The organism is Actinoallomurus sp. NPDC050550 (assembly GCF_040655075.1).
GTDB lineage: Bacteria > Actinomycetota > Actinomycetes > Streptosporangiales > Streptosporangiaceae > Actinoallomurus.
Map to the genome: position 1 here is coordinate 57,672 of NZ_JBFAJC010000038.1, position 44,279 is coordinate 101,950.

Consider the following 44,279-nt stretch of genomic DNA (forward strand, 5'->3'; position numbering starts at 1 on the left):
GGATCACGGTGACGGTGGGGTGGCGGGTGGTGCGTTCGGTGGTCTCTCGCTGGCGGCGGTCGTACTGTGTCCAGGCCCAGCGGATGGGGTGGTCGGCGTCGAGCCAGTCGCGGAAGCTCTCCCTGTTGCCGTTCCACAGTGGCCGTCGGGTGATGGAGCGGGCGATGGAGCGCCGGATGACCCGCCACATCACCGTACGGCGGGGCAGGTCCAGCCAGATGACCGTGTCGGCGCGGTCCCACAGCAGGTCGCCGAGTGCCCGGTGGTACTGGTCCTCGGTGACCCAGCGATCCCGCGCGCTGAACTCTTTCACGTCGGACTCGAACTCCGGGCGCCTGACCCAGCCGGGGCCGTGGTGTAGCGCGTCCAGTTCATAGCGCGGCAGGCCGTACTGTTCGGACAGCCTCCGTGCGAGCGTCGTCTTCCCGGCTCCGGAGATGCCCGCGATGAGAACCTTGTCCACCTGTCTGCCTGACTTTCGCGCCTTGGATGAAGACGCACGCTAACAACTCGCGCCCCGCGTGCACGAACTGACGGTGTCGGAAGGATTTCTGGCAAGGAGCGGACCCCGGGGCTTGTTGCCCCGGGGTCAGCGGTTGTGCGTCGGCGACTTCAGCGGTCGACGACCGCGTCGTTCATGTTGGGGTGGTTCAGCCCGACACGCGCTGCGCGGCAGCGTGCTGGGGGGTCCAGGGCAGCGGCAGGCCGTCGCCGTGCTCCCTGGGCACCACGTGCAGGTGCAGGTGGAACACCGTCTGGGTTGCCGCAGCACCCCGGCTGGTGATGACGTTCGCGGACGGCAGTTCTTTGGCGAGTTCGGCAGCAGCGGCCATCGCGATGGCCGACACCTCCGGTTTGGTTCCGACGTCGGCGACGTGCTCGCGTGGGATCACCAGCACGTGCCCCGGCGTGACCGGGTTCCGCGGCCGAAACGCGATCGCGTCGCGCCACTCGCGGACGATCTCGGCGGGCGCCTCGCCCTCGGCGGGCGCCTCGCCAGCAACGATGGAACAGAACACGCACGTCGGACTCTGGGTTGTCTTCATCTTTCGTCTCAGTCCTTTGCCTCTGGATTTCGTCCTCCGCCAGGCGGTGGACAGCCGTGGCCTTGATGACGAGGCCGCAAAAGACTGTCCGGGTGGGACGCCGCCGCGGCAAGCGCCGGACCGATTCGTGCTTGTGGTGGGGGCGGTGCGTCGGTGATGGTGGGCATGCCGAGGGCCGCCAGTTGAGGGCGGCCGCCGGCGGGGGCGCGGTTGAGACTCGCGAGCTTCATCAAAGCGGAATCGCGACGACGTTCTTGATCGACCGAACCAGCTCCTCGGCGTCGAGCCGGATTCGACATTTAACTGGAAGGGCGCAGTATGTCGGCCCGCCCCGGGCCGGTCAGTGCTCGGGGGTCCAGTTCAGGAGTTTGACGTCGCCGACGCTCTGGACGTGGTGGTGCATGGCGGTGGCCGCGGCGGTGGGGTCGCCGGTGCGGATGGCGTCGGCGACCTTCTCGTGTTGGCGCAGTGAGTTGGCCGGGCGGCCGGGCTGGCGCAGGGACTCGCGCCGGCTCTCGGCGATCTCCCGGGACAGATGGGTCATGAAGTCGGCGAGCAGTGGGCTGCGCGCCGCGGCGATGACCGCGCCGTGGAACCGCTCGTCCTCGTCGACGCCGAGCTCGCCGCGTTCGATGGCGGCCCGCATCGCGGCCAGGGCGGCGTCGATGGCGGCGAGGTCCGCGGCCGTGCGGCGCTCGGCGGCGAGGGACGCCAGCTTGGTCTCGGCGGCGTCGCGCGCCTCGAGGATCTCCGGAAGCCGCCGCTTGCGGGCGAGGAGATTCTCCATCGGCTCGGGCTCGAGGTGGTCTCGCAGCAGGTAGTTGCCACCGCCGTGCCGGACCTCGATGAGTCCCTGGACCTCGAGGGCGACGATCGCCTGGCGCACGGAGGTGCGGCTGACCTGCAGACGGTCGGCGAGCTCACGTTCGGGGGGAATCCGGTCCCCGGCTCGCAGGCCCTGGTCGGCGACGTACTCACGGAGCCGGGCCGCGACCTGTTCGTACAGGCGGGGCCGGGCCAGGGGACGGAGAGATTCGGACACTTCGCCCCTCTTGACGCCTCTGGGGATGGTTGACGACACTCTACCTCATTGGTATTGAGGTCCACTGGTCCAACCAATTTGGAGACGCGATGTTCAACGCCGCGCTCGCGGGCGTGCGGGTGCTCGACCTGTCCCGGATCCTGTCCGGCCCTTTCGCCAGCATGATCCTGGCCGACCTCGGCGCGGACGTGATCAAGGTCGAGGACACCCGGAAAGGCGATGACACCCGCCAGTGGGGGCCGCCGTTCCAGGGGGACGACGCGGCGTACTTCCTGTCCGTCAACCGCAACAAGCGCTCCATCAGCGTGGATCTGAAGACGGAGAAGGGCCGTGACGTCGTCCAGCGGCTCGCCGACCGCGCCGACGTGCTCCTGGAGAACTTCCGGCCGGGCACCGCCGCCCGCCTCGGCCTCGGCTACGAGGAACTGTCGGCCCGCAACCCCGGCCTGGTGTACGCGTCGATCAGTGGATACGGCCACACCGGCCCGTACGCCGAACGGGCCGGGTACGACGCCGTCGCGCAGGCGATGAGCGGGATCATGAGCGTGACCGGTGAGCCCGACGGCCCGCCCGTGCGGATGGGGACGTCGGGTGCGGATCTCGGGGCCGGGATGTGGGCGGTCATCGGCGTCCTCGCCGCCCTCAACGCGCGGCGGCAGACCGGCCGTGGCCAGCACGTCGACATCTCGCTGCTCGACGGACAGGTCGCCTGGCTGACGTACGTCGCGGGCGGCTACTTCGCCACCGGGGAGACGCCGCGCCGGTACGGCTCCGCCCATCCGTCGATCGTCCCCTACCAGGCGCTGCCCACCGCCGACGGCCACCTCATGGTCGCCGTGGGCAACGACGGGCAGTGGCGGCGGTTCACGGCCGCCGTCGGCCTCGGCCACCTCGCCGACGACCCGCGCTTCGCCACCAACCCGGACCGGGTACAGAACCGGGAGGAGCTGCTGACCCTCCTCGAGGAGGCACTGACCGCCCGGACCAGCGCCGAGTGGGCGGAGATCCTCACCGAGGCGGGCGTTCCGGCCGGGCCGATCAACACCGTGCCCGAGGCGCTCTCCCATCCGCAGGTGCTGGCCCGGGAGATGGTCGTCGAGGCCGAGCACCCAGGAGCGGGACGGCTGCGCATGCTGGGCTCGCCGATCAAGCTGTCGGCGCAGCCGCCGGCCGTCCGGTCCGCACCGCCCGGCCTCGGCGAGCACACCGACGAGGTCCTCGCCGAGCTCGGCCTGACCGCGGAGGAGATCGCCGCGATGAGGGAGGAGGGAGCCATCCGATGAAGGTCAGACTGCACCGTGACGTCGAGGTGGCCGAGGTGGCCGTCGGCGACGGGCGTCGCGGCAACGCGCTGTCCAGCAGGGACTGGCGGGAGCTCGAACGGACGTTCCGCGACCTCGCCCGCGACGACGATCTGCGGGCGGTGGTCGTCCGCGGCCGGGGCGGCATGTTCAGCTCGGGCTCGGACATGCGGGAATGGGTCGAGGCGGACGTCACCGGCGTCGCCGACAGCTTCGCCGCGATGGAGGCCGCCTTCACGGCGATCGAGGACCTGCCGGTGCCGGTCATCGCGCAGGTCGAGGGCGTCGCCGCCGGGGCGGGATGCCAGCTCGCCCTCGCCTGTGACCTGCAGGTCATGGCGGAGAGCGCACGGATCGGGATGCCGATCGCGCGGCTCGGCATCCTCGTCAGCCCCGCCTTCGCCGCGCGGCTGGCCGTGCTCGCCGGGCCGGGCGTCGCGCGGGAACTGCTGTACACCGGCCGTCTCGTCCCCGCGCCCGAGGCGGTGCGCCTCGGGCTCGCCACCCGCTGCGTGCCGGACGAGGAACTGGCCACGGCCACCCGCAGGCTCGTACTGAACATCACCCGCCATCCCAGCGCGGCCGTCCGGGCCGCCAAGCACGCGGTCGGAGCCGTGCTCACGCCGGCGTGGGCCGCGGCGAAGGCGCAGGCCGGGGGGCCTCCCGTCGCCTTCGACGACTTCCAACGGGGGATCTCGACCTTTCTCACCCGCGAACCACGGCCGACAACCCGCGTGGAAGAGGAAGAGGTGCCTTCTTGACGACGGAGACCCGACGCGCGAGCGCCCGCGAGGTAGGCAAAGAAGACGGAGATCAGCGGACGAGGACGTCGAGCAGGCGGTCGAGTTCGGCGGCCGCGTCGGCGGTCAGGCCGGAGTGCACCGGGCCGGGCTGCACCACGGTGCTGCGCGGTGCCGTGAGCCAGCGGAAGCGGGCGCCGAGGGACTCGGCCGCCGCCTGGCCGGCGCGCGGCCCGCCGCAGCAGATGTCGTCGACCGCCTTGAGGGCGGCGCGCACCCCGTCGACGTCGAGGTCCGAGGACAGCACGCGGAGTCGCGCCTCGTCCACGTGCGTCCGGCAGCCGAGGAAGTCCTCGGACTGGCAGTAGAGGATCACCCCGACGTTGATGGTCTCGCCGCGTTCGACCCGGGGGATGACCCGGAGCACGGCGTACTCGAAGATGTTCATGCGAGCCACTTGGGTCGGGCCGACGGGCGCTCTTCCGCGTGGGGGGCCGCCGGCCGGGCGTCTCCCACCTCCGGCAGCCAGACGTCGGGTGTCGTCGCGCGGGTGCGCAGGTGCCCGACGTACGCCTCCGCGACGTCGGCGGGGGAGTCGAAGCCGGCCTCGCCGGCCAGCCACTCCTCGGGGACGAGCGCCACGACCTCGCGCAGCAGGTCCTCGGTGACCTTCGGGCCCAGGTCGCGGGCGGCGCGGGCCAGCCCGGCGTCGTCGACGAAGGTCGCCAGCACGTGGTCGCTCGCGTCGTACGGGCGGGAGACCAGCTTGTCCGCCGAGGCCCACGCGTGGTGGAAGTACAGGCTGGCGCCGTGGTCGATCAGCCAGACGTCGCCGTGCCAGACCAGAAGGTTCGGGTTGCGCCAGCTCCGGTCGACGTTGCCGATCAGCGCGTCGAACCACAGGACGGACGCGGCGAAGTCGGCCTCGGGCGTCCAGGCCAGCGGGTCGAAGCCGAGCGACCCGGGCAGGTAGTCGACGCCGAGGTTGCGGCCGGGGCTGGCCTTGAGCAGGTCCTGGATGTCCGGGTCGGGCTCGTGCCGGGCGATCACCGGGTCGATGTCCACGGTCACCAGGTCGGGCACGCGGAGACCGAGCCGCCGGCCGAGCTCGCCCGCGATGATCTCGGCGATCAGTGCCTTGCGACCCTGCCCGGCGCCGTGGAACTTCACGACGTACGTGCCCAGGTCGTCGGCCTCGACGATGGCGGGCAGGGACCCGCCCTCCCGGAGGGGGGTCACATAGCGCGTGGCCGTGACGTTCGTCAGCACGCGCCAACCGTACCGGGCGTGTGCCGGCACGCGTGCACGACGTACGCGCATGCCGGCCCCGCGTGCGCACACGCTCCGGTGACGAGAGAAATCCTATGAACGCACGCCGAGCAGGCATGATGCAGATGTCACACAGTGTGTTGACGTATCGAACGAACCAATATCTAATATATTGGTATGCCCTCAGAACGGCTTCCCCGGCTCGACCGCTCCCTGCTCCGCGACCAGGCGTACTGCATGCTGCGCGACGCGATCGTCGATGGCGACCTGGCGCCCGGGGAGATCATCCGGGACGGCGAGCTGGCCGAGCGGGTCGGCCTGTCGCGCACGCCGGTCCGCGAGGCGCTCGCCCGCCTCGCGGACGAAGGACTCATTGAGACCAAGCCGCACGCCTACACCCGCGTCACCCCGCTCGTGGTGCGCGACGTCCGCGACGCGTACGTCGTCGTCCGGGCCATGCACGAGCTGGCCGTGCGCACGGCGGTGCCGGTCCTGACGGAGCGGCACATCGAGACGATGCGCGCGGCCAACGCGCGGTTCGCCGCCGCCCTGGACACCGGCGACGTCCAGGCCGCGCTGGCCGCCGACGACGAACTGCACGACGTCCCCGTGGCCGCGGCGGGCAACCGCGCGGTGGCCGCGACGATCGAGCGTTACCTGCCGCTGATCCGGCGGCTGGAGCGGCTGCGGTTCGGCTCCCTTCCGGGGCGGCGCTCGATCACTCTGCACGACCGCCTGATCAACGCCTGCGCCGCGGGCGACGCCGAGGCGGCCGTGGCCGCCACCGCCGAGATCTGGGCCACGCTCGGCGACCTTCTCGACAAGGAGACCTCATGACGACGCTGGACGACTTCCCCCGCGAGCGGCTGCTGTTCGAGCCCTCGCCGGTGCACCCGCTGCCCCGGCTGACCGAGCACCTCGGCGGCGCGGTGAACCTGTGGGCCAAGCGGGAGGATTGCAACTCCGGGCTCGCCTACGGCGGCAACAAGACGCGCAAGCTCGAGTACCTGGTCGCCGACGCGCTCGCCCAGGGCTGCGACACGCTCGTGTCGATCGGCGGCGTGCAGTCCAACCACACCCGGCAGGTCGCCGCCGTCGCCGCCCGGCTCGGCCTGAAGTGCGTCCTGGTGCAGGAGAGCTGGGTGGAATGGCCCGACGCCGTCTACGACCGGGTCGGCAACATCCTGCTGTCGCGCCTGCTCGGCGCCGACGTCCGGCTGGTCGAGGCCGGTTTCGGCATCGAGTTCAAGGAGAGCTGGGAGAAGGCCCTGCAGGACGTCCGTGATCGCGGCGGCAAGCCGTACGCCATCCCGGCGGGCGCGTCGGACCACCGCCTCGGCGGCCTCGGCTTCGCCGGCTGGGCGCGCGAGGTCGAGGAGCAGGAGCGCGAGCTGGGCGTCCTCTTCGACACCATCGTCGTCTGCTCGGTGACGGGCAGCACCCAGGCCGGGATGGTCGCCGGTTTCGCGGGGAAGGGGCGGCGGATCATCGGCATCGACGGCTCCGCCAAGCCGAAGGAGACGCACGACCAGATCACCCGTATCGCTCGGAACACCGCCTCGCTGATCGGCACGGAGGTCCGCGACGACGAGGTCATTCTCGACGAGCGGTACCACGCCGGGACGTACGGCATCCCCGACGAGCAGACCCTGGAGGCGATGCGGCTCGCCGCGCGGTTCGAAGGGATGATCACCGACCCGGTGTACGAGGGCAAATCGATGGCAGGCCTCGTCGATCTCGTGGCGAACGGCGAGATCGAGGCGGGATCGAACGTCCTCTACGCGCACCTGGGCGGGCAACCGGCGCTCAACGGATACGCCGCCCTGTTCCGCTGAGCGTCCGGCCGCCTGACCGCTTCGGCGAGGCCGCGGGCCTACTTGACCTTGCAGTACTTGTTCGAGTGGCCGCGCAGGACCTGCCACACCTTGTACCTCGGCTCGAACTTCTTCTTCCCGTGGGTCTGGCCGTGGGTGTCCAGGGGAATGCACAGGTACTTCCAGTGACCGCTGAAGTTGTGGCGCGTCACCACGGCAGCGGTGATCAGCTTGCCCTTGGTGCAGTGGTCGTTGAAGTAGAAGGTGGTGCTGTAGGTGGCCTGCTTCCAGGAGAAGGTCACGGTCTTGTTGCCGCCGTAGCCCTTGCCGCAGTGGATGGCCGACTTGCCCTGGATCGTGATCGGTGTGCTCTTGGCGGCAGGGGCGGCCTGTGCCGGAGCGCCTAGGAGGGCAACCGCGAAGCCTGCTGCGGCGGTGGTTCCGAGGAGCTTGAGGGAGCGCATGAGTTCCTTCCCGAGCGGGTGGACGACGCCGGACGCGCCCCCGTGGGACCGGGGCGCGCGTGACGGTGAAATGCTGGCTCACGCTGGAGTGTCGGAAAAGAATCCAACGGCTCAACTTCCGATCGTGGGATTGGGTCTCAGGTCCCATCCCACGCCGGGTACTACTCCGCTAAGGGGCTGACATGGTCGATGTTCGCGACAAGGACGTCATCGCGGGTGTGGATGTGCACGTGCTGGAGGAGATCCAGCGCCGGGTGCTCTGGCTGGCCGTGCGCATCGTCGACGCGGCCAACCGGGAGCGCGACACGGGCGACGGAGTGAAGGTCGGCGGGCACCAGGCGTCGAGCGCCTCGCTCGTCACCGCGATGACCGCGCTGTGGTTCGCGCACCTGAACGCCGAGGACCGGGTGAGCGTCAAGCCGCACGCCTCTCCGGTGTTCCACGCGATCAAGTACCTCCTCGGCGACCTTGACCGCTCCTACCTCACGACCCTGCGCGCCCGCGGCGGCCTGCAGTCGTACCCGAGCCGCACCAAGGACCCCGACGACGTCGACTTCTCGACCGGCTCGGTGGGCCTGGGCGCGGCGGCGCCGCTGTTCGCCGCGGCCGTCCGCCGCTACGTCGACGCCCATTGGCGGGGCGAGTCCGCCGCGAAGGCGCGGTTCGTCGCGCTGCTCGGCGACGCCGAGCTCGACGAGGGCAACGTCTGGGAGGCCATCGCCGACCCGGCCACCCAGGGTCTCGGAAACGTCATGTGGGTCGTCGACTTCAACCGGCAGTCGCTGGACCGCGTCGTGCCCGGCGTGCGGATCGCCCAGTGGCGCGGGCAGTTCGAGGCGGCCGGCTGGCACGTCGTCGAGGTGAAGTACGGCCGGCGGCTGTGCGAGGCGCCCGCCGCCGTGCGCGGCTGGATCGACGCGATGCCGAACGAGCACTACCAGGCGCTGTTCGGGCTCACCGGCGCGAAGCTGCGCGAGACGTTCCTGGACGGTGCGCCCGCCGAGGTCGCCGCCGCCGTCGCGGACGTCCCCGACGACGAGTTCGCCGGGCTCGTCCAGGACCTCGGCGGCCACGACCTGGTCGCCATGCTGGAGGCGTACGCCCAGTGCGACGCGGTCACCGACCGGCCCAGCGTCGTGTTCGCGTACACGGTCAAGGGCCACGGCCTGCCGATCGCCGGGAACCCGCGCAACCACTCCGCCCTGCTCACCGGCGAGCAGATCGACGCGCTGCGCGGCTCCCTGCGGGTGCCCGGCGACGAGTGGGCCCGGTTCGACCCGGCGACCCCCGAGGGCATCCTGTCCAACCAGCGGCGTGAGGCCCTGCGCCGTACGCCCGCCCCCGGCGCGCTCGGCGTGGCCGTTCCGGCGGCGACCGGGGTACGGACGTCGCGGCCCGTCTCGACCCAGGACGCCTTCGGCAAGATCCTCGTCGACCTGTCCCGGGCCGAGGAGGTCGCGCCGTACCTGGTCACGACCGCGCCGGACGTCGCCACCTCGACCAACCTCGCCGGGTTCATCAATCGCACGGGCGTGTTCGCGCCCGCCGAGCAGCGGGCGTGGAGCGTGGATCCGCTGCTGAAGTGGACCGAGGGGCCGACGGGCCAGCACATCGAGCTGGGCATCTCGGAGATGAACCTCTTCCTCCTCCTCGGCCAGCTCGGGCTCGCCGGTGACCTGCACGGGCAGCCGCTGCTGCCGGTCGGCACGGTGTACGACCCGTTCGTCTGCCGGGGCCTGGACGCCTTCATCTACAGCGTCTACTCCGGGGCGCGGTTCGTCGTCGCGGGCACGCCGTCGGGGGTGACGCTCGCGCCGGAGGGCGGGGCGCACCAGTCGACGATCACCGCGTCGATCGGGCTCGAGCTCCCCAACGTCACGTACGTCGAGCCCGCCTACGCCACCGCCCTGGACTGGCTGCTGTGCGACGCGCTGGGCCGGATCGCCGCCGGCCCGGCCGAGACGACCACCGCGGTCCCGGCCGAGGACGGCGCGTACTACTTCCGCCTGACCACCCGCCCCCTGGACCAGACGCCGTTCGAGCAGGCGCGGGAGCGGCTCGGGGACGCGGTGCTGCGCCGCCAGGTGCTCGCCGGGGCGTACCTGCTGCACCGGTCGGAGGTCGACGGCCCGGCCGTGCAACTGGCCGCCTCGGGCGCCGTCCTGCCCGAGGCGCTGGCCGCCGCCCGTGAGCTGGAAGAGGAGGGCATCGCCGCGCACGTCGTCGACGTGACCTCCCCGGACCGGCTCTACTCCGCGTGGCAGCGGACCCTGCGCCAGGGCGTCCGCACGGCCACGACCCCCTCGGAGGCGGGCGCGCTCCGCGCCGCCTTCCCGGTCCGGGCGCCGATCGTCACCGTCCACGACGCCGCGTCGCACGCGCTCGCCTGGCTCGGCTCGGTCTTCGGCGTGTCGTGCGTGCCGCTCGGCGTCGACCAGTTCGGCCAGTCCGGGGCGATCGCCGAGCTGTACGAGCTGCACGACCTGCTCCCGGGCTCCATCGTCAACGCCGCCCTGGCCGCCCTGTCCCTCTGAACAAGGCGGCCGTCCGGACGGCGTGCGCGGCCGGGGCGCGCCATCTGCGCGCCCGGCCGCGGCCCGGTCACGGGATCGGTACGCGGGCGACGATCTGCTGCTGGTAGTGGTGCGGATTCGTGCCGTCGTCGTACGTGCTGACCGAGGTGGTCACCTGCGCCGATCCGGCGGTGATGTTCCCGAAGTAGTCGCCGAGGAAGGTCGTGGTCCCGGTGGCGCTCCCGGAATGCGGCGAGTTCAGCTGCGGATCCCAGGTGTGCTCGGACATCCGGATGTTGTGCCCCTTCGGCTGGAGCACCGCCGTGTAGAACTGGATGCTCGTGTTGACGCAGTAGTTCGCCGCGCCGTAGGGCGGCAGGGAGCCGCCGTAGTTCGGGTTGACGGTGTCGAGCGACAGGCCGGCCGCGGTCGCCTCGGCGCTTCCGGACGCCGGGCACGGCAGTCTCCGGTCGTAGAAGGCCACGCTGACGGTGCCGTCCGGAGCGACCGCGAGGTTCGGCTGGAACTCGTCGGCCCGCCCGGTGTTGTCATTGACCTTGATCGGAGCCGACCAGGTCCTGCCTTCGTCGGTGGACATCGACAGGACGACGTCGTCCACGCCGGAGCCGTAGTCCTCCCAGGAGGCGTACAGCGGATAGTGCCCGCCGACCTTGACCGTGCCGACCGTGAAGGTGTTCTCGATTCCGTCGCGGAAGGTGGTGTTGGCGTAGGTGGCGCCCGGCGGGACGATGCCCGACGCCACGATCGAGGGACCGGACCAGCTCGCGCCCCCGTCGGTGGACACGTCGACACCGATCGTGTCGGTGGTGTGCCCGCCGTTCACCGGTGCCGCGGTCAGGGTCGTGTAGACCGTGCCGTCGGGGGCGATGTGCGGCAGGAGGTACGTGTCGCCGCCCGGCTGCATCGAGCCGGCCGGCAACCGCTTGGGCACCGACCAGGCGGTATGCGTGCCGTCCGCGTGCGCGTCGGCGTAGGACACGTACGGCACCGGCGTCGGCTCGTGGAAGTCGACCCACATCAGGTACACGCGGTTGTAGTGCGGACTGGACGGGTTCGTGTCGATGGCCATCCACTGCTTGTCGGGCTCGTTGCCCATGCTGTCGTAGGTCGCGACGTAGTCGGGGTGACCGTCGCGGGTCGTCAGCCACTGGCCGGCCTTCGTGGAGCCGTGCGGGCGCACCGCCACCGAGACGGCCTCGGCGGGCAGGGCCGGGTTCGGCTCGAGGTTCGGGTTGGTCTTGAAGTTGTGGCTGCCGTCGTCGTTGTAGAAGAACTGGTAGGGCAGGAGGAAGGAGTAGTAGTTGCCGAAGCCGTCGAAGGCGCCGATCGGATCGGTCGTGTCGGTCCAGCCCTCGGTGCCGGGAACATGCCCCTGGACCGGCCAGGTGGATCCGCCGTCGAACGACTCGTAGAACCCGAGTTGATGGTTGTAGCCCTCGGCGCTGACGATCCACTTCGACGAGCCGATCAGGTGCTTCGGGTCGGTCGGATCGACCCGGATGTCGGACTCGCTGTGGTCCTTCACGAGCATGGGGGTGGCCGCGGGATATCCGGGGTTGCTGCCGACCTGGGTGGCGTATGGACCGGCCGCGCCGGTGTCCTCTCCCGTGGTGGCTCCCGGGCAGGCGGACATTCCGGTATATCCGTCGACGGGGCCGTTATCGGTGAAGTACGGGACCTCCGGGCGGTAGCAGCTGGTCTTCTGGGTTGTGGCGTCGACTGCCTGGACGTGATGGGCGGCGAAGCTCGCCGCGTAGGCGGCATCACTCTGCGTGCCCTGGGGGAGAGAGGCCGTCGCGGCGAGAGCGTGTCCGGGGAGGGCCGTTCCGACGGTCAACGCGAGTGCGGCCAACATGATCGAGCGTGGCGAGGGCAAATTCGGTCACCCCTTTGTGCGAAATGAGGCCCGGGCTGCGCAGAACGGTAGACCGCATTGCCGCATGGGCGCTATGGGGCCGAATGTCCGCCATTGGCCAGCTACGGTGCAAAGCCACACGATCTGCTCCCGGCTCGATCGTCAACGTCGCCCTGGGCCGCCCTCGCGCTCGGATAGGTCCCTGGCGAAGACGCGGAAACGCCCCGGTCGCGACCGACGGCGACCAGGGCGTTGGGGGACAGGCGCGGCTCAGTGCACCTTGCAGTACTTGTTCTTGTGGCCGGCGAGGACCTTCCACACGTGGTAGCCGTCGTCCGGGCTGCCGAACTTCTTGTTGCCCTTGGTCCCGCCGTGCGTGTCCAGCGGGCGGCACCAGTACTGGTAGTGGTCCACGCGGTAGTTGCGGCTCACCACGGCAGCCCGGATCAGCTTGCCCTTGGTGCAGTGGTTGTTGAAGTAGATCTTGGTGGAGCTCCAGCCCTCTTTCCACGTGAAGTGGACGTTGGACTTGCCGCACTTGACGTAGGACGAGCTCTGAGCCGTGATCGGCGAGGCCTGGGCGCCCGTGGCGCCCAGCGTGGTGAGGAGGGCGCCGGCGGCGAGGGTGGTCCCAAGAAGCGCAAGCTTACGCATGAGTTCCTTTCCAGGAAGGTGCGGGATTCAGCGCGTTCGGACGTACGCCGACATGGCCGACGTCCGAACGGCGGATCACATGCTTCTTTGCGGCCGGTGACCAGAACAGAGGCCTCAGGCTCAATCCGCGGAACGCGGATTGAGCCTCAGGTCCCAGCGTCTCGTTCAGCCGCTGGTGGGGACGTATGCCGGTGGTGTCGCGGCAGGCTCCGCTGTGACCGACGTCTCGCCGTGGGTGAGGCCGGGCAGCCAGGACAGCCACCGCGGGAGGTACCAGTTCGCCTCGCCGAGCAGGCTCATCACGGCCGGGAGCAGCACCGCGCGGACGATCGTCGCGTCCAGCAGCACGGCGATGGACAGCCCGACCCCCATCTGCTTGAAGTCCTGCATCGACAGGGTGCCGAAGACGGCGAACACCGCGACCATGATGACGGCCGCGCTGGTCACGGCCCCGGCCGTCGCGCGGATGCCCTGCGCCACCGCCTGCGTCGTCGGCGTGCCGCGGTCGTGGGCCTCGCGGATCCGGGACACGACGAACACGTGGTAGTCCATCGACAGCCCGAACAGCACGACGAAGACGAACAGCGGCAGCCAGGACTCGATCGCCCCGACGCCATGGGTGCCGACGAGACTCGCGCCCCACCCGTGCTGGAACATCGCCACCATCACCCCGTACGCCGCGCCCACCGACAGCAGGTTGAGCACGATCGCGGTGGCGGCGATCGGGATCGAGCGGAACGAGATGAGCATCAGCACGAACGTGATGCTCAGCACGAAGACGAAGACCGGCACGATGCTGTGCCGCAGCTGGGTGTTCCAGTCGGTCGAGGAGGCCAGGGTGCCGGTGACGTGCGCCTCGGCGACCCCGCCGAACGCCGCGGGTACCAGGCGCTGCCGCAGGGTCGCGAGGGCGTGCCGTGACGTGGCGTCGGAGCCGTTCCCGGCCAGCGGCACGCTGATCGTGGCGACGTTCGCCGCCGCGTGGACCTGCGTACGGACCGGCCGGCCGAACTCCCCGCTCTGCCGCGCGGCGTCCTGCAGCGACCGGATCGCCTGCCGTACGCGCGGCGCCTGGACGTCCGGCGCCTTGACCACGATGAGGGCGGGGTCGGGGCCGCCGGGGAAGGCCGCGTTGATGTGGTGGTAGGTCTGGATCAGGGCGGCGTTCTTCGGGAGCTGCTGCTCCATCCGGAGCTTCTCGGTGTGCATGCCGAGCGCCGGGGCGGCCAGGGCGAGGAGGAAGGCGGCGGCCAGCGCGGCGGCGATGCCGGGGCGGGCCAGGACGGGGCGCAGCACCGCGTTCCAGAGTCGGGGGGTCGACCGCCTGCGGTGCAGGAACGGGATGCGCCCGAACTCCACCTTGTCGCCCAGCAGCGACAGCAGGGCGGGCAGGACCGTGACGGAGCCGATCATCGCGATGAGCACCACGAGGATCGTCGCGACCGCGAAGCCCTCGAACAGCAGCATCCCGGACAGGAACATCCCGGCCATCGCCACCATGACCGTCAGCCCGGACACCAGCACCGACCGGCCGGACGTCGCGGCGGCGATGCGCAGCGCGGTCTCCCTGTCCCGTCCGGCGGCGCGCTCCTCACGCTCCCGGCGCAGGTAGAACAGGCAGTAGTCGACGCCGACGGCGAGGCCCATCAGCAGCATCACCGAGTTCGCCGAACCGTCCATGTGCATGGCGTGGCTGACGACGGCGAGCAGTCCGTTCGCCGCGAGGAACGCGGTCAGCGCGATGGCCACCGGCATGACGGCGGCGAGCAGTGCCGCGAAGGCGACCAGCAGGATGCCCAGCGCCAGCGGCACGGCGGTCAGCTCGGCGCGGGAGAAGTCCTCGCCCAGCGTCTTGTTGAACCACCGCTCACCGGACGCGTCCCCGAACTCCTCCACCCGGACCTCCGGATGCCGGGCCCCGGCCTGCGCCACCGCGGCCTGGACCGGCGCGACCCGGTCGGCCGCCGTCTTCGGGTCGCCCGCCATGTCGAACTGCACCAGCGCGTCCCGACGATCGCGGGAGATCAGCGGTTCGCGTACGGTCGCGGCCCGGCCGCTGCCGCGGATCGCGCGGGTCACGTCCGGGATCGCCGCGCGGAACCCGTCCGGAGCGGCGCTGTGCACGAGCACCATCTCGGTGGCGGGGCTCTTGATGCCCGCGTCCTCCAGGATGCGGACCGCGCGCCCGGAGTCGCCGGTGCCCTGCTCGGCGTTGGTCAGCTGCTTCTGCCCGGCCATGCCGCCGATGAGCACGGCCGCGACCACGAACAGCAGCCACCCGAAGATCGCGGTCTTTCTATGGCGGGCGCTCCAGCCGCCCAATCGCGCGGCCACGTTGTCCTTCATGGGGGGTCCCCTTCACCATCCGGCGGGTTTATGTCCTCGCTGATGACGGTAGAAATCCGGGGACCCGCGCCCCAGCCGGTGAACCCCCGGCCCGGCGGGAGGTGACCACCGGGCGATGGTGGTGCTGCCTACACCACCGTCCGTCCGGCCCTCCCTATCCTTGGTCTCATGAGCGCCCAGTCCCGCTTCGATCGCGGCCACACCGACGACCTCGCCGACTTCATCGCCGCCAGCCCGTCCCCGTACCACGCGGTGGCGAGCGCGGCCGAGCGCCTGGAGAAGGCCGGGTTCCGGCAGGTGGCAGAGACGGACGCCTGGACCGGCGAGGCGGGCGGGCGCTATGTCGTACGCGGCGGGGCGATCGTCGCCTGGTACGTCCCGGAACACGCGCGCCCCGAGACCCCGTTCCGGATCGCCGGCGCGCACACCGACTCACCGAACCTGCGGGTCAAGCCGCTCCCGGACTCCGGTGCGTACGGCTGGCGGCAGGTCGCCGTGGAGATCTACGGCGGGCCGTTGCTCAACAGCTGGCTCGACCGCGACCTCGGCCTGTCCGGCCGGATCGCGCTGCGCGACGGCAGTACGCGCCTGATCGCCGTCGACCGGCCGCTGCTGCGAGTGCCGCAGCTGGCCATCCACCTCGACCGGTCCATCGGGGAGAAGGGCCTCCAGCTGGACCGGCAGCGGCACACGCAGCCGATCTGGGCCCTCGGCGCGGTCGACGAGGGCGCGCTGATCAGGTTCGTCGCGGAGGAGGCGGGGGTCGAGGCGTCGGCGATCGTCGGCTGGGACCTGATGACGCACGACGTGCAGCCGCCCGCGTACCTCGGCCGCGACCAGGAGTTCCTGGCCGCCGCGCGGCTCGACAACCAGCTGTCGGTGCACGCGGCCACCGCCGCGCTCGCCGCGGCCGCCGCCTCACCCGACCTGCCGTACATCCCCGTCCTCGCGGCGTTCGACCACGAGGAGAACGGCAGCGAGGCCGACACCGGCGCGGGCGGCCCGCTGCTCGGAGCGATCCTCGAGCGGTCGGTCTACGCGCGGGGCGGCTCGTACGACGACCGCGCGCGGGCGTTCGCCGGCACGATCTGCGTCTCCGCCGACACCGGCCACGCCGTCCACCCGAACTACCCCGAGCGCCACGACCCGACCCACCGCCCGATGCCGAACCACGGGCCGATCCTCAAGGTCAACGTCAACCAGCGGTACGCCACCGACGGGGTCGGCCGCGGCGTCTTCACCGCCGCGTGCGACCGCGCCGGGGTGCCCGTGCAGGCGTTCGTGTCGAACAACGCGATGCCGTGCGGGACGACCATCGGCCCGATCACCGCCGCCCGCCACGGCATCACCACGGTCGACGTCGGCGTGCCGATCCTGTCCATGCACTCCGCGCGCGAGCTGTGCGGCGCCGACGACCCGTACCTCCTCGCCCGCGCGCTGACGGCGTTCCTGGAGGACTGACCGGGTCGCCTCAGCCGCCTGGGCCGACCGGCCGCGCGTCAGCCGCTTGGGCTGAGCGGGGCCGTGTCAGCTGCTTGGGCTGAGCGGGGCCGCGTCAGCTGCTTGGGCTGAGCGGGGCCGCGTCAGCCGCCGTTCACCGTGATGGTCACGGTGGCGGTGCTCGTGGCCGCGGGCAGCCGGGTCGTGTCGATCGCGAGGTACTCGCCGTCGTCCTGCCGGCCGTCGGGCAGCGTCTTGACGTGCAGGGCGTACGGGGGCGTGGCGTTCGTGACGCCGTCGACGCCGAAGTCGCTGTCGTTGCTGATCACGAGCGTGCGCCCGCCGTCGGTCGTGGCGACGCCCTCGATCTTGTCGTGCCCGAAGAAGCCGCCGGTCGGGTCCAGGCCGGTCAGCAGCCCGCCGAGGTCGAGGCCGAGGCTCTTGCCGACCGGCGTGACGCCGACGGTGGCCAGGTCCGACCGTGACGTCGCGGTGTCGTCCGAGCCGACGTACGCGTCGATCGTCTTGTGGCCCGCGCCGACGAGCAGCCCGCCCTTGGCCGCGTCGTACACGGCGCCGGGCACGGACGCCCGCGGCCCGACGTCCGTCGCGCCCGCCAGGTCGATCGTGAAGAGCCTCTTGTACGCGCCCGGCTCCATGTTCCCGTCACGCTCGTCGACGAGGAACCTCGTGTTGGACAGCGCGGTGATCTCGCTGACCGCCCCGCTGTTCTTCTTCGGGTCGTCGAGCAGGTAGACGTACTCGTGCGTCGCCCGCGTGCGCAGGTCGTACGTCACGATGCGCAGCGTCGTGATGTTCTTCGGCTTGGCGGTCACGTCGGGCTGCTGCAGCGCCGACTGCATGATGCCGACGAGCGTCCTGCCGTCGGGGGTGATGGTCAGCCCTTCCATGCCCTTGTTCGGCACCCGGTTCGCGAGTTCGCGGGGAAGGGAGCCGTCGAAGGGGGACAGCCGCTCGATCGCGCGGCCGGTCCGGTCGAAGTGCGTGATGAACGGCCCGTACTCGTCCGACACCCAGAAGGACCCGTCCCGCATCGCGACCAGGCCCTCCGAGTCGTACCCGCTCGCGCTCGGCGCCAGGGGGTTCCCGTTCAGGTCGACGAGGTTCTCCCCGGTGGTCGCCTGCGGGTTGACCCGGCCGGAGTACGGGGTGCCGTCGGCGGCGCGCAGCGGAATCGTCCTCTCGAGCACGGCCTTGCCGTCCCGCAGGCGGAACCGCCCGATGGACGGGGTGAACCCGGGCAGCGGGAGGATCTTCTCGCCGTTCGGGCCGTCGACGTTCGGCCCCCGGTCGGTCAGCCCGTAGAACTCGTCCCGCGAACCGGGCACGGCGGCGAGCGCGGAACCGTACGCACCGGCGGTGACCTTCACTCCGCCGATCGTGGCGAGCGGCGGCAGGTGGGTGGCGTACAGCCGGACCGCGTCGCTGACGGTGTAGCGGAAGGTATCGGTCCCGGTGAACCCGGCGGCCGGCGTGTACCGGAACGAACCGTCGGGGTTCAGGCTCAGCGACCCGTGCGCCGGGGAGGTGTGCGAGATCAATGTGATCGGCCGCCCGCTGTCATTCCGGAACAGACCGTGGCCGCGCACGTCGAGGGACCGCCCGGCCCGTACCCGGTAGACGTCGTCCCGCGCCCGCAGCGAGGGGTTGGATGTGCCGGCGGTGGCGACCCCGGCGCCGGAAAGGGACAGGGCCAGTGTTCCGGCGGCGGTTGCCGCGACGGCACGACGGTTCATCCGAGGTCTCCCATGGACGGTGTGGATCTGCCGTGCGGATTGTGCCGATCACGAGTGGACGGCCCGCGTCTTCTGGGCGACGCGGCGGTTAACCGCCCCTGGTGAGTGCCTGAGTGCACTGCCGCAGCGCGTACGAGCCGAAGTCGGCGGCGAGCCGTTCGGGACCACCGCGGTCGGCCGAGCCCGGGTCCCAGACGACGACCGGTGCCTCCCCGGCGCGGTCCCGGCGTGAGAGGTCGAGGCAGACGAGCCCGCCCATCCCGTCGTACTGGATGAGCAGCAGGTCCGGTGGGAAGCGGGGATCCGTCCGTGCGTCGAGCGTCCCGCTGACCGTACCGAGGAGCGTGTCGCCCATGGCGGGCGTCCGGTAGACGCCGAGGAAATCCGTGCCGTCCACCTCGCAGGAACCCACCTCGGCGAGGAAGCAGCGGTAAGAGGGCGGAAGCGGCGTGCCGAGCTCCCGTTCGGCCCGGGCGAGGTCCACCGGGCTCAACCCGCCCGTCCACCGGCAGGACCCGGGGTTGCCCCGCAGTAGTTCGACGAGAGAGACCACCGATGCGACAGCGCTCATATCCCGCACCCTAGCGATCCCGCCTCGCGGCCTCCCAGGTCACGGCAGTGAACCTCTGATGCCGGTGATGATCAGTTCGAGGCCTGCGAGGAAGGCGCGGTCGCGCTTCTCGCGAGGCCAGGTGTCGGCCTTCCGGGCCTGTTCTTCCATCGTGGAGCCGTTGACGTAGGCCATGACGGCGTCTACGGCGACGGTGGCGCCGTCCTCGGACAGACCGGCGGCGACCAAGGCGGCGACAAGGCCTTCGAAGGCGGCGACGGCCTCGTCGCTCGGCTGCTGGAAGCCGGTCAGGAGGCGCGCGCCGTCCCGGTGCGCCAGCATGACCTCGCGCGCGCCGATCGCGACGGTGCGAAGCCGCTCGTCCCAGGGGCCTTCGATCGGCGGGGCGGCCCCGTCCGGCGGGACGATCAGGTGCGCGACCATCGCGTCCAGCAGCGCCTGTTTGCTGGGGTAGTGCCGGTACAGCGCGCTCGCCCGCACCCCGAGCCGGCCCGCCAGCAGCCGCATGGTGAGGCCGTCCAGCCCGACCTCGTCGAGCAGCTCGATCGCGGCCTGCAACACCTCGGTGCGCCGCTGCCCCATGCACTCCTCCTGGCCGGTTGACAGATCGTCTCGATCTAGGTGAACAATGTACACGTGAACGTTGTTCACCTAGAAAGCGGAGGGATGGCATGACCGAAGATCTGGGCCGGGTACTGGTGATCGGGGCGGGGCTCGGCGGGCTGACGCTCGCGCACGCGCTCGTCCACGCGGGCATCGACGTGCGGGTGTACGAGGCCGACGAAGGGGCCGAAGAGCGGCTCCAGGGCTACCGGATCGGGCTTGGGCAGCCCGCCATGGACGCGCTGCGCGCGAGCCTGCCGCGGCGGCTTTACGAGCTGGTCGAGGTCACCAGCGGAGGCCTGACCGGGCCGGGGTTCATGTTCGACGAGCAGCTGAACGTGCTCAGCAGCGACCTGGAGGGGCCTCCGGCGGGGGCCCGGGCGATCGACCGGCAGGTGCTGCGGCGCAGCCTGCTCGGCGCGCTGGAGGACCGGATCGCGTACGGCAAGCGGCTGACGGGCGTCACCGAAGCCGACGGAACCGTGACCGCGCGTTTCGCCGACGGCACGGAGGCGACGGGGCAGGTCCTCGTCGGCGCCGACGGCGGGAACTCCGCCGTACGGCGGCACCTGGCACCCGAGGTCCGGCTCGTCGACTCGGACCTCTGCGGGGCCATGGGCCGTACGCCCCTCACCGACCGCTTCCTACGGCTTGTGCCGGGGCGCGGCACGATGGTCAAGGACCCTGAGGTCACGCTGATGTTGGGCCGCATGCAGTTCGACCGCGAACCCTCCGAGGCCGCCGCCGAACTCGCCCCCGAGCTGCACATGCCCCACCGGGAGAGCTACGTGAGGTGGGTGCTGATGGTCCCGCCAGGGCACCCGGCCGCGACCGGACCACGTCTCGAGGATGCGCGGGACCTGGTGCTGGAGCTCATCGACGGCTGGCATCCCGACCTGCTGGACCTGGTGCGCTCCGCCGACATGAGTGCCGCCGGCCGATCCCGGATCTTCGACCGGCCGATGCCGTCCTGGCCGGTCGGTCGGGTGACGCTCCTGGGCGACGCCGCGCACCTCACGCTGGCCAGCGGTGGCAACGGCGCGAACACCGCCATGCAGGACGCCGTACGGCTGGCCGCGCGACTTTCCAAGGTCGAGCGCGGCCAGCGCGACCTGACGTCGGCGCTCGGCGAGTACCAGGCCGACCTGCTCGAACGCGGGAACGCGGCCGTGGAGTATGGGAAGGAGAAGCTGAAGACGTTCATCTCCACGGAGACGACCACAGGGGTCGCGGAAGCCAGCCCTCGCTGAGGTCCGACATCGCGTGGAGCACCCCGGCGTGGACGAACGGAGCCAGCTCCCGCAGGGGCTCGTCGACCTGAGATGGAAACATGCGCCCTGGGTCCCTGCCCGAGCCGCCCGTAAAACAGCAGGCCGGACAGGGGACACGAGCCACCAGGCCCTTCCAAGAGAAGGCTTAGGACGTACGGATGGCCACGACGGCGACCTCGACGCAGTTGCCGCCATTGGAGGAACTGCGGCCGGCCTTGCGCCACTCCGCGAATGTCACGTCTGCGTCCATTGTTCTTTCATCACCTTCGAGATCACGTCGAGACTGGCATGGGCTGGGAGTGCCTGCGAACGAATCGCATCATACCGGTCTATGACATCCGCGACCTCGGATGAGTCAGTTGTCACCCGTCCTTCAGTCGCGTCGTCCAGGTAAACCGCGTCGTCGTCTCCGTCGATCTTCGCGATTACGAAGGCGCCGGACAGGCCGGATGTTTCCCCGGTGCCCAATGGGACGACTTGTATAGTGACGTTCTTAAGATTCGAAGCATCGATGAGGGCTGTGAGTTGGTCCTGCATCGTCTGGGAACTGCCCACGAGACGCCGGAGAACGCTCTCGTCGATGATCACCCATAGGAGGGTAGGGTTATCGGCCGTCAAAATCTGTTGGCGCTCGATCCGTGCGGCGACTTGCCGGTCCACCTCCGCATCGCTGATCCCTGGCTTCCCTGTGAGCATCGCGCGTGCGTACGCCGGTGTCTGGAGGAGGCCAGGTATGACGAGTGGTTCCCAGTTCCGGAGGACCCGTGCCCTCTGTTCGATTCCGATCCACTGCTCGAACCATGGGGGAACGGTCGCGCGTTGGCGGGCGCGTTTGATCGTTTTCCAGAGGCGATGGAAGGAGCCGTTGGTCTGGAAGTAGCTGTCGAGGTCTTGGGCGAAGGCCTCGGAGGGGGCCTTGTCGGCGAGTTCGACGGCGCCGACCCATTGGCCGGTGCAGCCGAGCGCGTCGGCCAGCTGGCTTTGGGAGAGGCGGGCGTCATTACGGAATGTGCGGATCTCCAGGCCGAAATGACCGATAAGTGAGTCGGGGCTGAGGTCGCGCTGCGGCCGGGCCATGAGACCTCCCTGGTTATCAACCCCCAGGCCTGGTGGAAATCGATGGAGCGGAGGTGATTTGCAGTTGGTTGTCGTTGGTGGCTGAGCGTAACCGCTCCACGTGATTCTGTAACCGGAAATCGGAAGGAATCCGAGGAACGGGGTCGCACAAAATGACAATTCCGGGACAAGTCACTACGGTCACACCACTCGTCGGCGGACTCGTCCGCGCCCTGACCATCCGGGGCCTGGCCGCCGAGGCCGTCGGCGCGGCCATGGTGTGGGCGGTCAACCGGGCGGCCGATCCCGACGGCGACGATCCGGTGGGCACAGCGATGAGCCCGGGGCTGCGCCAAGCGGTCGTGTGCCGCGCGGACGAGACAGGGCACCTGCTGTGGTGGTGGGTCTGGTCCGGCCCCACCCGGGACGCGCCACCCGAGTACGAAGCGCTCGGCCCCGCCAGCGAGATCGACGCGGCAGCCGTCCGGATCGCCGCCGTTCTCCGCCTCGACGGGGTCGTACCGGAGACGAGGGCGTGAGCGCGCCACCGACGCTCATCGATCCATGGCCGCCCGGCGCGTTGTCGGAGGCGCAGCTGACCGTGATTCTCCGGCGCCGGTTCCCCGACACCGTGTTGTGGTTCGGTCCGTACACCCGCCACTGGTGGGCGATGCTCCCCGTACGCGGCCGGTGGCGACTCATCGAAGCGGCCGATCCGGAAGAGCTGACCGGCGCGGTTCTCAGCGCCCGCGCCCGAGCCGGGGACGGCGGTCTGCCACGCACCGGCCGACGCTGACCGGAGCGATCCTCAGGGCGCGGTTGTGACGCTTTCGCTCAGCAGGGTGTGGACGGCCTGGACGGCGGGGGAGACCCACCGCGAGCGGGGGCGGATTAGCCAGAGTCGCTGTTCGGCGACGTCCGGCGGCCGGAGGCGTACGAGCTGGCCGTCGGTGAGCTCCTCGGCGACGGTCACCGTCGGGAGCAGGGCCACGCCGAGGCCGGCCGCGACGCAGCGTTTCACCGTCTCGACCCCGCCGAACCGAGGCCGGGCCACGGGGGCTCCGGCGGCGGCGATCAGGGCGGCGAGCTCGTCGCTGTAGGCGCAGCCCTCCTCCAGCAGGAGGACGCCCGTCGCCGCGAGCTCCGTCGGCGTGAGGGGACGGTCGCGGGGGAGGTCCGTCGTGGCGGGCGCGACGAGCGACAGCTCCTGCGCGCCCAGGTCCGCGACATCGGCCTGGGGGGTGTTCACCGACGGCTCCAGGGTCAGGGCGAGGTCGGCCCGGCGGTCGGCGATCGCGGTCAGCGCCGTGCGGGTGTCGGCGGGGAACAACGACAGGTCGACGTCCGGGAAGCGTTCGCGAAGCCTGGGCAGGAGCGGTGCCAACTGGTAGGCGCACACGGACTCCGGGGCGCAGAGCCGTACGGGGCCGGCGGGACGGTCGGCGTCGGCGGTGAGCTCGGCGAGCATGCGGTCTTCGAGATCGAGGATCTGCTCGGCCCGCTCGGCGAGCAGTGTGCCCGCGTGCGTGGGGGAGACGCCGCCGGGGTGCCGGTCGAGCAGGGGTGTTCCGGTGAGGCGCTCGAGCGCTTGGATGTGCGTGGTGACCGTCGACTGGACGAAGCCGAGCTCGGCGGCGGCCGTCGTGATCCCACCGGTGCGGACGACCGCGAGGAAGCTCCGGAGCAGACGGGTGTCCATCGAAGAATGCGATCCCCTTCATCGATTTTCATCGTTGGACGCGATGGTATCCGGCCCAGCAGAATCATGGACATGACGAACACCGCATTGGAAAGCCAGGGCCGCGACCTGCCGTCGGCCGTCCTCCGCTACACCGCCTTCGACGTGGACGGGAAGGGCGGCAACCCGGCCGGCGTCGTCCTTGACGCACGCGGCATGGACGACACGCGGATGCAGGAGATCGCCGCCGAGGTCGGCTACTCCGAGACGGCATTCCTGACGAAGGACGGGGAGCGGGTCTTCCGGATCCGGTACTTCAGTCCGCTGGCCGAGGTGGCGTTCTGCGGTCACGCGACGATCGCCACGGCCGTCGCGCTGGCCGAGCGCGAGGGGACGGGAGACCTGGTGTTCCGCACCTCGGCGGGAGAGGTCGCGGTCGCGACGCGGGAGGAGGACGGCCGCGTCTTCGCCACCCTCACCAGCGTCGCCCCGGCGGTGCGTCCGGCGGACGACGCCGACCTCGCCGCGGCGCTGACCGCTCTGCACTGGGAGTACGCCGAACTGGACCCGGCCTTCCCGCCGCGCATCGCCAACGCGGGCAACGACCACCTCGTCCTCGCTGCCGCGACGCGTGAGCGGCTCGCCGACCTGGACTACGACCAGGACGCGCTCGGCGACCTCATGGCCCGGCGCGGCTGGACGACCGTGCACCTGGTCTGGCGCGAGACCGACACCGTCTTCCACGCCCGTGACCCGTTCCCGCCCGGCGGGGTGTTCGAGGACCCCGCCACCGGCGCGGCCGCTGCCGCGTTCGGCGCGTACCTGCGCTCCCTGGCACTCGTCGCCCCGCCGGCCCGCGTGACGATCCACCAGGGTGAGGACATGGGCCGCCCGAGCCGCCTGCTCGTCGACGTGACGCCAGGAGCCGACGCCGGCATCCGGGTGAGCGGCACCGCGGCCCCGATCGGGGACTGACGAGACCTGCCCCCCGCCGTCGCGCAGGCGATCGACCCGCGACAAGACGACGGACGAGTGCGTCCTTCCGGTGCTCTTCCGGTGTCGAGCCGTGTCGCGGCCGGTGGAGGCGCATGGGATCCGGTGGTGGCCGGCGAGCAACCGGCCACCACCTGTGCCCGTCTCGGGCAGGGCGCTGTCGGCGGGTGGCGTGCGGTGGGCGGATCAGGCCTGACCGCGGTTTTCGGCGCCGACCGTGTCGGTCGCCTTCAGCCGTTCTTCCTCCGCGAGGGCGGCGGGCCACAGCAGGATCAGGTGCTCCTCCACCATCGGCTCACCCGCGTCGTTGTCGATGAACTGTGCCTCCCGTCCGGCGTCCCTGCCCCGGGCATGGATCCGCATCCGGTAAGTGCCGGCGGGTATGGGAACCTCCTCGAGGCACTCGCCGGGCGGCGAACAGATCACCAGGGTGCTCTCGGCGACCGTGATGCCGACCTCGACGGCCTCGTCCCACTTATCCAGATCCGGTACGGGACGGCGATCACCGATCCCGATGGTGACCGGGACGTGGCCACTGTCCACGCCGGTCATCACGACCACGGCCGCATCGGTGGCCCAGGCGAGGCCGTTGCCGCCGGTGTAAGCCACCTGGTCGGGATCCCAGCCGCCGCCTTCCAGGGTGAACTGGGAGTAGCCGATCGGGAGGCGCAGGCGGATGGTGTTCACGGCATCAGACTGACACGTAGTAGCCGTCGCCCGGCATGATGCGGTCGTTGCGGTATCCCTTGGTGATCAGCCCGCCCTGCTTGCGCTGCTCCCCCGCTGGGCACCCAGGCGGTACCCCGGTCAGCCGGGCGTAGCTTGGTTCCGCCTTCTTCAGTGCTGGCGAAGGGGTATTCGTCACACTCCAGCCCGGGCTGGGGCGGGTTACCCACGACCTTCTTGCCGCAGACGGTCTGCCGGTTCTTCTGCTGCTTGCCGGCGTTCCAGAGGCGGTGCAGCGGGTGGCCGCTGCCGGGCCGGCCGTAGTGATCGGGGCCGTTGGTCTGTATCCGGCGGATGTTGGCCCGGATGGCGGGCAGCCCTCGCATGGTCGTCATCGTGGGTGTGAAACGCGGGATGACGCAGCCGGGGACGTAGCGCCTCTTCTCGGGGAAGTACAGGTTGTTGTCACAGCGGTGGCCGACCCCTGGTCGCCAGGTGAACCTGCTGATACTGGGCGTGAATCCGGGGGCGACGTAGATGAAGGTGTTGGTGACAGCAGACCGGTGGATCTTCCGCTGTTTCACACCGTCGGTGAAGGTGGCCTTGCCTTTGATGCTGACTCCGGGCCGAAACGCCTTCCCGCGCGGCAGCGATGCCTTGGCCTTGCAGCCCTGTCCGCACGACGCGGTAAGCCCGACTGTACGCAGGATGCGGGCGCTTCCGGTCACCACGGTCGGCCTGACGACCAGGGTTTCGCGGAACTTGTTGCTGGTGGTGCTGAACACGATCGCCTGCGTCATGTCGAGGCGGGCCACACCGACGATTTTCCTGTTGACCCACAGTCTGATGGTCAGCTTCACCTTCTGACAGATCTGCGTGCGGGTGAACCGATTGCAGGCGGCGGCGATCTGCGCATCATCATCCGCGGCGACCAGTTCCGGGACGGACGCGGACACCTCAATGCGTTTGCCGTCCGTGGTCCCCTGACCATTGGCGGCGCTGGCCAGCGCGTTACCTGCGGTGAGCGGTAGCAGCACGGCACCGGCACCGATCACCGCTCCGATCCTCACGAGCCGTATTTGACGAGCCAAGTCAACCTCCGTGACTGGAGTGGACATTGACGGCTCAAAGTACGAATCAGGCAGTTCCACCAACATCGTGGAAAACTCTGACATCAGAGTCATCACAGCTAGAGCGTGGGAATGACGGAAGGCGGCGGTCTCACCTTGTCTGCGGGACGGTTATCGGGCCGCATTTGCGGCGAGCCGAAACCCGGCGTCGTACTGGTACCAGGGACGGCATCGGCGCGAACGGCACCGTCGCCCGGATGCCGGCTGAGGGCTCAGGCCGCTGGCCCGGAACATTCCGGGCGGCAAAGGACGTGACCGGGGTGCGCCGGGGCACCGGCGGCGGGGGCCGAGCCGCAGCACGCCACGGCGGCGGTCAGTGTCGGCTCGGCGGCCGCGAGCGGGGCGGTCAGCACGGCGGTCGCGACGGCGAGGCCCAGCAGGGCGCGCGTACGGCCGAGCGGACGGGTACCGGCGATGAGGCGGCGTGCGCGGGCACCTGTCGCCGTGCCGCCCGCGGCCAGCGCGGGGGCCATCGCGGCGGCCGGGATCGCCTCGGCCAGGGTGAGCAGGGCCTCGGCGACGGTGAGGCGGCCGGAGCCTTTCGCCGCGGCGTCGTCGGCGGCCAGTTCGACGAGGAACGCGATCTGTTCTCGGGCGGCCGTGAAGACGGGGAGCGGGCCGAACGCCCGGGCGAGGGCCTGGGCGGCGGTCAGGGCGAGGTGGTGACGCTGGCGCAGGTGGGCGCGTTCGTGCGTGAGTACGGCGGACAACTGCTCCTCGTCGAGCGCAGTCAGCGCGCCGCTGGTCACCACGATCCGGCCCCGGCGGCCGGGGACGCAGTAGACGGCCGGGGCGTCGTGGTCGATCACGGTCACGCCGAGCCGGGCGTCGGGGCGGCCGACCAGCGTGAGCCCGTCGAGGCGGAGACGGCGTTCGCGGGCGGCCACGCCGTACGCGGCGATCAGGCACCACAGGACGCGGGCCGCGACGGCGAGCGCCATGACCGCGCCGGCCGCGACGGGCACCGCGGCGAGCGAGATGGTGTCGGGCGCGCACGGCCACTCGACCGGTCCGTAGCATCGTCCCGGGACGTCGCCGGCCCGGGTGGCCGCCGTGGTCGCGGTGAGCCCGGCGAGGATCACCGAGCCGACGATGGAGGCGGACAGCGCCTGCCAGGCGGCGATGGCCAGGCGGGGAGCGCGCGACGGCCACGCCGCACGCCGGAGCAAAGCGGTCCCGGCGGTCGCCAGCAGCAGCGCGTAGCCGAGGAGGAGCAGCGTGACGGTCATCGCGGCCGCCGCTCGGCGTCCTTGGCCGTCTCGAGCGCGCGGCGGATCTCGGCCATCTCTCCCGGCTCCATCCTCTCCATGAACCGTACGAGCGCGGCCGCCCGGTCCTGCGCGGAGTCGAGCGCCTCGGCCATCAGCTGGGCGGTGTAGTCGTCCCGGCTGCCCGCCGGCCAGTAGCGGAAGGCCCGGCCGTACTTCTCCCGGGCCAGCCAGCCCTTGCGGTAGAGGATCTCCGTCACGGTGAGCACGGTGTTGTAGGCCGGCGCCGGCTCGCGGCCGAGTTGGTCACGGATGTCCCGGACCGCGATGGCCTTGTCCGCCGACCACACCACCTCCATGATCGACGCCTCGAGCTCCCCGAATCGCGGCATCCGCCCTCCTCGCTCGATCACCTAAGCCGGATAGTACCTGTGGCGCTACTCGCCGTCCGGGAAGGCGTAGCGGGAGGGCGCCTTGACGGCGGCGTTCGCCGGTCCGTACACCAGCGCGATCTCCCGGTGGGGCGTCAGCTCGACGGCGGCCGGGTCACCGGTCTGCTTCTTGCCGTCGACGTAGGCCGTCAGCGTGCGGGTGCCGTCCGCATTGAGGCCGCCGAGCCCGGTGGCGCTCAGCCGGACGTTCCACTCGGTGAACAGCTGCCCCAGCGTGTACTGCTTGCCGGTGGTGGGCGCCTCGATGTGCAGCACCCCGGTGGTGTCGTGGGTGTGCAGCTCGGACATCGCGTCGCCGGACGCGGCGATGCCCAGGTTCGCCGGGACGGTCACGGCCTTGCCGTCGACGAGGATGTCCAGGTGGGTGTGGAAGTGCTGCGCGGTTCCCTCCATGGCGGCCACGGCGAGCCCCTCGGTGCGGGCGCGGTCGGCCGTGTCGTCCGGGCGCGGCCACGGCGGGAGCCCGGTGGCGGCGGCTGCGGCATCGCGGGCCCCGTTCGCGCCCGACGCCGTCGTCTTCGCCTTGCCGGACCCACCACCGGACGTCGCCGCCCATACGCCCCCGGCGACCAGCGCGGCGGCGGCGACTCCGGACGCCGTCCAGGTCAGGGCCCGGCGGCGTCTCCTCTTGCGCTCCGCGGCCGCCCGCTCGGCCGCCAGCCGTTCGCGCGCGCTCCGCCGCGCCGCCGCCCCGCCGCGCCCGCCATTCTTCGCCACCGTGCACCTCCGCCATAAAAACTAAGCCACTTAGGAGAAGAGTAGCGTGCCGGGGCAAGTCGGTGATCGGCTCCTGTCGCCCTGATCAACGGGAGAGCCGCTCGGTCTCCCGCCAGGGCGGAGCTCATGAAACTTTCCGGCCGGACGGCTGCTCGCCGGGCGTCACGTTCGCGGGATGAGCTGCGGAATCCCCATCGCGGCGGCCGGCCCTCTCCATCGCGGACCTGGACGTGAGGTGACCTCCTGCTTACCGTGCACCTGCTGCGGCCATGTGGACGAGCCGATCATCGCTGTGTGGACTGGAGGCTGAGGACGTGGGGATCTCTTGTTTCCCGGCGAAAGGCCGTACGCGGCTGCGCGCGATGGTCTTCGCGCTGGTCGTCACCGTCGTGGCGGCCGGTCTGATGGCCGGTGAGCCGCCTTCCGCGTCGGCGGCGTCGGGAGCTGCGGCGTCGGGCGCCGCGCCGATCACCAAGCCCCCGATGGGCTGGGCATCGTGGAACTCCTTCGCCGCCCAGATCAACTACAACGTGATCAAGACACAGACCGACGCGCTGGAGCGGGGTGTCGTTCACGCGACTCGCGTCAAGGTGACGACCCAATCGCGGCTACCGGCGTTCTCCACGGGCTCCAGTCGCCAGGTCTGATCTCGCACTGGAAACGTGTCCCCGGGAGACAGGGTGTATCGATATTCCTCATCGGTGACGACTCCGAGCCGGACCGTAAGCGGGTGATCCGCGCGGGCATCCACATGGATCACGGCGAAGCTTCCGATGTCTTCATTCGCCTGTATGCCGTTCGAGAGAAAGATCCTGCCGGCTGGCATGGCTACTCCAGTGTGGTGTATCGCGGGCGGATATTGGCCCTGAATTCGCCGATGGTCAGCGGCTCCGGGTGGAGCTCGTTCCATGGGTTGCGCAGATGCACTCTGTCCTGGTCGTCGATGCTCACCACTTCGTACGCATGTGCATCCTTGAGGTCCTTGATGAGAGGCGGTTCATTCTCGCCTGCTTTACGGGTGCCGACGAGCACTGGCTTTCCGTCGGCGAGTTGTTGGCGTAAGTCGGACAAGAGTTGTTTATCCGGCCCCCGCCCGTTGACGTCATATCCGGAGGGGAAGTGCTCGTTCTTGGCGGGACGGCCGGTGAGTTGAGTGAGGAGTTCTGCGCGATCGATCGGGAAGCTCCCCTGGTCGAGCCGGAGGTAACCATTTGGGGGGTCTTCGCAATGGCCCTGCGCCGCGCAGCGCTCGGCCCACTTTTCATGGTGCTTCCGATCCCAGGTCTGATCGAGTCCGGCGACGGCCTTCTCCAGGACCGGAGCCCATGCCGCGCCGGCGTCCTGCGGATCGGCGAATGCCGGTTTCCGGGGAGCGTCGGCTAAGACCGGAAGATCGGGGGTCAGAATCAAGGTGATGCGCCGTCCGGTCGGCTGATATCGCATCCTGGTTTCGGAGTATTCGGCGTCGTAGAGCCGGACCTCGTAATTACCGTTGTCCGTCTCTCGTACGCACTCCTTGATCGCCTTCGGGTCGCATCCGGCGACCGCGCCGAGAGTGGAGATGACGCCGCAGTCGTTCAGGCCGCCCTGCTTCGTCTGCTCCCGGGTCGGTTCGCCGCTGAAGAGGGGAGTGCGGGTGCCGTCGGGGTGATCCAGCGGAGTGCCATATCGGACCGCCGTCTCCTTCTTGTCCCGTACCACCGTGGTCGGTGCATCGGGCTGCTCGACGATGTGCGGCGTCTCCACCTGTTCAGCACGCCGGTCGGGTCGAGTAACGGCATTTCTCAGTCTGCCGAGGACACTTCCCTCCGCCACGTCTTCACCGGAGGTGCCGCCGGCGGCGGATTCGTTGGCCATCGAGGCGGCCTCGCGACTGTCGGCGCGGGACAGAGAGCCTTCCGCCCCTGGCGTGTCCGGCGGCGGACGCGGCTTCTCCGGAGGGCGCGCGTCGATCGTCTCGGGCACCCCGTCAGCGTCGGCACGTCGATCGACCGCCATCGCAGACACCTCCCCTGTGCCGCCCCCGTGGTCGAGCCAGGTTCGGAATTGAGATTAGCGAATAGGCGGGCTCCTTTGGAAGCCTTCATTTTCTGTTTGAAAACGAACTCGTCAGGGTAACCCGGGAAGCGCCCCGGTATTCGCCCGATTTCGGGAAGGCCGATTGAAGTGGCGGGGCGTACCGAATCTGCTCGTTACCGGACACGGATGCCCGATCACATTTTGGCGATCACTTCCTCGGCGAAGCGCTCCAGAGTGGCGATCTTGAGGCTCAGGCCGGAGCAGCGCTGCTTCTCCTCGGCCGTGGCCAGCCACCAGGGGGCGGCCAGGGTGCCGTCGACGCCACGCTCCTGCCACTTGCGGTACAGCGAGGGGCTGGGCATGGCGCCGATCGGCGCGATCACCCGCAGGTCGTCGAGCTTGCGGCCGTGCTCGGCCAGGTGCCGGGACAGGCGTTCCAGGAGCTCGGAGAGCTGATCCTCCGAGTAGATCCGGTTGCCGATCCAGCCGTCCGCGAAGCGCGCCGTCCGGCGCAGCGCCGCGTCACTGTCGCCGCCGACGTACACCGGGACCGGCGCGGACGGGACGGGGGACACGCTGAGCGGGCCGAAGTCGTACCACCGCCCGTGATGCTCAACCGGCCCGCCCCGCCAGAGCGTCCGCAGCGCCGGCAGCATCTCGTCGAGCCGCCGGCCGCGCGTGTGGAAGTCCTGCCCGGTCTGCCGGAACTCGTCCGCGCACCAGCCCACTCCGACGCCGAACCGTACGCGGTCGCCGGACAGCACGGCCGCCGTCGAGACGGCCTTCGCCACTGTGAACAGGTCGCGGGCCGGGGCGACGTACACGTTGGTGGCGAAGTTCAGCCGCGAGGTGACCGCCGCCATCGCGCCGATCGTCACCCACACGTCCGGCCAGTGGGTGTTCGCGTCGTACGGCGGGTCGCCCGTCTCGGAGTACGGGTACCGGGACTCGTAGTCGGCGTGGAAGATGTGGTCGGAGACGGTCAGCGTGTCGTAGCCCAGGCGCTCCGCCGCCTGCGCCAGCCCGATGTACTCGCCGGTCTCGCAGAACCCGGCCAACCAGAACTCCACCGGGTCAGTCCGCGAACTCGGGGATGACCTTGGTGGCGAACAGCTCGAGGTTGCGCTTGACGGTGTCGAGCGGCAGCACGCCCTGTTGCCCCTGCATGTACAGGCCGAACCATTCGAGGTCGGGCATCCGGTCGAGCATCCGCTGGATGCCGCGCTTGACGTCGTCCGGACCGCCGAGCAGCGCCATCTCGACCTCGTTCATGCGCTTGAAATCGCCCTTTTCAGGGCTGATCGGGACGTGCTTGTCGTCCTCCTTCTTGCGCATGACCTCCAGGTAGCCGAACGGCCCGAAGAAGGCGGCGAAGTCCTTGGGCATGTTCCTGCCGTACGTCTCGATGGCGTCCTCGCGGGTGTCCGCCATGCCGACGATCTTGAGGATGCCGGTGTGCTCGCCGAGCTTGTAGTTCCGGCCGCACTTGGCCGACTCCTCCTGGTAGAGGCGGGCCTTGGCGGCGTGGTCGTCGGGGTTCGGCGTGAACAGCCAGGGCAGGATGTGCTCCTGGGCCGCCCGGATGACGGACCGGTCGCTGATCGTGAACGGCTGCCACAGCTCCGGGTAGGGGTTCTGGTACGGCCGCGGGCACACGGCGACGGAGCGGATCACGTCCTCGTCGTCGATCTCGCCCGGCGCGCCGAAGGTCCGCGTCCACTCGGTGGCCGGCCAGCCCGTGATGCCGTCATGCGGGAACGGCACCTGGTAGTCGAGGACGTCGCTCTTGTACTTCAGCGTGTCCTGCGTCCACGCCATCTTCATGATCTTGAGGATCTCGCCGAACACGTCGAAGTTGCGGTTGTCCGACGCCGATCCGTCGGACCGTGCGGCGGCGGCGTGCCAGCGCTGGCCGAGGACGTTCATCCAGCGGTTCTGGTAGCCGCGTGCGACGCCGAGCCGCAGCCGTCCCTTGGAGAACTGGTCGAGCAGCGCGACGTCTTCGGCGGCGCGGATCGGGTCCCAGGCGGGCAGCACGAGCCCGAGGGGCGCCAGCAGGATCCGCTCGGTACGGGCGGCCAGGTCGGTGAGGAACATCAGCGGGTTGACCGAGAACTCCATGCCCTCCGAGTGGAAGTGATGCTCGGTCATCATCAGGGCGTCGAAGCCGATCCGGTCGGCGTGGACCGCGATCTCCCGCACCTCGTGCAGCAGCTTCTGGTACGACTCGGTGTCCCGCCCGATGGGCCGCTTCGCCTTGGCGTTCTCCTCGGCGCTGTAACCCGACCCTGGAATCTGTGGGTTGAGGAAGATGGCGAACTTCACTGCGTTACCCCTTTAATCCATCGGTTCATGACGAGCAGGAATTCCCTGGGTCGTTCCTCGTGGAGGCGGTGGCCCGAACCGGGCCAGGTCACGGTCGTCGAGTCGGGATGCTTGAACAGCGACTCCTCCCAAGCGGCCTGGGCGGGGTCGAACCGGAACGTCAGCACCGGGCACCCCCGGCGCGCGAGGTAGTCGTCGGACGCGGGCCGGACGCCGATCGAGCCGTCGCCGAGGAAGAGCCCGGAGAACGCCTCGGCCAGCACGTGCGGCGGCATGGCGAGCAGCCGCCGGGCGTGCCAGGCCTTGATCATGGGGGGAGTGACGGGCGTGTAGCACCACTTGTCGATCCGCAGCGCGGCGCCGGCGTCCGCGGTCAGCGCCCGTACGCGCGCGGGGGCGGCCTCCGCGACGTGCCGCTCGTGGCCGTAGCCCGGATCCACGCAGACGACGGCCCGTACGCGGTCGGGGTGCTCGACGGCGAGGATGCTGACGATCTGGCCGCCCATCGAGTGGCCCACCCCGATCACCTGCGGGATGTCGAGATGGTCCAGCAGCCGGATCAGGTCGCCGGCCATGTCGCGGGGGTGGAATCCGCTCGGCGGCACCGAGGAGTTCCCGTGCCCGCGCAGGTCCACCGCGATCACGCGGTACCTCGTCGCCAGGTCCGGCAGGTGCCAGGTCCACTCCTGGGAGTCCGAGCCCCAGCCGTGCACGAGGAGGAGCGGCAGGTCGCCGGTCCCGTCGTCGGTGTAGAACAGCCGCACGTCGCCTCCCGGCCGGCCCGGGTCCGCGAGGTCCGCGAACGGCATGGCGCCCCTCTCGTCCGTACCAACCGAACAAGCGCACGCTACAACAACTTAGAATGACCGAGCAATCGCTTGGTCGAATAACCTTCGGAGGGTCGATGAGGCTGGGTATCACGATGTTCGCGACCGACCGGGCGATGCCCGTCCCGGAACTCGCCGTGGAGGCCGAGCGGCGCGGGTTCGCCTCCCTGTACGTGCCCGAGCACACGCACATCCCGGTGAGCCGCGCGACCCCGCCGCCGACCGGCGACCAGGTCCTGCCCGACGAGTACTCCCGCACGCTCGACCCGCTCATCGCCCTGGCAGCCGCCGCGTCGGTCACGTCGCGGATCGTGCTCGGCACCGGCGTCTGCCTGATCGCCGAGCGGGAGCCGATCGTCACCGCAAAGGCCGTGGCGACCCTCGACCTCCTCAGCGGCGGCCGGGCCGCCCTCGGCGTCGGCTTCGGCTGGAACCGGGAGGAGGCCGCCGACCACGGGGTGCTCTGGAAGAGCCGCCGCGATCGGGCACGAGAGCACGTCCTCGCCATGCGCGCACTCTGGACGGAGGAGGAGGCGTCGTACGAGGGGGAGTACGTCCGCTTCGCACCCTCCTGGGCGTGGCCGAAACCGGCGCGCCGCGTCCCGGTCCTCCTCGGTGGCGCGGCGGGCCCCACGCTGTTCCGGCACATCGCGGAGTACGGCGACGGCTGGCTGCCCATCGGTGGCGCGGGCATCCGCGAGGCGCTGCCCGCCCTCCGGGACGCGTGCGCCCGCGCCGGCCGGGACCCGGTGCCGGTGATCCCCTTCGGCACCGAGCCCAGCCCCGGCAAGCTCGACTACTACGCCTCCCTCGGCGTCGAGGAGGTCGTTCTCCGCGTCCCCTCAGGCCCGCGCGACCAGGTCCTCCCCGCCCTCGATGCCTACGCCGAGACGTACGTCACGGCCCACACCGACCGGACCCCGTGATGCGCCTCGCCGTCATGTCTCCAGCGGTCGGCCGTCGCGCAGCTCCAGGCGGCGGCCGATCCCGATCTCCTCCAGGAAACGCTCGTCATGGCTGACCACGAGGAACGCGCCGTCGTACGCGCCCAGCGCGCTCACCAGGTGCCCAGCGCTCACCAGGTCCAGGTTGTTGGTGTGCTCGTCGAGCAGCAGGACGTCTGGCAGTGAAGGACAGGTCGTTGACTTCCTCCCCTTCCTGAAGAAGGGGAGTCCCATCGGCCTTGTGGCCGGTCCGGCTTAGGCCGGGCGCCTCGCGGCGTGGGTTTCCTGGTTCAGCGCCGACTGCGGAAGGGAGGGCCCTTGCCGTCTTACACCAGCTCCACAGGCATCACCGGGGCTGTGCCCGGTTACGGCTTGACCAGCCGCAAGGATGTTCTTGGCCGCGTTGATGTCCCGGTCGTGCCGGGTGCGGCAGGTAGGGCACGTCCAGTGCCGGGTGGAAAGGCTCAGCGTGGCGAGCAGGTGCCCGCAGACCGAGCAGGTCTTGGAGGAGGGGTACCAGCGATCGATCACCACGAGGGTGCGTCCGGCGCATTCGGCCTTGTACGCCAGTTGCCTGCGGAACTCGCCCCAGCCTGCGTCGCTGATGGCGCGCGCCAGGCTGTGGTTCTTGACCATGTTGGTGACGGCGAGGTCTTCGATGACGATGGTGTCGGCTCTGCGGATGAGGTTGGTGCTGGTGCGGTGCAGGAAGTCGGCGCGGGCGTTGCGGACCTTGCGGTGGGCACGGGCGACCTTCGCCTTGGCCTTACGCCGGTTGGCGCTCCCGCGCTGGCAGCGGGCCATGCGCCGCTGGTAACGGGCGAGGTTGCGGGCCTTGCGCTCCAGATGCCGGGGATTGGCGATCCGCTCCCCGTCGCTGGTCACCGCGAAATCCTTCACCCCCAGATCGATGCCGATGGCGTGCCCGGCCTCGTCCATGGGCTCTGGCGCGTCGGTGTCGATGGCGAACGTGACGTACCAGCGGCCGTCCGTGTCGCGGGAGATGACGACCATGGTGGGGTTGAGCGTGGCCACGTCGACGTCGTCGAAGGACCAGACGAACTTCAGCGGTGTGGTGGTCTTGGCCATGGACAGCTCGCCGTTCTTCATGCGGAACGCCGAGCGGGTGTAGTGCGCGGACTGCCGGGAGCTGCGGTTTTTGAAGCGCGGGTATTTGGTGCGGCCTGCGAAGAAGTTCGCGAACGCCGCGTGCTGATGCCGCAGCGTCTGCTGCAACGGAACCGAGGACACCTCCGACAGGAACGCCAGGTCCTCGGTCTTCTTCCACCCGGTCAACGCGGCGTCGGTCTGCTTGTAGGAGGTCCTCTGGCCCCGCTCGTGATACGCCGCATGGCGTTCGGCGAGGGTCATGTTCCACACCAGGCGCACACACCCGAACGTGCGGTTGAACACCGCCGCTTGTTCGGGGTCCGGGTAGGTCCGGCACTTGTACGCTGTCCGCATGACCGTGACTTTACAGATGGCGTACGTTCTTGTGAAGCGGTTCGTCGAACGTCGGTGGACTCTGTTTGCGGACCGTCCCGGGCCACGCCGGGTCGCTCCTGGCGGAGTCCGGATTCCTCCCCGGCCTGAAGGCCGGGACATCCTCCGGGTAATTAGGTGAAGACCGGAGTGTCGTCCGGCCAGGAGAACGACAGGTGGGAGCAGAAGATTCGAGGTACTTGATCCGTTTTCGCCGCGCGGTCGCCGAGCATTCCGCGCGTTGGCGGCCCGCTGCCAACGGGGCGAGTGGACGACGGACCACCCCGTAAATTGTCGGGTGCGGGCAACGAAGACTCACGGCGATCACGAGATCCTCCGGGACGGAGCCTTATGCGGCGAAGGGGCGTCTAAGGCGGCGTACTCCGTCATAATGCCCGTCGGGCTGTCTCGGGAGGCTTCGCATGGCACTGGAGGCCGCGGCCGTTGCCGTCGGTCAGGCGCTGGGCCGTCACCTCGCCCAGGTGTGGCTGGCCGGGTGGTCCGCCGAACGCGATCGGAAGCGCGACCTCGCCGACCTGGTTCAGGTGAGGTTTCCCGACCGGATCGTGCGGCGCCGGTTCGAGCGCCAGATCGCCGACATCGCCGACCAGGTGGCCGAGCGGCTGCTGACCCTGTGCGGGCACGAGTACGGCGGGCTGCGCGAGAACGACAAGGCCGCCGCGCTCGCGGAGGTCGTCCAGACCCTCGCCGACGCCGACCTGTCCGACCGGGCCGTGCTCGCCACCGACCTCGACGCCACGCGCCTCGCCGCGCACGTGCGGGGCGGGCTGCCGCGCCGCGCGATCGAGGGCCAGCTCGGGGAGGCCGGGGCACGGCTGTACGGGGTCGTGCTGGACGAGTGCTGCGACTGTTTCGTGCGCATCGTCCAGCAGCTGCCGCAGTTCGGGCCGAGGGCGTCCACCGAGACCCTCTCCCGGCTGTCCGCCGTCGCCGACCAGGTGTCCCAGTTGCTGGCGCGGCTGCCGGTCCGCACCCTGGAGGCGCCGGAGGGCACCGCCACCGACGATGCCTTTCGGCGCAGGTATCTCGAACACGTCAGCACGACCCTCGACGTACTCGAGCTGTTCGGCGTACGGGTCGAGCGCTACCGGCCCCGTACGACGCTGAGCGTCGCCTACATCAGCCTCAGCGTGTCCACCGACGAGGACACGGCGGAACGCGGACGCCCCCGGCGGTCATCACACGACGCGCTCGGCATCGAGGAGTGGCGCAAGGACGAGCGGGAGGCCGTCGAGGCGACGCTGCGCGTCGAGACCGCGCTCGGCCGGGCGCCGCTCACGCTGATCCGCGGGGAGGCGGGCTCGGGCAAGAGCACGCTCCTGCGCTGGCTGGCGATCTCCGCGGCCCGGGGCACCTTCACCGGGGACCTCGCCGACTGGAACGGCTGCGTTCCCTTCCTCATCAAGCTGCGCAGCCACACGAGCGGGCCGCTGCCACCGCCGGAGCGGTTCCTCGAAGGCGTCGCCGACCCGATCGCCGGGCTGATGCCGGCCGGCTGGGCGCACCGGGTGCTCGGCGGCGGCCGGGCGCTGCTCATGGTGGACGGCGTGGACGAGCTGCCCGGTGCGCGGCGACGGGCCGTACGGTCGTGGCTCGGCGGGCTGCTCGCCGCGTACCCCGGCCTGCGCGTCGTCGTCACCTCCCGGCCCGCCGCGGCGAGCGCGGACTGGCTGGCGGGGGAGGGGTTCGCCACCGCCCTGCTGGAACGGATGACCCCGGCGGACGTCAAGGAGCTGATCCGGCACTGGCACGAGGCCGTACGCGATGCGGGCGACCTGCCCTGCGCACCGGAACAGCTGCCCGGTTTTGAAACCGCGCTGCTGGCGCGGATGGAGTCGGCGCCGCACCTACGGGCCCTCGCCGGCAGTCCCCTGCTCGCCGCGATGCTGTGCGCGCTCAACCTCGACCGGGAGAAACAGCTGCCGCGCGACCGGATGGGGCTGTACGCGGCGGCCCTGGACCTGTTGCTCGAACGCCGGGACGTCGAACGGCAGATCGCGCTCGACGACGACATCGTTCTCGAACGCGCCCAGAAGATGCTCATCCTGCAGGACCTGGCCTGGCGGCTGTCGGTCACCGGGCGGACCGAGCTGCCCAAGGACGCGGTGGTCCGGTGGATCGGCACCCGGCTGGCCACCATGCCGAGTGCGCCGACCGACGGCGCGGCGGTGCTGGACCACCTGCTGGAGCGCAGCGGCGTGCTGCGCGAGCCGGTCCCCGGGCGGATCGACTTCGTGCACCGCACCGTGCAGGAGTACCTCACGGCCAAGCAGTTCGCCGACGACGGCGATCCGGAGCCCCTGATCGCCCAGGCGCACAAGGACCAGTGGCGCGAGACCATCATCATGGCGGCGGGCCACGCCAACGCCCCGCAGCGCTCCGAGCTGCTCACCGGACTCTTTCGCCGGATCGACGCGGAGCCGCGCAACGCGCGCCGCCTCAAGCTGCTCGTCGCCGGCTGCCTGGAGACCCTCCCGGCCATCCCCGTCGAGCTGCGCGGCGCCATCGACACGTGCCTGGACGATCTCGTCCCGCCTCGTGACCTCGCATCGGCGCGCTCGCTGTCGAACGTCGGCGAGACGATCCTGGACCGCCTGCCCCGGTCCCTCGACGGCCTGACGCCCGCCGCCGCGCGCGCCGTCGTCCGTACCGCCTGGCTCGTCAACGGACCACGTGCCATCGACGTGCTCACCGGGTACGGCACCGACCCCCGTGCGCCGGTACAGGAAGAACTCGTCAAAGGCTGGGAGTACTTCGACCCGGACGCCTACGCCCGCCGCGTCCTGGCCGACACTCCCCTCGTCGACGGCCGTCTCGTCGTCCCGGCACCACGACTGCTCAGCGCGGCCCGGCATATCAAGAGCCTCCGGACGCTCCTCTCCCGCGGCCGCGCGTTGGCGGACCTGTCGTTCCTGTACGAGCTCGACCAGCCGATCGAGGAACTGATCGTGACGCGGCTCGAATCCGACGATCTCGGCCCGGTGACGTCCTGCGCCGCGAGTCTGAACCGGTTGAACATCTCGATGACGGGCGTCGTGCGGGACGTGGAGGTGCTCTGCCGGCTTCCGAAACTAACGAGCCTGCGGTTGGCGTCGTCCGGTCTGGACGATCTGGGCTTCGTACGGGATCTCCCCCCGATGGAATGGCTCCATCTGACGCGCCTCGAGGAGGTCACCGACTTTTCGCCGCTCTCGACGCAGACCTCGTTGGGAACGCTGTCTCTCGACGACTGTCCGGCGCTGACCGATCTCGACCGCCTCCCCCCGCTGAACGCCCTACATGAGCTGCGGATCATCGGTTCCTCCCTCACCCGCGGCCTGGACGACCTGGTACGGCGCGCGCCGAGCGTTCGGTTCCTCCACCTCAACCAGTCGTCCTGGGTGACGGACCTGAGGCCGCTCACCGCCCTCGACCTCGACACCCTCGGTCTGTGGGGTTGCAGGGCGATCACGGACTTCACGCCGCTCGCGGAACTGCCCGGGCTCACCTTCCTGGACCTGGAGGACACAGGCATCGCCGATCTCACCCCGCTGGCCGGGCTCGCCGAACTGGAGACGCTCTGGCTCCGTCACTGCTCCGGCATCACCGACCTGACTCCGCTGCGGGGACTGCGCAAGCTGCGGCACGTCTTCATCAAGGGCGTCCCCCCAGGAATCGACCTCGCGCCGCTCGCGGGGCTTCAGCGGCTCACCGTCTACGTCGATCAGGGGCAGGACGTCCGGAACCGGGAGGCGCTCGGGCGCCGGCTCCAGGTCGGCGGGACGAACTGAGCCGGCACGGTGGATCGACGGCGATGGCCGGGCCTGGCCATCGCCGCCCCCGTGGCGGCCCGCCGGATCTCAGCCGAAGACGATGACGGAGCGGGCGACGGCGCCGCCGCGTACGTGGTCGACGGCGTCGTTGATCTTCTCCAGGGGCACCCGTTCGCTGACGAGGCCCTCCAGGTTGAGGCGGCCCTGGCGATGCAGGTCGACCAGCAAGGGGAGGTCGCGGCGGGGCACTGCGTCGCCGCCCTGGGTGCCCATCAGGCGCCGTGAGGCGAACAGCGTCTGCGGGGCGATGGACAGCGGCCGGCCGGCGGGCGGGCTGCCGACCATCACGGTCGTGCCGCCCGGTTGCGTCGCGGCGAACGCCTTGGCCAGCACGTCAACGTTGCCGGTGACGTCGAAGGCGTAGTCGGTGCCGCCCCGGACGATCTCGCCGACCTGGGCGGGCAGGTCATCGGCGAGGATCGTGTGCGTCGCGCCGAACTCCTCGGCCAGTTTCAGCTTGGCGGGCACTACGTCGGCCGCGATGATCGTCGTGGCGCCCGCCAGGACCGCGCCCTGGACGACGTTGAGGCCGACGCCGCCGCAGCCGACGACCAGCACGCTCGCCCCGGCCTCGACCTGGGCGGTGTTGAGCACGGCGCCGACGCCGGTGACGACGGCGCACGCGGTCAGGGCGAGCAGGTCGAGCGGCGCGTCGGCGCTCACCTTGACGCAGGCGGCCTCTCCGACCACGGCGTACTCCGCGAACGACCCGATGCCGATCATTGGGCGGGCGGGGACCTCGCCGACCGTGAGCCGGGTGGTGCCGTCGGCCATCAGGCCCATGATGGCGTTCAGCCGGGCGGGCCCGGAGCACAGGTGGACCCGAGCGCGCGAGCAGTTGCGGCAGCGCCCGCAGGGGCCGTTCATCGCGATGATCACGTGGTCGCCCGGCCGTACGCTCGTGACGCCGGGGCCCACCTCGGCGATCACGCCGGCGCTTTCGTGGCCGAGGATCAGCGGTGGCTGCCGTGCCACGGGGCTGTGGCCGTCGAGCGCCTTGATGTCGGAGCCGCACACCCCCGACGCGGCGATCTTCACGAGTACCTCACCGCTCTGGGGAGGGGAGACCCGGATGTCGGTGATCTTCATGGGGGCGCCGAACTCGTGGACCACGGCCGCGCGGGCCGTCAGATCTCCAGCCATGGAACGGACGTTAACACCAAGCATTTGCTTGGTCGAGGCGAGGTCGAGACGGAATCGATCTCAGCCGTCTAGAATTCAGTTCGGTATCGAGGCGGGGAGGCCGGATGACCGGGGCCTGGGCGGCCATGCAGCGTGTCTTCGAAGAGCGTGAGCGCCAAGAGATCGACGAAGGAAGGGTCACCGGGCTCGCGGAGCTCGCGGCCCGAGTGCGGGAACTGTCGGAACTGGTCATCCTGAGCAGGGCCGACGAGATGGAGATCGCCGCTGTCAGCCGCGAGATCGAGCTGCTGACCGCGCGGCTCGCCGCCGCGGGGAACGGCGTCCCGCCGAGCGCAGAGGTGGGCGACGGCGGCGTCGTCCGCCAGCTGGGCAGCCCGGTCACCGGAGTGCTGAACACGCTCGCCCCGCCGATCGAGATCCGGGTCGATGACGACGGCACCGCGCGCAGCGAGTTCACGCTCGGCCTGCTGTACGAGGGGCCGCCGGGATTCGTGCACGGCGGCGTGTCGGCGATGATCCTCGACCATCTGTCCGGATGCGCGGCGTCGGCCAACGGCACGCCCGGCATGACGGCGGGGCTGGACCTGCGCTACCGCCGGCCCACGCCGCTCAACGTGCCCCTGTCCGCGGAGGCCAAGGCCGTCCGGGTGGACGGCCGCAAGACGTTCGTCGACAGCCGCATCATCGGACCGGACGGCCAGACCACCGCCGAGGCCACCGCCGTCTTCATCATGCCCAGGGTGTAGCTCAGCGGGGCGGGGTGAAGGACGGTCCGCTCGCGGGACGGCCGGGCTCGGTGTGCTGCTCCAGCTCGGCCGCCATCCCGGCCAGCTCGAGTCCCTGCCGGGTCAGGTTGCGGCTCAGCCCATCCATGATGGTTAAAGTGACGTGCAGGAAGACGTCCGGCGCCAGCCGGCGGACCTCGGCGGCGTACACGTGGTGTGATTCGGGGCTGCCGGTCAGCGCCGCGAACACCCCGGTGCGCACCCGCTGGCTCATCGACCGCCACACCTGCTCCTGCTCGGGGCCGGCGCCCTTGCGCCACGGGCCGTCGTAGTCGAGCGTGCGGACCAGATCGCCGGCGGGCTCGCTCGCGCGCAGGTCCCACAGCACCGCCCAGAAGGCGATCAGCCAGTTCATTCCGGCGAGGACGCGCAGCGGATCGGTGTCCAGCGCGCCGAACAGCTCCGCGTGCGAGCCGGTGCCCTCACGGAAGGCGAGGGCCTCGATCCGGACGATGTCGTCCATCGCCAGCAGCTCGGGCGGTGGGCGGCGCAGGACGGTGGATCGGTCGGAGACGATGTCGCGCAACTCGACGACGTCGGCCTCGGAGAGGCGCGACCATGTGTACGACCCCGGCACGATCACAATCGTAAGACGTGACTCCGACGAGATCGGTTCGTCGATCGTCAGGCGAACTGCCGGCCGCCGTTCACGTCGGGCGTCGGGTGATCTGCCGGCCGCCGTTCACGTCGATCGTCAGGTGAACTGCTGGCCGCCGTTCACGTCGATCGTCGCTCCCGTGATCGCCTTGGCCTGGTCGCTCGCCAGGAAGATCACGGCGCGGGCGACATCCTCCTCCGTGGCGATCCGCCGGAGCGCCATCCGGCTCACGTCGTGGTCGTGGATCGTCTCGAACGTCGTGCCCTCGGCCCGCGCTCGCGTCTCCATCCACGCCGTCAGGGTGTCGCTGGCGATCCAGCCCGGAGCGACGCAGTTGACCCGGACGCCCGAGGGCCCGAGCTCGTCGGCGAGACAGTGGGACAGCAGGTGCACGCCCGCCTTGCCGGTCGCGTAGTCGCTCCGCCCGGCATAGCCCGTCCGGCTCGACATGGAGGTCACGTTCACGATGGAACCGCCGCCGGAGTCGATGATGTACGGGGCGAGGTAGCGGCAGGCGAGCAGGGTGCCGTACGTCGCCGTCTCCACCGCCGAGCGCCAGAGCTCGAGGTAGTCCGGGTCCATGTCGAGGACGTTCTTGCGGTGGGTGCCGGGGAACGCGGCGTTCACCAGCACGTCGATCCGTCCGAAGCGCTCCACCGTCGTCCGGGCGAGGGCCTTGACCTGCTCGGCGTCGCGGACGTCCGCGGGCACTGCCAGGGCTCCCGTGTCCGCCGCCGTCTTCTCGAGGGTGGCCCGGGAGCGGGCGGAGACCACGACGCGCGCGCCCTGCTCGCTCATCAGCGCGGCGAGAGTGCGGCCCAGCCCGGGACCGGCCCCGGTGATGACTGCGATCTTTCCGGCCAGCACGCGACCTCCCGAGACGAGCGATGCCGCATCGTACCAAGCGGTCGCTAGCTCGGTACGTTCCGGGACGGATCAACAGTAAAACGGCGGAATTTCGATTAATGGTCGGCACGAAAACGCGCGACGCGCCTTCCGTCATTTCCCGTGACGCCATGCTACCGTCTGCCACTGAGAGTGACTTGATCTTCGCTGCAAAGACTGAGCGGGGGCGTCTTAACGGCGTTTCGGTCAGCGGGCACTCGCGGCGGGAAGCCGCGTTTCAAAGGAATGATGCACCATGCGCAATTTTCGCATAAACGCCGCCGTCCCACCCTCGATGGCGAAGAGGATGACGGTTTCGGTCGCGACCGGTTCTCTGGGCGTTATTGTTGCCGCGGCCGCCTCGTCCCTCGCCCCCACGACCGCGCCGGAGGGTGCGGTGCCCATGGCGGCCGCGGCCGGTCAGGATCCGTGGCCCGACACTCATGAGCCCGGTGCGAGCGCGTGGCCGAAGGTGCGCAAAGCGCTTCACCGCCATCGTGGGGTGCGGGCGTTCGTCGCGGACCGGACGAGGCGCGCGACGCCCACGCCGAGCCCGTCCGTGACCGCGGCCTCGACGGCCACCACCAGCCCGTCGCCTACCGTGACCGCGTCGCCCAGTGCGTCCGCGTCGCCCAGTGCGTCGGCGTCGGCCTCCAGTACCGCGGACGGGATCAATGTCGCGGTCGGTGCGTCGCCCAGCGGGACGGTGACGCCGACGCCGACGGCCTTCCCCATTCCTCATCGTCCGCGGTTGAAGACGTTCGTGGTGCCGCCGTGTGAGCCGGGGGTCTTCTTCTCCGTCCGCTTCCAGAAGCCGGTCGACCTGTTCGT

Annotated in this window: 45 protein-coding genes (1 of these 45 only partly in view); 14 read left to right on the forward strand and 31 right to left on the reverse strand. The window is 70.4% G+C overall.

The genetic code is table 11. The features are described 5' to 3' along the window. The 3 genes from AB0I04_RS37810 to AB0I04_RS37820 all read right to left on the reverse strand — a co-directional run. A protein-coding gene (locus AB0I04_RS37810; RefSeq protein ID WP_360896047.1) for a hypothetical protein crosses the window boundary here: on the reverse strand, positions 1 to 463 show its 5' portion. 89 nt of this gene lie to the left of the window's left edge; the window shows 463 of its 552 coding nt (coding positions 1-463); its start codon is at positions 461 to 463; the stop codon falls past the left edge of the window. Positions 464 to 650: 187 nt separating this feature from the next. After that, positions 651 to 1,046: an HIT domain-containing protein gene (locus tag AB0I04_RS37815; protein WP_360896050.1), complete on the reverse strand. Its 396-nt coding sequence runs from the start codon at positions 1,044 to 1,046 to the stop codon at positions 651 to 653. Between the two features lie 340 nt (positions 1,047 to 1,386). Next, positions 1,387 to 2,088: a FadR/GntR family transcriptional regulator gene (locus AB0I04_RS37820; protein WP_360896053.1), complete on the reverse strand. Its 702-nt coding sequence runs from the start codon at positions 2,086 to 2,088 to the stop codon at positions 1,387 to 1,389. An 89-nt stretch (positions 2,089 to 2,177) separates the two neighbouring features. On the opposite strand from AB0I04_RS37820, the gene AB0I04_RS37825 reads away from it, so the two are divergent. Next, the gene (locus AB0I04_RS37825; protein ID WP_360896056.1) at positions 2,178 to 3,371 is read left to right on the forward strand and encodes a CaiB/BaiF CoA-transferase family protein; all 1,194 of its coding nucleotides are present in this window, start codon (positions 2,178 to 2,180) and stop codon (positions 3,369 to 3,371) included. Then, entirely contained in the window at positions 3,368 to 4,150 is a 783-nt protein-coding gene (locus AB0I04_RS37830; protein ID WP_360896059.1) for an enoyl-CoA hydratase/isomerase family protein, read from the forward strand. Before AB0I04_RS37825 ends, AB0I04_RS37830 begins: the two co-directional genes overlap by 4 nt. Before the next feature lie 52 nt (positions 4,151 to 4,202). Here the strand turns inward: AB0I04_RS37830 and AB0I04_RS37835 are convergent, their stop codons facing one another. Further along, positions 4,203 to 4,577 carry a DUF3037 domain-containing protein gene (locus AB0I04_RS37835; RefSeq protein ID WP_360896062.1) on the reverse strand — a complete coding sequence of 125 codons (375 nt, stop codon included), beginning with the start codon at positions 4,575 to 4,577 and terminating at the stop codon, positions 4,203 to 4,205. After that, positions 4,574 to 5,398: a HipA family kinase gene (locus tag AB0I04_RS37840; protein ID WP_360896065.1), complete on the reverse strand. Its 825-nt coding sequence runs from the start codon at positions 5,396 to 5,398 to the stop codon at positions 4,574 to 4,576. The genes AB0I04_RS37835 and AB0I04_RS37840 overlap by 4 nt, the downstream gene beginning before the upstream one ends. A 177-nt stretch (positions 5,399 to 5,575) precedes the next feature. Between AB0I04_RS37840 and AB0I04_RS37845 the strand changes: the two genes are divergently transcribed. Both AB0I04_RS37845 and AB0I04_RS37850 read left to right on the forward strand, forming a co-directional pair. Further along, positions 5,576 to 6,235: a GntR family transcriptional regulator gene (locus AB0I04_RS37845; protein ID WP_360896068.1), complete on the forward strand. Its 660-nt coding sequence runs from the start codon at positions 5,576 to 5,578 to the stop codon at positions 6,233 to 6,235. Continuing rightward, the gene (locus AB0I04_RS37850) at positions 6,232 to 7,233 is read left to right on the forward strand and encodes a 1-aminocyclopropane-1-carboxylate deaminase (protein WP_360896071.1); all 1,002 of its coding nucleotides are present in this window, start codon (positions 6,232 to 6,234) and stop codon (positions 7,231 to 7,233) included. Before AB0I04_RS37845 ends, AB0I04_RS37850 begins: the two co-directional genes overlap by 4 nt. 38 nt (positions 7,234 to 7,271) lie before the next feature. Here the strand turns inward: AB0I04_RS37850 and AB0I04_RS37855 are convergent, their stop codons facing one another. Further along, a complete protein-coding gene (locus AB0I04_RS37855; RefSeq protein ID WP_360896074.1) occupies positions 7,272 to 7,676 on the reverse strand; it encodes a hypothetical protein in 405 nt (134 codons plus the stop codon). Between the two features lie 182 nt (positions 7,677 to 7,858). Here AB0I04_RS37855 and AB0I04_RS37860 point away from each other — a divergent pair, with 182 nt between their 5' ends. Beyond that, the gene (locus tag AB0I04_RS37860) at positions 7,859 to 10,210 is read left to right on the forward strand and encodes a transketolase C-terminal domain-containing protein (protein WP_360896077.1); all 2,352 of its coding nucleotides are present in this window, start codon (positions 7,859 to 7,861) and stop codon (positions 10,208 to 10,210) included. Between the two features lie 67 nt (positions 10,211 to 10,277). Here the strand turns inward: AB0I04_RS37860 and AB0I04_RS37865 are convergent, their stop codons facing one another. From AB0I04_RS37865 to AB0I04_RS37875, 3 genes are all read right to left on the reverse strand, one after another. Beyond that, complete coding sequence (locus AB0I04_RS37865; protein WP_360896079.1) at positions 10,278 to 12,047, reverse strand: sialidase family protein; 1,770 nt, start codon at positions 12,045 to 12,047, stop codon at positions 10,278 to 10,280. Positions 12,048 to 12,335: 288 nt separating this feature from the next. After that, positions 12,336 to 12,719, reverse strand: coding sequence for a hypothetical protein (locus AB0I04_RS37870; protein WP_360896081.1), 384 nt, complete (start codon positions 12,717 to 12,719; stop codon positions 12,336 to 12,338). Positions 12,720 to 12,884: 165 nt separating this feature from the next. After that, a complete protein-coding gene (locus tag AB0I04_RS37875; RefSeq protein WP_360896084.1) occupies positions 12,885 to 15,065 on the reverse strand; it encodes an MMPL family transporter in 2,181 nt (726 codons plus the stop codon). Between the two features lie 168 nt (positions 15,066 to 15,233). On the opposite strand from AB0I04_RS37875, the gene AB0I04_RS37880 reads away from it, so the two are divergent. Then, a complete protein-coding gene (locus AB0I04_RS37880) occupies positions 15,234 to 16,526 on the forward strand; it encodes a M18 family aminopeptidase (protein WP_360896087.1) in 1,293 nt (430 codons plus the stop codon). A 122-nt stretch (positions 16,527 to 16,648) separates the two neighbouring features. Here AB0I04_RS37880 and AB0I04_RS37885 read toward each other — a convergent pair whose 3' ends face one another. From AB0I04_RS37885 to AB0I04_RS37895, 3 genes are all read right to left on the reverse strand, one after another. Next, entirely contained in the window at positions 16,649 to 18,262 is a 1,614-nt protein-coding gene (locus AB0I04_RS37885) for an esterase-like activity of phytase family protein (protein ID WP_360896090.1), read from the reverse strand. Between the two features lie 88 nt (positions 18,263 to 18,350). Then, a complete protein-coding gene (locus AB0I04_RS37890; RefSeq protein WP_360896092.1) occupies positions 18,351 to 18,833 on the reverse strand; it encodes an SMI1/KNR4 family protein in 483 nt (160 codons plus the stop codon). A gap of 39 nt (positions 18,834 to 18,872) precedes the next feature. Further along, the gene (locus AB0I04_RS37895; RefSeq protein ID WP_360896095.1) at positions 18,873 to 19,415 is read right to left on the reverse strand and encodes a TetR/AcrR family transcriptional regulator C-terminal domain-containing protein; all 543 of its coding nucleotides are present in this window, start codon (positions 19,413 to 19,415) and stop codon (positions 18,873 to 18,875) included. A gap of 89 nt (positions 19,416 to 19,504) precedes the next feature. Between AB0I04_RS37895 and AB0I04_RS37900 the strand changes: the two genes are divergently transcribed. Then, the gene (locus AB0I04_RS37900) at positions 19,505 to 20,686 is read left to right on the forward strand and encodes an NAD(P)/FAD-dependent oxidoreductase (protein ID WP_360896098.1); all 1,182 of its coding nucleotides are present in this window, start codon (positions 19,505 to 19,507) and stop codon (positions 20,684 to 20,686) included. 166 nt (positions 20,687 to 20,852) lie between these two features. Here AB0I04_RS37900 and AB0I04_RS37905 read toward each other — a convergent pair whose 3' ends face one another. Together AB0I04_RS37905 and AB0I04_RS37910 are read right to left on the reverse strand one after the other, a co-directional pair. Beyond that, complete coding sequence (locus tag AB0I04_RS37905; protein ID WP_360896101.1) at positions 20,853 to 20,945, reverse strand: DUF397 domain-containing protein; 93 nt, start codon at positions 20,943 to 20,945, stop codon at positions 20,853 to 20,855. Next, positions 20,942 to 21,784 (reverse strand): helix-turn-helix transcriptional regulator, encoded by an 843-nt coding sequence (locus AB0I04_RS37910; protein ID WP_360896104.1) that lies wholly within the window; start codon positions 21,782 to 21,784, stop codon positions 20,942 to 20,944. The genes AB0I04_RS37905 and AB0I04_RS37910 overlap by 4 nt, the downstream gene beginning before the upstream one ends. A gap of 152 nt (positions 21,785 to 21,936) precedes the next feature. On the opposite strand from AB0I04_RS37910, the gene AB0I04_RS37915 reads away from it, so the two are divergent. Together AB0I04_RS37915 and AB0I04_RS37920 are read left to right on the forward strand one after the other, a co-directional pair. Continuing rightward, positions 21,937 to 22,302 (forward strand): hypothetical protein, encoded by a 366-nt coding sequence (locus AB0I04_RS37915; RefSeq protein WP_360896107.1) that lies wholly within the window; start codon positions 21,937 to 21,939, stop codon positions 22,300 to 22,302. Continuing rightward, on the forward strand, positions 22,299 to 22,559 hold the full coding sequence (locus AB0I04_RS37920; RefSeq protein WP_360896110.1) for a hypothetical protein: 261 nt from the start codon (positions 22,299 to 22,301) through the stop codon (positions 22,557 to 22,559). Before AB0I04_RS37915 ends, AB0I04_RS37920 begins: the two co-directional genes overlap by 4 nt. A gap of 12 nt (positions 22,560 to 22,571) precedes the next feature. On the opposite strand, the gene AB0I04_RS37925 is transcribed toward AB0I04_RS37920, so the two are convergent. Then, complete coding sequence (locus AB0I04_RS37925) at positions 22,572 to 23,462, reverse strand: LysR family transcriptional regulator (protein ID WP_360896113.1); 891 nt, start codon at positions 23,460 to 23,462, stop codon at positions 22,572 to 22,574. 72 nt (positions 23,463 to 23,534) lie between these two features. Between AB0I04_RS37925 and AB0I04_RS37930 the strand changes: the two genes are divergently transcribed. Then, complete coding sequence (locus tag AB0I04_RS37930) at positions 23,535 to 24,416, forward strand: PhzF family phenazine biosynthesis isomerase (RefSeq protein ID WP_360896116.1); 882 nt, start codon at positions 23,535 to 23,537, stop codon at positions 24,414 to 24,416. A gap of 204 nt (positions 24,417 to 24,620) precedes the next feature. Here the strand turns inward: AB0I04_RS37930 and AB0I04_RS37935 are convergent, their stop codons facing one another. The 5 genes from AB0I04_RS37935 to AB0I04_RS37955 form a co-directional block, all read right to left on the reverse strand. Beyond that, the gene (locus AB0I04_RS37935) at positions 24,621 to 25,121 is read right to left on the reverse strand and encodes a hypothetical protein (RefSeq protein WP_360896119.1); all 501 of its coding nucleotides are present in this window, start codon (positions 25,119 to 25,121) and stop codon (positions 24,621 to 24,623) included. Then, the gene (locus AB0I04_RS37940; RefSeq protein ID WP_360896122.1) at positions 25,118 to 26,170 is read right to left on the reverse strand and encodes a hypothetical protein; all 1,053 of its coding nucleotides are present in this window, start codon (positions 26,168 to 26,170) and stop codon (positions 25,118 to 25,120) included. Before AB0I04_RS37940 ends, AB0I04_RS37935 begins: the two co-directional genes overlap by 4 nt. Positions 26,171 to 26,442: 272 nt before the next feature. Then, entirely contained in the window at positions 26,443 to 27,459 is a 1,017-nt protein-coding gene (locus AB0I04_RS37945) for a M56 family metallopeptidase (RefSeq protein ID WP_360896125.1), read from the reverse strand. Then, complete coding sequence (locus AB0I04_RS37950; protein ID WP_360896128.1) at positions 27,456 to 27,830, reverse strand: BlaI/MecI/CopY family transcriptional regulator; 375 nt, start codon at positions 27,828 to 27,830, stop codon at positions 27,456 to 27,458. The genes AB0I04_RS37945 and AB0I04_RS37950 overlap by 4 nt, the downstream gene beginning before the upstream one ends. A gap of 45 nt (positions 27,831 to 27,875) precedes the next feature. After that, positions 27,876 to 28,607, reverse strand: coding sequence for a hypothetical protein (locus tag AB0I04_RS37955; RefSeq protein WP_360896131.1), 732 nt, complete (start codon positions 28,605 to 28,607; stop codon positions 27,876 to 27,878). Between the two features lie 314 nt (positions 28,608 to 28,921). Here AB0I04_RS37955 and AB0I04_RS37960 point away from each other — a divergent pair, with 314 nt between their 5' ends. Further along, positions 28,922 to 29,254, forward strand: a complete 333-nt coding sequence (locus tag AB0I04_RS37960; protein ID WP_360896134.1) for a hypothetical protein — start codon at positions 28,922 to 28,924, stop codon at positions 29,252 to 29,254. Here the strand turns inward: AB0I04_RS37960 and AB0I04_RS37965 are convergent. From AB0I04_RS37965 to AB0I04_RS37985, 5 genes are all read right to left on the reverse strand, one after another. Next, a complete protein-coding gene (locus tag AB0I04_RS37965; RefSeq protein ID WP_360896137.1) occupies positions 29,179 to 29,517 on the reverse strand; it encodes a DUF6406 domain-containing protein in 339 nt (112 codons plus the stop codon). The two genes, AB0I04_RS37960 and AB0I04_RS37965, sit on opposite strands and share 76 nt — an antisense overlap. Next, the gene (locus AB0I04_RS37970) at positions 29,436 to 30,605 is read right to left on the reverse strand and encodes a hypothetical protein (RefSeq protein WP_360896140.1); all 1,170 of its coding nucleotides are present in this window, start codon (positions 30,603 to 30,605) and stop codon (positions 29,436 to 29,438) included. The genes AB0I04_RS37965 and AB0I04_RS37970 overlap by 82 nt, the downstream gene beginning before the upstream one ends. A gap of 215 nt (positions 30,606 to 30,820) precedes the next feature. Further along, complete coding sequence (locus AB0I04_RS37975; RefSeq protein WP_360896143.1) at positions 30,821 to 31,696, reverse strand: TIGR03619 family F420-dependent LLM class oxidoreductase; 876 nt, start codon at positions 31,694 to 31,696, stop codon at positions 30,821 to 30,823. Positions 31,697 to 31,700: 4 nt separating this feature from the next. Continuing rightward, complete coding sequence (locus AB0I04_RS37980; protein WP_360896146.1) at positions 31,701 to 32,951, reverse strand: LLM class flavin-dependent oxidoreductase; 1,251 nt, start codon at positions 32,949 to 32,951, stop codon at positions 31,701 to 31,703. Beyond that, on the reverse strand, positions 32,948 to 33,760 hold the full coding sequence (locus AB0I04_RS37985) for an alpha/beta hydrolase (RefSeq protein ID WP_360896149.1): 813 nt from the start codon (positions 33,758 to 33,760) through the stop codon (positions 32,948 to 32,950). Before AB0I04_RS37985 ends, AB0I04_RS37980 begins: the two co-directional genes overlap by 4 nt. 95 nt (positions 33,761 to 33,855) lie before the next feature. Between AB0I04_RS37985 and AB0I04_RS37990 the strand changes: the two genes are divergently transcribed. Next, positions 33,856 to 34,704: an LLM class F420-dependent oxidoreductase gene (locus tag AB0I04_RS37990; protein WP_360896152.1), complete on the forward strand. Its 849-nt coding sequence runs from the start codon at positions 33,856 to 33,858 to the stop codon at positions 34,702 to 34,704. Between the two features lie 12 nt (positions 34,705 to 34,716). On the opposite strand, the gene AB0I04_RS37995 is transcribed toward AB0I04_RS37990, so the two are convergent. Together AB0I04_RS37995 and AB0I04_RS38000 are read right to left on the reverse strand one after the other, a co-directional pair. Beyond that, the gene (locus tag AB0I04_RS37995; RefSeq protein WP_360896155.1) at positions 34,717 to 34,857 is read right to left on the reverse strand and encodes a hypothetical protein; all 141 of its coding nucleotides are present in this window, start codon (positions 34,855 to 34,857) and stop codon (positions 34,717 to 34,719) included. 120 nt (positions 34,858 to 34,977) lie between these two features. Then, positions 34,978 to 36,186, reverse strand: coding sequence for an RNA-guided endonuclease TnpB family protein (locus AB0I04_RS38000; RefSeq protein ID WP_360896158.1), 1,209 nt, complete (start codon positions 36,184 to 36,186; stop codon positions 34,978 to 34,980). A gap of 440 nt (positions 36,187 to 36,626) precedes the next feature. Between AB0I04_RS38000 and AB0I04_RS38005 the strand changes: the two genes are divergently transcribed. Further along, on the forward strand, positions 36,627 to 39,995 hold the full coding sequence (locus AB0I04_RS38005; RefSeq protein ID WP_360896161.1) for an NACHT domain-containing protein: 3,369 nt from the start codon (positions 36,627 to 36,629) through the stop codon (positions 39,993 to 39,995). A 69-nt stretch (positions 39,996 to 40,064) separates the two neighbouring features. Here AB0I04_RS38005 and AB0I04_RS38010 read toward each other — a convergent pair whose 3' ends face one another. Next, a complete protein-coding gene (locus AB0I04_RS38010; protein WP_360896164.1) occupies positions 40,065 to 41,180 on the reverse strand; it encodes an alcohol dehydrogenase catalytic domain-containing protein in 1,116 nt (371 codons plus the stop codon). Positions 41,181 to 41,284: 104 nt separating this feature from the next. Between AB0I04_RS38010 and AB0I04_RS38015 the strand changes: the two genes are divergently transcribed. After that, positions 41,285 to 41,926 (forward strand): PaaI family thioesterase, encoded by a 642-nt coding sequence (locus AB0I04_RS38015; protein WP_360896167.1) that lies wholly within the window; start codon positions 41,285 to 41,287, stop codon positions 41,924 to 41,926. Position 41,927: 1 nt separating this feature from the next. Here the strand turns inward: AB0I04_RS38015 and AB0I04_RS38020 are convergent, their stop codons facing one another. The 3 genes from AB0I04_RS38020 to AB0I04_RS38030 form a co-directional block, all read right to left on the reverse strand. Beyond that, complete coding sequence (locus tag AB0I04_RS38020) at positions 41,928 to 42,542, reverse strand: hypothetical protein (protein WP_360896170.1); 615 nt, start codon at positions 42,540 to 42,542, stop codon at positions 41,928 to 41,930. A gap of 117 nt (positions 42,543 to 42,659) precedes the next feature. Next, entirely contained in the window at positions 42,660 to 43,430 is a 771-nt protein-coding gene (locus AB0I04_RS38025; RefSeq protein ID WP_360896173.1) for an SDR family oxidoreductase, read from the reverse strand. Positions 43,431 to 43,934: 504 nt separating this feature from the next. After that, entirely contained in the window at positions 43,935 to 44,183 is a 249-nt protein-coding gene (locus AB0I04_RS38030; RefSeq protein ID WP_360896176.1) for a hypothetical protein, read from the reverse strand. Positions 44,184 to 44,279 lie beyond the last annotated feature (96 nt).

Coding starts and splice junctions, on each gene's coding strand:
- AB0I04_RS37830 (WP_360896059.1), top strand. CDS start 3,368: ATGAAGGTCAGACTGCACCGTGACGTCGAGGTGGCCGAGGTGGCCGTC.
- AB0I04_RS38005 (WP_360896161.1), top strand. CDS start 36,627: ATGGCACTGGAGGCCGCGGCCGTTGCCGTCGGTCAGGCGCTGGGCCGT.
- AB0I04_RS37815 (WP_360896050.1), bottom strand. CDS start 1,046: ATGAAGACAACCCAGAGTCCGACGTGCGTGTTCTGTTCCATCGTTGCT.
- AB0I04_RS37880 (WP_360896087.1), top strand. CDS start 15,234: ATGAGCGCCCAGTCCCGCTTCGATCGCGGCCACACCGACGACCTCGCC.
- AB0I04_RS37845 (WP_360896068.1), top strand. CDS start 5,576: ATGCCCTCAGAACGGCTTCCCCGGCTCGACCGCTCCCTGCTCCGCGAC.
- AB0I04_RS38010 (WP_360896164.1), bottom strand. CDS start 41,180: ATGGCTGGAGATCTGACGGCCCGCGCGGCCGTGGTCCACGAGTTCGGC.
- AB0I04_RS37900 (WP_360896098.1), top strand. CDS start 19,505: ATGACCGAAGATCTGGGCCGGGTACTGGTGATCGGGGCGGGGCTCGGC.
- AB0I04_RS37915 (WP_360896107.1), top strand. CDS start 21,937: ATGACAATTCCGGGACAAGTCACTACGGTCACACCACTCGTCGGCGGA.
- AB0I04_RS37850 (WP_360896071.1), top strand. CDS start 6,232: ATGACGACGCTGGACGACTTCCCCCGCGAGCGGCTGCTGTTCGAGCCC.
- AB0I04_RS38030 (WP_360896176.1), bottom strand. CDS start 44,183: ATGGGGAAGGCCGTCGGCGTCGGCGTCACCGTCCCGCTGGGCGACGCA.
- AB0I04_RS37970 (WP_360896140.1), bottom strand. CDS start 30,605: ATGGCGGTCGATCGACGTGCCGACGCTGACGGGGTGCCCGAGACGATC.
- AB0I04_RS37885 (WP_360896090.1), bottom strand. CDS start 18,262: ATGAACCGTCGTGCCGTCGCGGCAACCGCCGCCGGAACACTGGCCCTG.
- AB0I04_RS37855 (WP_360896074.1), bottom strand. CDS start 7,676: ATGCGCTCCCTCAAGCTCCTCGGAACCACCGCCGCAGCAGGCTTCGCG.
- AB0I04_RS37895 (WP_360896095.1), bottom strand. CDS start 19,415: ATGGGGCAGCGGCGCACCGAGGTGTTGCAGGCCGCGATCGAGCTGCTC.
- AB0I04_RS37965 (WP_360896137.1), bottom strand. CDS start 29,517: ATGGAACGAGCTCCACCCGGAGCCGCTGACCATCGGCGAATTCAGGGC.
- AB0I04_RS38000 (WP_360896158.1), bottom strand. CDS start 36,186: ATGCGGACAGCGTACAAGTGCCGGACCTACCCGGACCCCGAACAAGCG.
- AB0I04_RS37870 (WP_360896081.1), bottom strand. CDS start 12,719: ATGCGTAAGCTTGCGCTTCTTGGGACCACCCTCGCCGCCGGCGCCCTC.
- AB0I04_RS37930 (WP_360896116.1), top strand. CDS start 23,535: ATGACGAACACCGCATTGGAAAGCCAGGGCCGCGACCTGCCGTCGGCC.
- AB0I04_RS37825 (WP_360896056.1), top strand. CDS start 2,178: ATGTTCAACGCCGCGCTCGCGGGCGTGCGGGTGCTCGACCTGTCCCGG.
- AB0I04_RS37990 (WP_360896152.1), top strand. CDS start 33,856: ATGAGGCTGGGTATCACGATGTTCGCGACCGACCGGGCGATGCCCGTC.
- AB0I04_RS37950 (WP_360896128.1), bottom strand. CDS start 27,830: ATGCCGCGATTCGGGGAGCTCGAGGCGTCGATCATGGAGGTGGTGTGG.
- AB0I04_RS37890 (WP_360896092.1), bottom strand. CDS start 18,833: ATGAGCGCTGTCGCATCGGTGGTCTCTCTCGTCGAACTACTGCGGGGC.
- AB0I04_RS38015 (WP_360896167.1), top strand. CDS start 41,285: ATGACCGGGGCCTGGGCGGCCATGCAGCGTGTCTTCGAAGAGCGTGAG.
- AB0I04_RS37945 (WP_360896125.1), bottom strand. CDS start 27,459: ATGACCGTCACGCTGCTCCTCCTCGGCTACGCGCTGCTGCTGGCGACC.
- AB0I04_RS37860 (WP_360896077.1), top strand. CDS start 7,859: ATGGTCGATGTTCGCGACAAGGACGTCATCGCGGGTGTGGATGTGCAC.
- AB0I04_RS37925 (WP_360896113.1), bottom strand. CDS start 23,462: ATGGACACCCGTCTGCTCCGGAGCTTCCTCGCGGTCGTCCGCACCGGT.
- AB0I04_RS37985 (WP_360896149.1), bottom strand. CDS start 33,760: ATGCCGTTCGCGGACCTCGCGGACCCGGGCCGGCCGGGAGGCGACGTG.
- AB0I04_RS37835 (WP_360896062.1), bottom strand. CDS start 4,577: ATGAACATCTTCGAGTACGCCGTGCTCCGGGTCATCCCCCGGGTCGAA.
- AB0I04_RS37875 (WP_360896084.1), bottom strand. CDS start 15,065: ATGAAGGACAACGTGGCCGCGCGATTGGGCGGCTGGAGCGCCCGCCAT.
- AB0I04_RS37910 (WP_360896104.1), bottom strand. CDS start 21,784: ATGGCCCGGCCGCAGCGCGACCTCAGCCCCGACTCACTTATCGGTCAT.